Consider the following 56940-nt stretch of genomic DNA (forward strand, 5'->3'; position numbering starts at 1 on the left):
CCGTCTGGGCCACCACGCGGTCCGGGATGGGTCTGGCGGCCGAGCCGGACTTGCCCCGCTTCTCGGCCTCCAGGAGGGCGCTGCCGGCCGCTTCCAGCAGGTGCGGGGGCCAGAGCCGCAGCGCCGCCTCGAAGCCGCCCTTCATGCGGAAGAACACGGGCGGCCGTAGCCCTTCCATGGCGCCGGAGGGCGAGGCGCCGGCGGCCACCGACAGCGAGGCCAGGTGCAGCCGCTGGATATGGCGCAGCGCGGCGCGGAGCACGGCGATCGGGCTGGCGCCCTCGGTGAAGGCGGCTTCCAGCGCGCGGTCGGCCAGGGGGATGTCGCCGGCGGTGGCGGCGACCAGCGCCTCGTCCAGGTCCAGGCTGGCGCCGTCGCCGGCGCAGGCCAGGACATCCTCCTCGGTCAGCCGGCCACCCTGGCCGGCGTAGAGGGACAGCTTCTCGACCTCCCGGCGCAGCATCTGGCGGTCCTCGCCCAGGCGGGAGGCCAGCCAGTCCAGCGCCGGCGGGTCGATCGCCACGCCCTGCTCCTGCAGCATGCGGGCGATGGTGCCGGCCAGCTCCGCCCCGCGCTCGCGGTAGCAGGGAATGACCTGGGCGTCGGGATGCGGCTCCAGCAGGGCGCGCAGCTTGGCTTTCGCAGGCAGCTCGCCGGCTTCCAGCACCAGCAGCGCCTCGCCGGGGCCGGCCAGGGCTTCCTTCACCGCGGCGGCCAGGGCGTCGCTGGCATCGCGCACGCGCACCAGGCGGCGGCCGCCGGTCATCGAGAGGGCGGCCATCTCGCTGGACAGGGCGCCCGGCTTGCTGGCCATGTCGCGCGGCAGCTCGGCTAGGCGGAAGGGGTCGTTGGCGCCGATGACGGCACCCACCAGGGCGTCGGCGCGCTCGCGCACCAGCCCGGCATCCTCGCCATGCAGCAGCACGGCGCGGGCGCGGCCAGGATCGGCCAGGAAGGCGGGCAGGCGGCGGGGATCGAGCTTGGCCATGGTCGGCCCGGCCTCAGCCGGTATTGGCCTCGCCCAGCCGCACCGCCATGCGCAGGATGATGTCGTCGGCCAGCAGGTCGATCAGCCGCACCATGGTGGCATCGCGCGAGAAGTCGGCGGCGAAGAACTGGTTGTCGGGCACGTTGAAGGAATCGAAGCTGCGCTCGACGCCCTGGGCCAGCGTCGCCGGCGGCGGCGTCAGGGTGACGAGCTGCCAGCTGGCGGTCGCGTTGTAGCGCACGCGGGAGGCGGTGCCGTCGCGGCGGAAGCCTTCCGGCTCGGCGGCCAGCTGCAGGCTGACCCGCAGCTCGTTGGCCGGCGCGGTGGCGCCGGCGGCACCCAGCTTCTCGGTCAGCGCCCGGCGCATCAGCTGGCCGGTGCGCTCCGGGATCAGCCCGACCTGGGTCGAGGCCAGGATGGCGCGCACGCGCTCATTGCTGCCGGCGACGCCGCCGGCGCTGCCGCCGCCCGCGCCGTAGAGCGGGCGGAAGCCGCAGCCGGCGAGCGGCAGGCTGCCGGCCGCCAGCAGCAGCAGGCCACGGCGGCGGAGGCCCGCCTTGTGGCGGTCAGACGACGAAGTTGACGATCCGGCCCGGGACATGGATGCGCTTCCTGATGGGGCGCCCGGCGATGGCGCGCTGGACGTTTTCCTCCGCCTCGGCGGCGGCGAAGATGGTCGCCTCGTCGGCGCCGACCGGCACCGAGATGGTGCCGCGCAGCTTGCCCAGCACCTGGACGGCCAGGGTGATGCTGTCGGCCTTGGCCAGCTCGGCATCCGAGTCGAGCCAGGGCAGGTCGGCCACCAGCCCGGCGCCGGGGCGCAGCAGCGACCAGAGCTCCTCGGCCAGATGCGGCATCATCGGGCTGACCAGGCGGGCCACCGCCTCCAGCGCCTCGCGCCGGGCGGCGCCATCCTCGGCCGCCGCCGCCTCGATGGCGTTGGCGAATTCATGGATGCGGGCGACGGCCACGTTGAACGAGAAGGTTTCCAGCGCCTCGGTCACCGCGGCGATGGTGCGGTGGGTGGCGCGGCGCAGGTCGCGGGCGGCGCCCTCGGCCGGCTCGGTGCCGGGGGCAGGCAGGGAAGCGACGGCGCCGTTCACCACGCGCCACAGCCGCTGGGTGAAGCGCGAGGCGCCGGAGACGCCGGATTCGGTCCACTCCATGTCCCGCTCCGGCGGGTTGTCGGAGAGGATGAACCAGCGCGCGGTGTCGGCGCCGTAGTGGTCGATGATGGCGCCGGGATCGATGGTGTTGCGCTTCGACTTCGACATCTTGTCGTTGCGCGCGACCGTCACCGCCAGGCCGGTGGCCTTGTCGGTGGCGCTGCCATCGGCGGCGACGTCCACCTCGTCAGGCGCCAGCCAGCGGCCGTCCTGGGACTTGTAGGAGGCGTGCTGCACCATGCCCTGGGTGAACAGGCCGGCGAAGGGCTCGGCGGTGTCCAGCTGGCCCAGATGGTTCAGGCCGCGGGTGAAGAAGCGGGAATAGAGCAGGTGCAGGATCGCGTGCTCGATGCCGCCGATATACTGGTCCACCGGCAGCCAGCCATTGGCGGCGTCGGCGACCAGCGGCGTCGCGGCCTTGGGCGCGGTGAAGCGGGCGAAGTACCAGGAGCTGTCGACGAAGGTGTCGCAGGTGTCGGTCTCGCGCACCGCTGCCTTGCCGCAGGACGGGCAGGTGACGTGCTTCCAGCTCGGGTGGCTGTCCAGCGGGTTGCCGGGCTTGGAGAAGTCGACATCCTCCGGCAGCACCACCGGCAGCTGGTCCTCGGGCACCGGCTGGGTGCCGCAGGACTCGCAATGGATCACCGGGATCGGGCAGCCCCAGTAGCGCTGGCGCGAGACGCCCCAGTCGCGCAGGCGCCAGTTGACGATGCCCTTGCCCTGGCCGCGGGCCTCCAGCGCGTCGATGGCGGCGCGCTTGCCGGCCTCGGTGCCGAGCCCGTCGAGGAAGCCCGAATTGTAGAGGACGCCGTCATCGGTATAGGCGGTCTTGCCGATGGCAAACGTCGCAGCATCCTCGCCGGGGGGCAGGATGACCGGCGGCACCGGCAGGCCGTACTTGCGGGCGAAGTCGAGGTCGCGCTGGTCGCCGGAGGGGCAGCCGAAGATGGCGCCCGTGCCGTATTCCATCAGCACGAAATTGGCGATCCAGACCGGGAAGGTGACGCCTTCCAGGAAGGGATGCTTGACCCGCAGCCCGGTGTCGATGCCGCGCTTCTCGGCCTGCTCGATGGCGGCTTCCGAGGTGCCCAGCGCCCGCACCTCGGCGATGAAGGCGGCGATCTCCGGGTTCTGCGCAGCGGCGGCGGCGGCCAGCGGGTGCTCGGCCGCGACCGCCAGGAAGGACATGCCGAACAGCGTGTCGGGGCGGGTGGTGAAGACCTCGACGCTCTCCTGGCCGGCGACGGGCGTCGCCAGGTCGAAGCGCACGCGCGCACCCTCGCTGCGGCCGATCCAGTTGGCCTGCATCAGCTTGACGCGCTCCGGCCAGCGCTCCAGCCCGTCGAGGGCTTCCAGCAGCTGCGGCGCGAATTTGGTGATCGAGAAGAACCACTGGGACAGCTTCTTCTTCTCGACCGGGGCGCCGGAGCGCCAGCCGCGGCCGTCGATCACCTGCTCATTGGCCAGCACGGTGTGGTCGACCGGGTCCCAGTTGACCCAGCTCTCCTTCCGCTCGACCAGCCCGCCCTTCAAGAACTCCAGGAACAGCTTCTGCTGCTGGCCGTAATAGGAGGGGTCGCAGGTGGCGAATTCCCGGTCCCATTCGATCGACAGGCCCATGCGCTTCAGCTCGGCGCGCATATTGGCGATGTTCTGGTAGGTCCAGGCAGCGGGGTGGGTGCCGCGCTCGCGCGCCGCGTTCTCCGCCGGCAGGCCGAAGGCATCCCAGCCCATCGGGTGCAGCACCTGGAAGCCCCGCGCCCGCTTGTAGCGCGCCACCACGTCGCCCAGCGTGTAGTTGCGCACATGCCCCATGTGGATCTTCCCCGAGGGGTAGGGGAACATCTCCAGCACGTAGTATTTGGGCTTGCTGCCGTCCGGCACGTCGGGGGCGGCGAAGCAGGCGCCGGCCTCCCAGGCCTGCTGCCAATGCGGCTCGGCGGCGGCGAAATCATAGCGGGCAGGGGTGGCGACGTCGTTCATGGCACCGTTCTGTCAGGCCGGGCAGGCCAGGCGCCCAGGTCGGGCCTGGGCGACCGGGCCTGGATGCCCGGGCTTGGGCAACTGGGCTTGGGCAACTGGGCTTGGCCAACTGGGCGTGGGCTGTCGATAGGCTCGGCGCCAAGGGATACGGGCTTGTCGCGGCCAAGGGAAGGCCAGGCTTGGCAAAAGAGGCCTGGCAGGGGCCGCATGGCAAAAGGGCGCGGCTTGCGCCACGCCCTTCGCGAAACACCGGTAGGGAAGGCCGCCTCAGCGGGCGGCGGACTGGCTGCGCAGCTCGCGCGCCCGGGTCAGCACCTGGTTCTCCAGGTCGGTGGCGGTGGCCTGCACCACGGGCGCATCCGACCAGGTGCCGCCGTGCAGCTCCTGGCGGAAGACCGAGATGCGCACGCCGTCGGAGCGCAGCTGGCGGCCCATGATATAGGCGGTGGCGCGGAAGCGCTCGTTCGGCGTCGCCGGCGGGGCGTACCAGTCGGTGATGATCACGCCGCCGAAGGGATCGGCCGAGGAGAGCGGCAGGAAGGACAGGGTGTCCAGCGTGGCGCGCCAGAGATAGGCGTTGACGCCGAGCCCGGCCTCGCCACCGGCCGCGCCGCGGCCGCCCGGGCCGCCGGAGCGATCGGTGCCCATGATGAGCAGGCCGTCCTGCTCCCCGCTCAGACGACCCATCACGCGGGCGCGCTTGGAGTCGTTCAGATACTCGTCATTCTCGACGATGCGTCCCTTGCTGCAGGCCGCCAATGCCAGAAGCATCAGCGACGAAGCGATGACAGGACGGGCGATCTGCATGGCGCGGGCGCGGTGCTTCAGCATGGCGGTCACTTACGTCTGCCAGCCGGGGATGTGCAAGCGGGAAAAAGAAAGGGCGGCAGGTTGCCCTGCCGCCCTCCCATCCTGGTCCCTGGAGAGGGATCAGAAGGCGAAGCGGAAGCCCGTCAGGAAGACGTTGGCGTCCAGCGAGTTGTTGGTGTTGCGAGTCGCCGCAGCGTTGGCCGCGCCGGTCGCGAAGTTGAAGCCGGCTTCCTCGCGCTTGATGTAGGTGTACTCGGCGATGTACTCGATGCCCGGGGCGATGCGGTAGGTGCCGCCCACGTTGAAGCCCTTCTCCAGGCGGCTGCCGGTCAGCGCGGCGCCGTTGGCGGCGGCGGACTGGTTACCAGCCGAACGAACCTCGGCGTAGTCGGCGCCGACGGTGAAGTCACCGTAGGTGTAGGACACGCCGGTGAAGAAGGAGTTCATCTGGCGGCTGTCACCGGCCAGGTTGGCGCGCGGCGAGAAGCCGTTGTTGCCGTCACCGAAGACGTACTGGCCACCGACCAGGAAGCCGAACGCGGTGAACTGGATGCCGGCGAGGCCCAGGTTCATGCGGTCGGGCGAGATGCCGGTGGTGTTCTTGATGGCGTCGGCGCCCATGTAACCAACGTGCGCACCGATGCCCACGCCGGAGAAGCTGCCGCGGTAGCGCAGCATGGCGGTGACTTCGTTGCGGCGACGGATCAGGCCGCCGGCGACGGAGGCGAGACGGTCGCAGCCGGTGCCGGTGGTGCCGCAGCCGGCCTCGGGGCCCTCGCCCTGGTTGAAGGCGAAGCTGGCACCGAAGTCGAAGCCCGCGAACTGCGGGGACATGTAGATGATCTTGGTGTTGTCACCAGCGTCGGACTGCATGTTCAGCGCCGGACGGCCCTGGCCGTACAGGCTGTCGTAGAAGTCGCCGTCCAGGCCGCCCGAGGCGAAGTTCGCCACATAGCCCTGGCCCATCAGGCCATAGACGTTGTCTTCGTCACCGAAGCGCAGCTGACCGAAGGAACCGGCCACGTAGCCCCACGCCTCGTCGAGGTCGAGCTGGGTCTTGGTGGTGGTGTTCGAGCCGGCGATGCTCTGCGCCTGGCGGAAGTTGTCGTTCTGGATCTCGACCGCGACGCCATAACGCAGGCCGTTGGCGGCCTTGCCGTTGGCGACGATGTGGATCTCGGTTTCCTGCTGGAAGTCCGACTTGCCCAGGTTGCCGGCGGCGCCGTTGGTGAAGTCCTGGGTGGTGTTCGAGTAGTAGTAACGGAAGAAGCCGCCGAGGCGGACTTCGAGGTCACGGTGCGACATCATCGCCGGGCCAGCCGCCCGGAACGGGTCAGCGCCCTGCGCCATGGCGCCGGTGGAAGCCATCACGAGGGCGCCGACGACAGCGGTCGTGCCCAGCAGAATCTTGCGCATCCCAAATCCTCCTCACGCGCCGGTCGAGTCCGGCAGGTCCCGCGGCCCCCTGTCCCCCTCGACAGGTGTCCGCCCCAGAGGCGGACGGGTCAGGCCATGGCGCGGACTATGGTTCAGCGACTTAGGAGCCGGCAATGCTCCGCTTGCCCATGCCGCGACTTCCTTGAAACACTGTGTCTTGCGGGACACAGGGGGCATGCCGGCTGTGGCGTGGCAGCAAAGCCGGTGAAACCCTCACGCTAGCTTAACGTCGCCACGGCCATGGCAGGGTGGGGCAGGCGGGCGCCCGCCGGCTCTCAGGCCAGGGCGGTGATGGCCGCCAGGCCGCAGCAGGGCGGCGGCACCCGACGGGCATTGGCCGCCAGGATGCCGCCCAGGGCCGCCACCGGCAGCCGGGCGCGGCGGGCCCGGGCCGCCCAGCGGAAGGGGCCGAGGCTGGGCGCGCCGGGATGGCTCGGAGTCGGGAAGAGCGGCGAGAGGAAGACCAGGTCGGCGCCCTGCCGCCGCGCCCGGCGCAGCCCGGCCGGGCCATGCGCCGCCATCGAGAGCAGCGCGCCCGGGGCGCCGGCGCGGCGGGCCAGGCGGAAGGCGGCGACTCCGGCGCCCACCGGCCGGTCGGGCCAGTGCAGCCCGGCCCGCAATGCGAGCGCCAGCCGCGGCGTCCCGCCGAGCAGCAGCGGGCCGCGGCGGCGATGCTGGCGGGCCAGCGACTCCAGCAGAGCAGGGGCCATGCCGCGGGCGACCACGCCGGCGCCGCGCGGCAGGCGGGCGGCGGCGGCGCGCGGATCGGGCAGCCGGGCCGGGTCGCTGAACAGCCAGAGCCGAGGCAGGGGCCGCCGATTCGCCGCCCACCCCGGCTTGAGCCGGAGCGCCGCCCACCCTACCGTCCGCACGCCATGTCCCATATCGCCGCCAGCCTGACCCAGATCCGTGACCGCATCGCCGAGGCCTGCCATCAGGCCGGGCGCGACCCTGCCTCGGTGCAGCTGGTCGCGGTCTCCAAGTTCCACCCGGCCGAGTCGGTGGCGCAAGCCCTGGCCGCCGGGCAGCGGGTCTTCGGCGAGAACCGGGTGCAGGAGGCGGCGCAGAAATTCCCGGAGCTGCGCGCCCGGCACCCGGACCTGCGGCTGCACATCATCGGCGCGCTGCAGACCAACAAGGCGCGCGACGCGGTGCGCCTGGCCGATGTCATCGAGAGCCTGGACCGGCCGAAGCTCGCCGCCAGCCTGGCCGAGGCGATGGCGCGCGAGGGCCGGCGCCCGGACCTGCTGGTGCAGGTCAATATCGGCCGCGAGCCGCAGAAGGCCGGCATCGCGCCCGAGGCGCTGGACGATTTCGTCGCCGAATGCCGCGCGGCGCATGGCCTGCCGATCCAGGGGCTGATGTGCATCCCGCCGGCCGAGGCGGATCCCGCCCCGCATTTCGCGGCGATGCAGGCGGCGGCGGCGCGGCTCGGCCTCGGCGTGCTGTCGATGGGGATGAGCGGCGATTTCGAGGCGGCGATCCGCCACGGCGCGACGCATGTGCGGGTCGGCACCGCCATCTTCGGCCACCGCGCCGCGCCGCCGGGCTGAGCGGCGGCCTCACCTTATTATAGGCAGTGCAGCATGGGCGGTTCAGCAAGGTCTCGACTCGGCGTCATTCGTCCATCATAGTGGACGAAACGCGCCGGAGAGGAACAGCCATGCCGCGGGTCCTGCAGCTCAACGCCTTCGACATGGCCTGCATCGGCCATATCCAGCAGGGGATGTGGACGCATCCGCGCGACAACAGCCTGAACTACCACCGGCTGGACTACTGGACCGGCCTCGCCCGCACGCTGGAGCGCGGCCTGTTCGACGGGCTGTTCCTGGCCGATGTGCTCGGCATCTACGACGTGCATGGCGGCAGCCCGGACGCGGCGCTGCGCAACGCGGTGCAGGTGCCGCTGCTCGACCCCGCCATGCTGGTGCCGGCCATGGCGGCGGCGACCACGCATCTGGGCTTCGGCATCACCTGCAACCTGGCCTATGAGCAGCCCTTCCTCTTCGCCCGGCGGATGTCGACGCTGGACCACCTGACCGGCGGGCGGATCGGCTGGAACATCGTCACCGGCTATCTGGACAGCGCCGCCCGCGCCATGGGCTTCGACCGGCAGATGGCGCATGACGACCGCTACGACTTGGCCGACGAATACATGGAGGTGGTCTACAAGCTCTGGGAAGGCAGCTGGGACAGCGACGCGGTGCGCGCCGACCGCGCCGCCGGCCTCTATGCCGATCCGGCGAAGGTCCGCCCGGTGCACCACCAGGGCCGGCAGTACCAGCTCGATGCCATCCATCTCTGCGAGCCCTCGCCGCAGCGCACCCCGGTGCTCTACCAGGCCGGCGCCTCCGACCGCGGCCGGCGGTTTGCCGCCACCCATGCCGAATGCGTCTTCGTCAATGGCGGCAAGCCCGCGCCGGTGGCGGCGCTGGTGGCCGATCTGCGCGCCCGCGCCGGCGCCCGGCCGCTGCGGGTCTTCGCCGGCGCCACCGTGGTGGTCGGCCGCACCGAGGCCGAGGCGCGCGACCTGCTGGAGGAATACCGCCGCCATGCCAGCGTCGAGGGCGCGCTGGCGCATGCCTCCGCCTCGCTCGGCATCGACTTCGCGAAATACGGCATGGACGAGCCGATCGAGGGCGGGCCGGGCCAGGCGATCCAGTCCAATGTCACCGCCATGAAGCAGGCGGCCGGGCCGGTCTTCACCAAGCGCCGGCTGATCGACCAGTTCGTGCTCGGCAGCCGCCAGCCGCCGATCGTCGGCAGCGCCGCCCAGGTGGCCGAGTCGCTGATCGGCTGGGCCGAGGCGGCCGATGTCGACGGCTTCAACCTGTCGCGCACCGTCATGCCGGAGGGGCTGGAGCGCTTCGTCGAGCTGGTGGTGCCGGAGCTGCAGGCGCGCGGCGCCTTCAAGACGGCCTATGCGCCGGGGACCTACCGCGAGAAGCTGTTCGGCGCCGGGCCGCGGCTGGCGGCGCCGCATCCGGCGGCGGAAGCGCGCGCTACCGCTTGAGCAGCACGACCAGGTAGCGGCAGGGGGTGTCGCCCGGGTTGTGGAAGCGGCACGGCTCGGGCGGGCCGAGGCGCAGGCAGTCGCCGGGGGCGAGCGCGTGCAGCACCGCCCCCTGGGTGAAGTCCAGCCGGCCTTCCAGCAGCAGGATCTGCTGGTCCTGGATGAAGGCGAAGGCGGCGGCCGGGTAGTCGACCGACTGTCCCGGCGGCAGCTCGCCCCAGACCAGGTCGAGCGGCGTCGCCGGGCCGCCGGCCGGGGTGACGGCGCGGCGGGTGAAGCCGGTCTCCGGATCCTGCCAGATCGGCTGCTCGTCGCGGCGGGCCAGCAGCCCGGTGCTGTGCTCGGCGCGGGCCAGGAGCTGCGACAGGCTGAGGCCGAAGGCGCCGGAGAGGCGGCCGAGCAGCGCGGCGGTGGGGCTGACCTCGTCGCGCTCGATCTTGCTGATCATGGCCTTGGACACGCCGGAGCGTTCGGCGAGCTCGGCGAGCGACCAGTTGCGGCCTTCGCGCTCGGTCTTCAGGCGGCGCGCGAGCTGGGCGGAGTGGTCGGTGATCATCGGCGGCAGTCTAGGCGCCGCCGCGCGGGCCGGCGAGGTGCCGAGCGCGAATCGGCGGGAGGAGAAGGCCAGGGGAATGCATTCTTCCCGCCATCCTGCTTAAGCTTTTGGTCAGAAAATCTCCGGAGGAGCCCGCCCATGGTCACCCGTCGCGCCCTGCTGGCCAGTTCCCTGCTGGCGGCGCCAGCCCTGACGCCGGCCCTCACCCCGGCCCTGGCGCAGGGCCGGGTGATCCGGCTGATCGTGCCCTTCGCCGCCGGCGGCGCGGCCGACAGCGCCGCGCGGACCCTGGCGCCGCGCATGGGCGAGCGGCTCGGCCAGACCATCGTCGTCGAGAACCGGACCGGCGCCAGCGGCAGCGTCGGCGGCGGCGCGGTGGCGCAGGCGGCGCCGGACGGGCAGACGCTGCTGTGGGACGCCTCCTCGCACCTGGTCAATCCGGCGCTGCTGAAGGGGCTGCCCTTCGACTATGCCACCGCCTTCACGCCGATCTCGCTGGTGACGACCTTCCCGCAGGTGCTGGCGGTCAAGGCCGAGTCCCCGGTGCGCGACCTGGCCGGCTTCATCGCCCTGGCCAGGCAGCGGCCGGGGCAGCTGAATGTCGGCACCCAGGGCAATGCCACGGCCGGCCACCTGGCGGTCGCCCAGCTGCAGCGGCTGGCTGGCATCAGCCTGCAGCACGTGCCCTATCGCGGCGGCGCCGACGCGGCGCGCGACATCGCCGGCGGCACGCTGGACGCCGTCTTCATCACCGCGCTCTCGGCCGGGCCGGTGGTGGCGGCAGGGCGGGCGCGCTTCCTGGCGGTCGCGGCCGAGCAGCGGGTGGCGGTGCAGCCCGAGGTGCCGACCTTCGCCGAGGCGGGGCTGCCCGGCCTGACCCTGTCCGAATGGGCGGCGCTGTTCGGCCCGGCGCGGCTGCCGGCCGCCACGGCCGAGTCGCTGCATGCCGCCCTGGCCGCGGCGCTGGCCGAGCCCGAGGTGCAGGCGCGGCTGGCCCAGCTGGCCGCGGTGCCGGTGGGCAGCAGCCCGGCCGAGTTCGCGCGCTTCGTGCAGGAGGGGCGGCAGAGCATGGCCGCCCTGGTGCGCGACGCCGATATCCGGATCGACTGATGCGCGGCGCCGCGCCGCGCCCGGATTACCGCGAGGCCCTGCGCCGCACCGGCCTGCTGGCGCGGCTGGCGGAATTCGACCCGCATGTGGCGGGGACGCCGCCGCTCGGGCTGGACCTGCCGGGCAGCGACATCGACGTGCTGTGCTTCGCCCCCGACGGCCTGGCCTTCGCCGCGGCGGTGTGGCGGGAATTCTCCGACGCGCCCGGCTTCTCCCTGCGGCAGTGGCGCTGGGCCGACCGGCCGGTGGTGGCGGGCTTCCGGCTCGAGGGCTGGCCGGTCGAGCTGTTCGGCCAGGCGCGGCCGGTGGCCGAGCAGCAGGGCTGGCGGCATTTCCGCGTCGAGAGCCGGCTGCTGGCGATGGGCGGCCCGCCGCTGCGCGCCGCGGTGCGCCGCCACCGCGAGGCCGGGCGCAAGACCGAGCCGGCCTTCGCCGCCGTGCTCGGCCTGGCCGGCGACGATCCCTACCAGGCCCTGCTGGCGCTGGAGGCGCGGCCCGACGATGTGCTGCGCGCGACGCTGCGCTTCGCAGGCTTCCGGGTGCTGGCCTGATCGCGGCGGGTCCGGCCGGCGTCAGATCCGCCGGTAGACGCCGTGCATCACCTGCTGCCAGCTTCCATCCGGCTGCTGCATGCGCGAGGTCAGGCGCCGCGTGCCATCGGCCTCCAGCGCGATGATGTCCTGGAAGCGCGCGGTGCCGCCGCCCGCACCGAAGGCCGGGCCCTCGGTGTCCAGCGTCAGCACCCGGCGGTCGGCGTCGAGCTGGCCCTGGTACAGCCAGAGATGCGTCATCATCGACGCCGCGAAGGTGCCGAGGAAGCAGCCCCGCGCCGGGTCGTAGCCGAGCGTCATCAGGCTGCGCATCTCGCTGCCGGGCGCCGGCCCCGGTCCCACCCCCTCGCAGAGGATCCAGGCCTCGCCGAGCGCGCGCACCGTCTCGCGCCCCTCGAAGGTCATCGGCTCGCCGCCCGGGGGCGCCGTGCAACCCCCGGTCATCTGCCATTCGCCCAGGAACTGCAGCAGCCAGCGGTGCTGGTCGGTGATGCTGGGCGCCATGTTATCGCTCATGTCTCTCTCCGATCCGGTCAGGGGGGGCAGCAGGCGGCGGCCGGTCGGCGGGGGAGGGAGAACCGTCTCCGTCAGGCCGGCCCCGCCACCTTGACGGGAAAGGTTGATATCAACATGATAAATTCCGTGTCAGAGCCGGCCGAGCTGCCTTTCGCGACCACCCGCATGGTGCGGGACCGCTGCCTCTGCCTGCAGGCCCAGCGCGCCGCCCGCGCGCTCGCCCGCCGCTTCGACGCCGCGCTGCGCCCGGTCGGGCTGACCAACGGGCAGTTCTCGCTGCTGATGGCGCTGAACCGCCCCGAGCCGCCGCCGATGGCCCCGGTCGCCCGGCTGCTGGCAATGGACCGCACGACGCTGACCGCGATGCTGAAGCCGCTGCAGCGCCGCGACCTGGTGCAGATGCCGGTCGCCGAGACCGACAGGCGCCGCCGCCGGCTGCTGCTGACCGCGGCGGGCCGGTCGCTGCTGGCCCAGGCCCTGCCGCTCTGGATGGCAACCCAGGCGGCGGTGGAGGCGGAACTGCCCGCCGGGCATGCGGAACGGCTGCGCGAGGATCTCGGGGTGCTGGGGTCTGAGGCGAGGACAAGGTCCCCACAGGAAGGCTGAAGGTCGGGGGAAGGAATTCCCCCGAACCCCCATCTTTTTTCTGGTCCTTGGCCCGCTGTCAGGGGTCAGACCACCACGCCGCCATCGACATGCAGCACCTGCCCGGTGATGTAGCCCGCCTTCGCTGAGGCCAGGAAGGCGATCGCCTCGGCAACCTCGGCCGGCAGGCCCAGGCGGCGCATCGGGATGCGGGTCAGCACGGCCTCCCAGGCCTTGGGGTCCAGCGCGGCATGGGCGCCGGCATCCTTCTGGGTATAGCCGGGCGCCACCGCGTTCACCGTCACCGCCGGCGCCCATTCCAGGGCCAGCGCCTTGACCAGCGCCTCCAGCCCGGCCTTGGCGGCGGCGGAAGCCGGGAAGACCGTGCTGTCGGTGCGGAAATTATGCGCGACGAAGGAGGAGACGGCGACCAGCCGCGGGTCGCGGCCCCGGGCCAGGATCGGGCCGGCGGCGCGGGCCAGGCGCAGCAGCGCCCAGAGGATGGTGTCCTGGCTGCGGGCGAAGGCCTCGTCGGTCAGCTGCGCCACCGGCGTGCGGTCGGCGAAGCCGGCATTGGAGACCAGCACATCCAGCCCGCCCAGCCGGTCGGCGGCCTCGGCGACCAGGCGCGCGGGGGCGGCGGGGTCGGTCAGGTCGGCCATCAGCACCACCGCCTCGGCGCCGGCCGCGCGGACCGCCTCGGCGACGCGCTCGGCGCCCTCGCGGTTGCCGCGGGCATGCAGGGCGAGGCGCGCGCCGGGCGCCGCCAGGGCGCGGGCGGTGGCGGCGCCGATGCCGCTGGAGGCGCCGGTGATCAGGATGCTGCGGTCCGCCATGGGGCTCTGCCTTCGTCGCTGGGATGCGGCGAAGCTTAGGCGGGGTGGCTTGCGCCCCCAACCCCGCGATCGCATCCTGCAGGCAACGAAAACCGGGGGAAATTTCCTGCATGCTGACCGTGCTCGAGCCGGAAGGCCTCTATCCCGACACGGCCCTGGAGGAGGCGCTGTTCGGCGGCCGCCTCCGCCTGCTGCGCGGCGGCGGCGAGGCGGGGCTGGCCGCCCTGCCCGATGCGCTCTGCGCCGAGGCCGAGGGCCTGTTCATCTTCCGCAACTGGCTGCGCGCCGAGGACCTGCCGCGCTTTCCGAAGCTGCGCGCCGTCGTGCGGATGGGCGTCGGCTATGACCGGCTGGACCGGGCGGCGCTGGCGGAGCGGGGCATCGCCGTCTGCAACATCCCCGACTACGGCACCACCGAGGTCGCCGACCACGCGGTGGCGCTGGCGCTGGCCCTGCGGCGCGGCATCGCCCTGCACCACGACCTGCAGCGCGGCGACAGCCCGGCCGCCTGGACCCAGGTGGAGACGCCGCTGATCCAGCGGCTGGGCGAGCAGAATTTCGGCATCCTCGGGCTGGGGCGGATCGGCACCGCGGTGGCGCTGCGCGCCAAGGCCTTCGGTTTCGACGTCGCCTTCTACGACCCGCATCTGCCGAACGGCGTCGACCGGGCGCTGGGCATCACCCGCTGCCGCAGTCTGGAGGCGCTGATGGAGCGCACCGACACGCTGTCGCTGCACGCGCCGCTGACGCGGGCGACCACCGGGCTGGTGGACGAGCCCGCGCTGCGCCGGCTGCGGCCCGGGGCGGTGGTGGTGAACACGGCGCGCGGGCCGATTCTCGACCTCGACGCGCTGGAGCGCTGCCTGCGCGACGGCCATCTGGCCGGGGCGGGACTCGACGTGCTGCCGGTCGAGCCGCCGGGGGCGGGGCCGGTGCCGTCGCTGCTCTCGGCCTATCGGGCGCGCGAATCCTGGCTGGCCGGGCGGCTGATCGTGACGCCGCACAGCGCCTTCCACACCCCCTCGGCCTATGCCGACATCCGCCGGAGGAGCGCCGAGACGATGCATGAAATTCTTACCTCAGGCGTTTCCGCGAACTGGATACCGCCAGAGTCCGAATGACGGGAAATTTAATATCACACTAAAGCTCGAGCCATAAACGCTTGATTTTTGTGCGCATAACGAAAAGTTCAGATGCAAATTTCGCATTGAAACAAGCACATTCTCATAAATGAGATTGACCGAGGGTTAATGTCGCCACAAAATCGTGACAGTATCCCTTCGCAGTTGCAGCATAGTCTGGTGATCGCCCACCCGACGTGCCCATGCGCACTGACTGGCTGACTTCGATTGTATCGGCGGCTGCCCGTCCGGGCGCCGCCGCTCCCCGAGGATCCGTGATGCCCGCTGACCCGCACCCAGACAGCCTGCACGTGATCCTGGACGTCTCGCGCCTGCTCGGCTGCGGGCGCAAGCGTACCCCTTCGGGCATCGACCGGGTCGAGCTCGCCTATGCCCGCCACTGGCTGGCCGCCCCGGAGGAGACCTGCTCCTTCGTCGGCCAGGAGCTGCAGGGCGGCTTCGGCCAGCTGCCGCGCAAGCTGGTGGCCGAGCTGGTCGCCGCCCTGACCGAGGCCTGGAGCAGCGGCCAGGCCAATGGCCCGGCCTTCCGCCGCGCCGCGCGGCTGGGCTCGCTCGGCCGCGGCCGGCTGCTGCTCGGCCTCGGCCGCAGCGGCCTGGCGCGGCTGCTGCAGTCGGGCCGGCGGCTGGCCTTCCTGCTGGTCTCGCACCAGGCGCTCGACCGCGCCGGGCCGATCGAGGCGATGCGCCGCGCCGGCTGCGCCTTCGTCCCCCTGATCCATGACCTGATCCCGGTCACCCATCCGGAATATGCCCGCCCCGGTCAGGCCGAGAAGCACCTGCGCCGCATCGGCACCACCGCCGCGCTGGCGGATGGCATCATCGTGAACTCGGCGGCGACCGCCGAGGCGCTGGCGCCGCATCTGGGCGGCCGCGTCACGCCGCCGCCGGTGCTGGTCGCCCCGCTCGGCATCGACACCCTGCCGCGCGCCGTGCCGACCGTCGCCTCCGACCCCTATTTCGTCACCCTCGGCACCATCGAGCCGCGCAAGAACCACCTGCTGCTGCTGCACATGTGGCGCGAGCTGGCGCGCACCCATGGCGCCGCCACGCCGCGGCTGATCGTCATCGGCAAGCGCGGCTGGGAGAACGAGAACATCGTCGACATCCTGGAGCGCTGCGTCTCGCTGCGCGGCCTGGTGCAGGAGGTCGGCCAGCTGCCCGACCGCATGGTGGCCGAGGTGATGCAGGGCGCCACCGCCCTGCTGTTCCCCTCCTTCGCCGAGGGCTATGGCCTGCCGCTGGCGGAAGCCCTGGCGATCGGCGTGCCGACCATCTGCTCCGACCTCCCCGCGCTGCGCGAGGTCGGCGGCGACGTGCCCGACTATCTCGACCCGCTGGACGGCACCGCCTGGCGCAATGCCGTGCTCGACTATGCCGCGCCCGACAGCCCGGGCCGCGCCGCCCAGCTGGCGCGCATGGCCGGCTGGAAGGCGCCCGACTGGGCCGAGCATTTCCGCCTGGTCGACCGGCTGCTCTCCGAGGTCACCGACCCGACGCCGCGGCAGGCCCCCTCGGCGCATGCCGCGCCCGGCCAGGCGGCCTGGCCGCGGCCTGGCCGTGCCCCGGTCCCGGCCGGCGCCTGGGCCGGCCAGCCCGGCGGCGTTGTTGCCGCAGGCGCCGAAGCCGTGCCATGAGCGGTGGCGGATAGGCCGCCCGTCCGGCCCGTCGCGCGATCCGTCCGTTCTCTCGAACCCTTCGCGCAGGCTGCCCATGGGCGGCGCGCTGAGCATGTGGAATGACCGAAGCTAGTAAGCTCTCCGCCCGCCGGCAGACCCGGAGCCCGTCTCCGGAACCCATCGCCATCATCGGCGCCGCCTGCCGCCTGCCTGGCGCGCCCGATCTGGAGGCCTTCTGGGACCTGCTGGTGCGTGGCGGCGACGCGGTCTCCACCCTGCCCGCCGAGCGCTTCAACCAGGCTGCCTTCCACCATCCGCGCAAGGGCGAGCCCGGCCGCTCCTACAGCTTCGCCGCCGCGCATCTGGGCGACATCACCGGCTTCGACGCCCCTGCCTTCGGCCTGTCGCCGCGCGAGGCGGCCGAGATGGACCCGCAGCAGCGCCTGCTGCTCGAGGTCGCGGCCGAGGCGCTGGAGGATGCCGGCTGGCCGGCCAGCCGCCTCGCCGGGCGCGAGGTCGGCGTCTGGATCGGCGGCAGCTCGACCGACCATGCCGAGCTGCGGCTGGCCGACCCGGCCGGCACCGACCGCTACTTCATGACGGGCAACACCCTGTCGATCCTGTCCAACCGCCTGACCAATGTCTTCGACCTGCGCGGTCCGGGGCAGACGGTGGACACCGCCTGCTCCTCCTCCCTCGTCGCGCTGGAAGCGGCGGTGGCGGCGATCCGCGCCGGCCGGGTCGAGGCGGCCCTCGTCGGCGGCGTGCAGCTGCTGCTCTCGCCTTTCGCCTTCGCCGGCTTCTCGCGCGCCGGCATGCTCTCGGCCCGCGGCCGCTGCCAGGCCTTCGATGCCGCCGCCGACGGCTATGTCCGCGGCGAGGGCGCTGGCCTGGTGGTGCTGAAGCCGCTCTCGGCGGCGCTGGCCGCCGGCGACGCCATCCGTGGCGTCATCCTGGCCTGCGGCACCAATGCCGCCGGCCGCACTATCGGCCTGTCGCTGCCCAACCGCGAGGCGCAGGCGGCGCTGCTGGCCCGCACTATCGCCGAGGCGGGCGTCGATGCCGCCGACCTGGCCTATTTCGAGGCACATGGCACCGGCACCCAGGCCGGCGACCCGGCCGAGACCTGGGCGATCGGCACGGCCCTGGCCCAGGGCCGCAGCACCCCGCTGCCGATCGGCTCGGTGAAGACCAATATCGGCCATCTCGAGCCGGCCTCGGGCATGGCCGGGCTGCTCAAGGCGATGCTGGTGCTGGAGCGCGGGACGCTGCCCGCCAACCTGCATTTCACCACGCCCAACCCGAACATCGATTTCGCCGGGCTCAATCTCCGCGTCGCCACCGCGACGGAAGATCTGGAGCTCACCGGGAAGTCATTGGCCGGCGTCAACAGCTTCGGCTTCGGCGGCACCAATGCCTCGCTGCTGCTGGGCCGCGCCCCGGCGGCAAAGCCGTCCGCGGAGAAGCCGGCCAGGGCGACGCCGCCGCTGCTGCTCTCCGCCCGCTCGGCCGCCGCGCTGCGGTCGCTGGCGAGCCGCTGGCACGAGAAGCTTGCCACCGTCGCGGCGGCGCCGGCCAACGACGCGCTGCCGGCCCTGCTGCGCGGCGCCGCGCGGCATCGCGACCTGCATGGCCACCGGCTGGCGCTGCGCGGCGGCTCGCCGGACGCGCTGTCCGAGAGCCTGGCCGGCTGGCTGGCCGGCGAGCGGCCGGAGGGCCTGGCCGCCGGCGTCGCCAAGCGCGGCGCCGGCGGCCATGTCGCCTTCGTCTTCTCCGGCAATGGCGCGCAATATGCCGGCATGGCGAAGCAGGCGATGGCGCACAACGCCGCCTTCCGCGCCGCCGTGCGCCAGGCCGACGCGCTGCTGGCGCCGCTGACCGGCTGGTCCGGCCTTGCCCTGCTGAAGCGCGGCGTGACGGCGGAAGACCTGGCCGGCACCGACCGCGCCCAGCCGCTGCTGTTCCTCGTCCAGCTCGGCATCCTGGCGGCGCTCGCCGCCGAGGGCATCCGCCCCGACCTCTGCCTCGGCCACTCGGTCGGCGAGGTCGCCGCCGCCCATGCCGCCGGCATCCTGACGCTGGAGCAGGCGGTCAAGCTGGTGGTCGCCCGCTCGCGCGCCCAGCACAGCCGCCAGGGCCATGGCCGCATGGCCGCGATCGGCTGCGGCGCCGAGGCCGCTGCCCCGCTGCTCGCCGCCTGCCCCCCCGATGCCGGCGGCTGGCGCCCCGAGATCGCCGCCTACAACGCCCCCGACGCCATCACCGTCGCCGGGCCGGAAGCCGCGATCGACGCGCTGGTGGCGGCCGCCAAGGCGCAGCGCCTGGCCGCCGTGCGGCTCGACCTCGACTACGCCTTCCACTCCGCCGCCATGGACCCGGTGCGCGCCGCGCTGGCCGTCGAGCTGCAGGCGCTGCGTCCCGGCGCCGAGGCGCGCGCCTTCCTCTCCTCGGTCACCGGCAGCAAGCTGCCCGGCGTCGCGCTCGATGCCGAATACTGGTGGCAGAACCTCCGCGCGCCGGTCCGCTTCCAGGCGGCGGTGCAGGCGGCGGTCGATTGCGGCGCCCGGCTGTTCATCGAGATCGGCCCGCACCCGGTCCTGCAATCCTATCTGCGCGAGAGCCTGCGCGCCGCCGAGGCCGAGGCGCCGGTGCTGCCCAGCCTGTCGCGCCGCGACGGCCCGGGCGATCCCTTCGCGGGCCTGGCCGACCGCGCCTTCGCGCAAGGAGCGGACCCGCGCCAGGGCCCGGCCTGGCAGGGCCCCGCCGCCCGCCGCGGCCTGCCCTTCACCCCCTTCGAGCGGCAGCGCCACTGGTTCACGCCGAGCGCCGAATCCGCCCGCCTGACCGACGCCCAGACCGACCATCCGCTGCTCGGCCAGCGGGTCGGCGCCGAGCTCGGCCAGTGGCGCCGGCTGCTCGACACCACGCTGGAGCCCTGGCTGGCCGACCACAAGCTGGGCGGCGAGCCGGTGCTGCCGGCCACCGCCATGCTGGAGATGGCCTTCGCCGCCGGCGGCTTCCTGTTCCCCGAGGCGCCGGCGCTCGAGCTGCGTGACATGCAGATCCTGCGCGCCCTGCCGCTCTCCGCCGAGCGGTCGCGCGAGATCCGCAGCCATCTCGACGCCGAATCCGGCCTGTTCCGGCTGGAGAGCCGGCCGCGCCTGTCCGGCGAGGGCTGGACGCTGCATGCCCGCGGCCAGGTGGCGCCCTCGACGCTCGCCGCCCTGCCCGACGAGGCCGTGCCGCCGCCGGTCAACCCGGTGCTGATCCCGGGCGAGCAGACCCGCGCCCAGGCGCGCCGCTTCCACCTCGACTACGGCCCCGCCTTCGCGGTGGTGGAGAGCATCCGCCTCGGCCAGTCCGGCCGCCGCGCCGAGGTGAAGCTGGCCCTGCCCGAGACGGCCCCGGGCGACGATGCCGGCTGGCTGCTGCATCCGGTGCGCTTCGACGGCGCGCTGCAGGGCATGGTCGAGCTGCTGTCGCCCGGCGAGAGCCAGGATGGCCGCGCCGTCGTACCGGTCCGCTTCGGCCGCGTCGTGCTGAAGCGCGGCGCCCCGGTGCCGGTCACCGCCGATCTGGAGCTGCTGCATCGCGGCGAGCGCTCGGGCCACTACGTCCTGGTGCTGCGCGACGGCGGTGGCGGCGTGGTGGCGCGGCTCGAGGATGGCTGGATGCAGCGCATCCGCCTGGCGCCGCGGCTGACGCCGGAGGAGGCGGTGTTCCGCCTGGTCGACCAGGCGGTCGGCCCGCAGCCCGGCCGGGCGCCCACCATCGACATCGACGCCGCGGCGACGGCCGCGCTGGCCGAGGACCAGGCCCAGGACCTGTCCGAGACGGCGCTGCTGCTGGAAGGCCATGTGGTCTCCAGCCTGCATGCGGCGCTGTCCGGCATCGCCGGCGAGGGCGGCCGCCTGCCGGCGATCGGCCTCACCCCCTATGCCCAGGCCATGCTGCGCGCCCTGGCCGAGGACGGCCTGGCCGAGCCTTCGGGCGGCGGCTGGAAGCTGGATGCCGGGGCCGAGCTGCCCGAGGCCGGCGACATCTGGCGCGCGGTGCTGGCCGAAAGCCCGACCCTGGCGCATGAGCTGGCCTGGCTGGCGCTGGCCGCCGAGCGCCTGCCCGCCGCCCTGCAGGGCGCCGAGGCCAGCCTGGGCGCCACCGCCCCCGACAGCCCGCCGCCACCCGTCGAGGCCGCCGGCTTCGAGCGGCTGGCCGGCGTGCTGGCCCAGGGCGTCGCCGCCATCGCCGCGGCCTGGCCAGCGGAGCGCGCGCTGCGCGTGGTCGAGCTCGGCGCGCATAACGGCCCGCTGACCCGGGCGCTGGTGGCCGTGCTCGGCGCCAGCGGCCGCCGCGTCCGCTACACCGCGACGGCCGCCCCCGGCGACACCCGCGCCGCCGCCATCCCGCCGCATGCCGCCAATATCGAGTTCGGCCACGAGGCCTGGGACATGACCGGCCCGGCGCCGGCCGGCCTGCAGGCCGATCTGGTGGTCGGCCTGGCCGCCGGCGCCCGCAGCCGCCGCGGCGCCGGCCTCCTCGCCGCCGCCGCCACGCTGCTCGCCGGCCGTGGCGCGCTGCTGCTGGCTGAGCCGCTGCCCGGCCGCGCCTGGGACTTCGCCTGTGGCCAGGACCCCGCCTGGTGGCAGGACGGTGCCTCGCCGCTGCCCGAGGCCAAGGACTGGGAAGCCGCCGGCAATGCCCCGGGCTGGTCGCGCCTGGCCGCCCAGCCGCTGAACGCCGCGCCCTGGCCGGCGCTGCTGGTCGCCGCCCGCGCCACCGCCGCCGTTGCGACGGCGCCCGCCACCCTCGCCGCGGCCGAGCCGCCGGTTCAGCCCAGCTTGGCGCAGCCGGTGCAGATCCATGCCGACTTCGCCAGCGCCGGCCGGGCCGAGGCCCTGGCCCAGGCGCTGGCCGCCGCCGGCGCCCGGGTCGCCAGCCATCCGCTGGCCGCCGCCCAGCGCCAGGCGCCGCGCAACCTCGCCGGGGCCCTGGTCCTGGTGCTCGCCGCCCCGGGCCCCGACGCCCTGCCGGCGACGCTGGCCCAGGTGACCGCCCTGGCCGAGGCCGCCCGCGGTCGCGCGGCCGGCTTCTGCCTGGTCTCCAACGACGCCCTGGTCGAGCCCGAGGCGGCCGCCCTGCACGGCCTGGTCCGCGTGCTGGCCAATGAGATGGCCGAGCTGAAGCCGCGCCGCATCGGCCTCGCCGCGGCGCTCGACGCCGAGGTCGCCGCCGCCCGGCTGCTGCCCGAGCTGATCGGCCCCGAGGCGGGCCGCGAGCCCGAGCTCAACCTGGCCCCGACCGCCCGCCTGGCGCCGCGCCTGCGCGCACAGGGCCTGGCCGAGGCGCCGCGCGGCCCCGCCAAGCTGGTGATCCGCCAGCCGGGCCAGCTCGGCAGCCTGGGCTGGGAGGCGATCGAGCTGCCCGCCCCCGGCGCGCAGGAGGTGATCGTCCGCGTCGAGGCCGCCGGCCTGAACTTCCGCGACCTGATGTGGGCGCAGGGGCTGCTGCCGGAGGAGGCGCTGCTGCTCGGCTTCGCCGGCCCGACGCTGGGCATGGAGATGGCCGGCGTCGTCGAGCAGGCCGGCCCGGCCAGCGGCTACAGCCCCGGCGAGGCGGTCTTCGGCTTCGCCCCGGCGGCGCTGGCCAGCCGGGTGCGCACCCATGCCTCGGCCATCGCCCGGCTGCCGCGCGGCCTCGACTTCGCCGCCGCCGCCACCGTGCCGGTCGCCTTCCTGACCGCGGTCTATGCGCTGGAACGTTGCGCCAATCTGCGCCCCGGCGAGACCGTGCTGGTGCATGGCGGCGCCGGGGCCGTGGGCCTGGCCGCGCTGCAGGTGGCGCGCGCCGCCGGCGCCCGCATCGCCGCCACCGCCGGCAGCCCGGCCAAGCGCGCCTTCCTGCGCGCCGCCGGCGCAGAGCTGGTGCTGGATTCCCGCGACCCCGGCTTCGCCGACCAGCTGCGCGCCGCCTGGCCCGAGGGCGTCGACGTCGTGCTGAATTCGCTCGCCGGCGATGCCATGGAGCGCACGCTGGGCCTGGTGAAGCCCTTCGGCCGCTTCGTCGAACTGGGCAAGCGCGACTTCTTCGAGAACCGTCGCGTGGGTCTGCGCCCCTATCGCCACAACCTGACCTATTTCGGCGTGGACGTGGACCAGCTGCCCAAGGCCCGCCCCGAGATCGCCCAGGCCCTGCTGGCCGAGATCGGCGCGCGCCTGGCCTCCGGCGCGCTGCACCCGCTGCCCTATGCCCGCTGCCAGGCTGGCGAGGTGGAGACCGCCTTCCGCACCCTCCAGGCCAGCGCGCATATCGGCAAGCTGGTGCTGACCCCGCCGGCCGTGCCGCAGGACGGCGAGGCCGCCGTCTGGGCCCCGCCCGCCGGCACCATCCTGGTGGTCGGCGGCACCCAGGGCTTCGGCTTCGAATGCGCCAAGTGGCTGGCCGCCCGCGGCGCCACCCATCTGGCGCTGCTGTCGCGCCGCGGCGGCACCACGCCGGGGGCCGAGGCGGCGCTGAAGACGCTGGCCGCGCTCGGCGCCCGCGCCACCTTCCACGCCGCCGATGCCACCGACGAGGCACAGCTGGCGGCATCCCTTGCCGCCATCCGCGCCGAGGGCCCGCCGCTCTTCGGCGTGGTCCAGGCCGCCGCCCTGTTCGACGACGCGGCGGCGACCGCGCTGGACGAGCGCCGCTTCGCCAGCGTCATCGCGCCCAAGCTGGATGCCGCGCGGCACCTGGACAAGCTGACCCGGCGCGACCCCCTGCAGCTCTTCCTGATGTTCTCCTCGGCCACCACCGCCATGGGCAATCCGGGCCAGGCCAACTACGTCGCCGCCAACATGGGCCTCGAGGCCCTGGCGCGGCGCCGCCAGGCCGCCGGCAGGCCGGCCCTCGCGGTCGGCTGGGGCCCGATTGCCGATGCCGGCATCCTCGCCGGCAACACCGCCACCGCCGAGACCCTGGCCCGCCGGCTCGGCGTCGAGGCCATGGCGGCGGCCGAGGCGCTCTCTGCCCTGCCGGCCATGCTGGCCAGCGGCGCGCCCGTCCTCGGCATCGCCCGCATCGGCTGGCGCGAGGCGCGGATGGTTCTCCCCATCCTGGAAGAGCCGATCTTCGCCGCCGTCCGTGGCCGCAGCGAACAGGCCATCGATGCCGGCGACCTGCGCGCCCATCTGCTGACCCTGGCCCCGGAAGAACAGCGCGGCCTGCTCCGCGCCGTGGTGCAGGAGGAGATCGCCCGCATCCTGCGCCTGCCGCCCGAGGCGGTGCCGGCGGATGCGCCGGTCGCCGGCCTCGGCCTCGACAGCCTGGGCGGGCTGGAACTGCGCGGCGCACTCGAGCAGCGGCTGGCCATGCCGGTGCCGCTGGCCTCCGTCACCGAGGACCTGACCATCGAGCTGCTGGCCCGCAAGCTCTCGGACGGGCTGGCGGGGCAGCACAAGCCGGAAGACGCGATTGCTCAGCTTGTGGAGCAGTACGAGCCGACCGAGGCACCGCAAACCGCGCAGGCGGCAGAATAAAAAGGCCGGGGGAAGGAATTCCCCCGGACCCCCATTTTCTTTCTGTCAGAAAGTAATCATCAATATGAGCGGTGGTCTTTCCACGACAGCACGCCTCGCCCTGCTGGCGCGGCTGTCGAAGCGGCGCAGCAGCGAAGCCCCCCGTCCCGACGCCGGCAGCGCCCGCGACTTCACTACCCTGCCGGGCATGCGCGACTTCGCCCTGCTGAAGACCGCCATGGAATCGCTGGCGCTGCGCAGCCCGCTCTTCGTCGCGCATGACGGGCTGGCCGGCGCGCACAGCTCGATCGAGGGCCGCGAGGTCATCAACTACGCCAGCTACAACTATCTCGGCCTGAACGGCGACCCGCGCGTCCAGGAAGCCGCCCGCGACGCCGTCTCCCGCTACGGCACCTCGCCCTCCGGCTCGCGCATCACCTCCGGCGAGCGCGCCCTGCATCTGGAGCTGGAACGCGAGCTCGCCGCCCTGCACGGCGCCGAGGCGGCGCTGACCTTCGTCTCCGGCCACGCCACCAACGTCACCACCATCGGCCACCTGATGGGCCCGCGCGACATCGTGGTGCACGACGCGGCGATCCATAATTCCTGCACCGAGGGCATCCGCCTCTCCGGCGCCCGCCGCATCCCCTTCGCCCATAACGACATGGCCGCCGCCGAGCGCGAGATGGCCGGCGCCCGCCGCGGCGGCCAGCGCGCCCTGCTGCTGGTCGAGGGCCATTACAGCATGGATGGCGACATCCCCGACCTGGCCCGCTGCGTCGAGATCGCCCGGCGCCACGATGCCTGGCTGATGGTCGACGAGGCGCATGGGCTGGGCGCCATCGGCGCGACCGGCCACGGCGTCGCCGAGGCGCAGGGCGTCGACCCGGCCGGCGTCGACCTCTGGATGGGCACGCTGTCGAAGACCCTGTCTTCCTGTGGCGGCTACATCGCCGCGCGGGCCGATGTCATCGACTGGCTGCGCCACACCGTCCCCGGCTCGGTCTATTCGGTCGGGCTGGCCCCGCCGCTGGCCGCCGCCGCGCTCGCCGCGCTGCGCATCTTCCAGGCCGAGCCGGAGCGCGTGGCGCGCCTGCAGGCCAATGGCGCCGGGCTGCGCGACCGGCTCAGGGCGCGCGGCTTCGACACCGGGGCCAGCATCGGCTCGGCCATCGTGCCGGTGATCCTGGGCTCCTCGCTGCGCACGGCGAAGGTGGCCGGCGCCCTGCTGGAGCGCGGCGTCGCGGTGCAGACGGTGATCTTCCCCGCGGTGCCCGAGCAGTCGGCGCGGCTGCGCTTCTTCCTCTCCTCCGAGCACACCGAGGAGGATCTGGACCGCACCGTCGAGGCGGTGGTCGCGGCGGTCGCCAGCGTCGGCCGGGTGGAGAAGCTGCCAGGCCTCGGCTGATGCGTCCCCTGCGCATCGCGCTGCTGACCCTGGAAAGCGCGCTCTCGGCCGGGCCGGTGCTGGACTTCGCCCGCGCCCATGCCGGGCAGATCGTGCTGATCGGCCGCTCGATCCCCTATCGCCCGGCGATGGGCGGGATGCTGGGGCAGATGCGGGCACACTGGCGCCGCTCGGGGCCGCGCTTCTTCCCCTTCCTGCTGGCCGGCTATGGTGTGCCGCAGACGGTGGGCGACCTCCGCCGCGCGTTGGGCATCGGCGCGCTGACCGGCTTCGCCCGGCAGCACCGGATCCCGCTGCGGGCGGTCGAGGACGTCAACGGGACCGGCTTCACCACGGCTCTGGCCGAGACTCACCCGGATGTGATCGTCTCCTTCCACTTCGACCAGATCCTTACCGGCGAGACCCTGGCGAGAGTGCCGGGGGGCGGGATCAACATCCATCCCGGGCTGCTGCCACGGCATCGCGGGCCGGTGCCGACCTTCTGGGCGATGCAGGAAAATTCCAGCTTTGGCGTGACCGTGCATCGCATGGTGCCGCGGATCGACGCCGGCGGCATCCTGGCGCAGCAATCCCTGGACCTGCCGCCCGGCACCAGCGCCCTGGCCGCGGCGCGGCTTCTGCACGCTCTGGGCGGGCGGATGGCCACGCGGGTTCTCGCGGAAATGGCTCAGGGCAAAGGGTTTCCGGAAATGGTTCCGCCCGTGCTGCCCTATTGCCCCTTTCCCTCTGCCGGGGCATTGCGGGAGGCGGCGCGGGCCGGGCACCGGCTGGTCGGATGGGACGACTGGCGGCAGGCCCTGTTCGCGCCGGTTGGCTGACGCGGCAGGTCACGGGTCGGAGAGCGGGGGCGCGGTGCCCTGTTCCTGCCATGCCCGGCTTCCAGACTGCCCGCCTCATCCTCTGAGCAGAGAACGCGCGCCCCTTTGATGCCAAGTTCCGATGCCCCGGCCCCGAAGCGCTTCCTGTTCCTGCAAGGTCCCATCACTCCCTTCTTCGACGAGGTGGGCGCCGGGCTGCGGGCGCTGGGCCATGCGGTGCACCGCATCAACCTGAACCTTGGCGATAAGCTGTTCTGGCGCGGCCCCGGCGCCGTCGATTTCCGCGGCCGGCTGGCGGAATGGCCTGCCTTCATCGAGGGCTTCCTCGACCGCCACGCCATCACCGACATGGTGCTGCTGGGCGAGCAGCGCAGCTACAACCGGATCGCCATCGCCGCCGCCCATGCGCGCGGGGTGCGGGTCGCCGCCACCGATTTCGGCTATATCCGCCCCGACTGGATCGTGCTGGAGCAGGACGGCATGAACGCCGCCAGCCGCTTCACCCGCGACCCGGAGACGATCGTGCGGACCGGGGCCGCGCTGCCGCCGCCGGACCTGACCATCCGCCACCGCGACAATTTCCGGCGGCAGGCGATGTGGGACATGCTCTACCATCTGAGCAGCCGGATGCCCTGGCCGTTTCCGCATTACGAGACGCATCTGCTGCAGCACCCGCTGACCTACTATCTCGGCGTGGGCTGGCGGCTGCTGCACCGCTCGGCCGACAACCGGCGGGCGGACCGCATCCTGCACCAGCTCTCGGGCACCGGGCCGCTGTTCCTGATGGCGATGCAGATGGAGTCGGATTTCTCCATCCGCGCCTATTCCAAGTATCCGGACCTCGACACCGCGCTGCGCGAGATCGCCGCCAGCTTCGCCGCGCATGCGCCGAAGAACGCGCATCTGCTGGTGAAGGTGCATCCGCTGGATCCGGGGCTGAAGAACTGGAAGCGGCGGACGCGGGGCATCGCCGCGGCGGCCGGCATCCCGGACCGGATGCATTATCTGGGCGGCGGCAATCTGGGCGCCATCGTCGAGCAGGTGCAGGGTGTGGTGACGGTGAACAGCACGGTGGGGCTGCGCTCGATCATCGACCACACGCCGACCTTCGCGCTGGGCGAGGCGATCTACCGCATTCCCGGCCTGGTCTTCCCCGGCACGCTGGACCGCTTCTGGACCGAGGCGACGCCGCCCGAGATCCCGCTGCGCGAGGGCTTTCTGCGGTGCATCGCGCACAGCCTTCACATCCGGGGCGTCTACTACAACCGCCCGGGCCTGGACGTCGCCGTGAAGGGTGCCGTCCACCGCCTCCACCATGGTGTGCTGAACGTGCCCGACGAGGCCCTGATGTTCCCGACCGACCCCGATATGCCGGCGACCGCCGCGCCCCGCCCGTGGGACTAACCTGATGGCGGGGTCCGGGGGGATACCATCCCCCCGGCGGGGGTCCGGGGGCGGCGCCCCCGGTCTTGTTGTCAGGCCAGCGCCTTCGAGACCTTCTCGTAGGTCCCCTTGCTGAGCCCCGGCCTGGCGGCGATGCGCTGCAGTTCCTCCTTCATCCTGGCCCCGCGCTGGGCGTCCTGCCGCTTCCAGGCGCCGAGCGGCGAGACCATGCGCGCCGCCACCTGGGTGTTCACCGCGTCCAGCGCGATGACCATGTCGGCCAGGAAGCGGTAGCCTTCGCCGGAGGCGTCGTGGAAGGCGGCCGGGTTGCCGGCCGCGAAGGCGCCGACCAGGGAGCGCACGCGGTTCGGGTTGCGCAGGTCGAAATCCGGGTGCCCGGCCAGGGCGCGGATCTCGGCCAGGGCCTGCGGCCGGTCGGCCATGGCCTGGATGGTGAACCATTTGTCGAGCACCAGCGGCTCGGCCTGCCAGCGGGCGTGGAAGGCCGCCAGCGCCGCGTCGCGGGCCGGGCCCTCGGCATCGGCCAGGACGCGCAGCGCGGCCAGCTGGTCGGTCATGTTGGTCGCCGTGTTGAACTGCGCCTCCGCGCGGTCCTGGGCGCCGCTGCCGGCGCCGAGATAGGCCAGCGCGGCGTTGCGCAGCGCGCGGCGGCCGATGGCGGCGCCGTCGATGCGGTAGGGGCCGGGATCGGCCAGGCGGTCATGCAGCTCGGCGAAGCGTGCGGCGAAGCGCTGGCCGAGCGACTGGCGCAGGAAGCGGCGGACGGCGTGGATCGCCTCCGGATCGGCGACCGGCATCTGGTCGGCGACGAAATCCTCGGAGGGCAGCGGCAGCGCCTCGGCGGCGAAGGCCGGGTCGTCCTCGGCGCGGTCGAGCAGGCTGGCGATGATGGCGGCGACCCCCTCGGGCAGCGCCAAGGGGCGCTGGCTGCGGAGCTCGTCGACCAGGCGCAGCATCTCGGCGGTCAGGTATTGCTGCGCCGAATCCCAGCGGACGAAGGGATCGCTGTCATGCGCGGCGAGGAAGCCGAGCTGGTCGAGCGACAGCCCCTTCAGCCGCACCGGCGCCGAATAGCCGCGCAGCAGCGAGGGCACCGGCTTCTCGTCCAGCCCGTCGAAGGTGAATTTCTGCGACGATTCCTCCAGCAGCATCATGCCGGCGCCGGGGATCTCTTCGCCGTTCGGCGCGATCAGGCCGAAGGCGACGGGGATCGGCACCGGCAGCTTCTCGGGCTGGCCGGGGGTGGGCGGGGTCGATTGCGACAGGGTCAGGTGGTAGCGGCGGGTGGCCGGGTCGAATTCTTCCGACACGGTCAGCTCCGGCGTGCCGGCCTGGGCGTACCAGCGGGAGAAACGCGACAGGTCGACGCCCGAGGCGTCCTGCATCGCCGCGACGAAATCCTCGATCGTCACCGCCTGGTTGTCATGGCGGGCGATGTAGAGGTCCATGCCCTTGCGGAAATTCTCGACGCCGATCAGGCGGCGCATCATCCGCACCACCTCGGCGCCCTTCTGGTAGACGGTGGCGGTGTAGAAGTTGTTGATCTCGACATAGGAATCGGGGCGCACCGGATGCGCCATCGGCCCGGCATCCTCGGGGAACTGGGCGGCGCGCAGCCGGCGGACATTGGCCAGGCGCTTCACCGCGGCGCTGCCCATGTCCTCGGAGAAATGCTGGTCGCGGAAGACGGTCAGGCCTTCCTTCAGCGACAGCTGGAACCAGTCGCGGCAGGTGACGCGGTTGCCGGTCCAGTTGTGGAAATATTCATGGGCGACGACGGTCTCGATGCCCTCGTAGTCGACATCGGTGGCGGTTTCCGGCCGCGCCAGGATGTACTTGGTGTTGAAGACGTTGAGGCCCTTGTTCTCCATCGCCCCCATGTTGAAGTCGGAGACGGCGGCGATGTTGAAGACGTCGAGGTCGTATTCGAGGCCATAGGCCTCCTCGTCCCAGCGCATCGAGGCCTTCAGGCTGTCCATCGCATGGCCGCAGGCGGTCTCGTCGCCCGAGCGGACATAGATGGCGAGTTCCACCGCACGGCCGGACCGCGTGGTGAAGCTGTCTTTCAATGCGACCAGATCGCCGGCGACCACGGCGAACAGATAGGAGGGCTTCGGGTGCGGGTCGTCCCAGCGGGCCCAGTGGCGGCCGTCGGGCAGCTCGCCGCTGCCGGCCGGATTGCCGTTCGACAGCAGCACCGGGCAGGTCGCGCGGTCGGCGCGCAGCGTGGTGGTGAAGCGCGCCATCACGTCGGGCCGGTCGGGGAAGAAGGTGATGCGGCGGAACCCCTCCGCCTCGCACTGGGTGAAGAAATTGCCGCCCGAGCGGTAGAGGCCGGACAGCTCGGAATTGGCCTCCGGGTCGATCTGGACCAGCGTCTCCAGCACGAAGGCGTCCGGGACACCAGCGATCACCAGCCCGCCGGCCGCCGTCCGCTGCAGCCGCGCCTCGGGCAGGGCGGCGCCGTCCAGGCTGGCGGAGAGCAGGGTCAGCGCCTCGCCATCCAGTTCCAGCGCCGCCTCCGGCGTGGCGGCGGCCGGGTTGCGGCGGATCTCCAGCCGGGCGGCGACGCGGGTCGCCGTCGGATGCAGGTCGAGCTCCAGCGCCACGCGGTCGATCAGGAAGGCTGGGGGCCGGTAATCCTCGCGATGGATGGTGGGCGGGGGGGTGGTCTGTGCGGTGCTGGTCATCGTCTCGCCCTCGGTCTCGCAGGCTGCGCCGTTAACGGCCTTCCTGCGTATCATGGGGTGCGGAGCGCGGATGGCCCAGGGGGTAGCGTCAAGGGTGGCGGGACGCGGCCCCCGCATTCGCGCTTCCCGTGACCGCCGCCGCCATGCCACGCTCCCCCCTCTGGCCTCGGAGAAACGCGATGCGCCTGCAGGATTTCCGCGTACTGACCTTCGACTGCTACGGCACCCTGATCGACTGGGAGAGCGGCATCCACGCCGCCCTGCAGCCGCTGCTGCGCAAGGGCGGCCTCGCCCTGTCGCGGGAGGATGTGCTGGAAGCCTTCGCCCGGCATGAATCGGCGCAGCAGAGCGAGACGCCGGGCCTGCTCTATTCCGACCTGCTCAGCGAGGTGCATCGCAGCCTGGCGGAGGAATGGGGCATCGAGGCCAGCGATGCCGTGCACGAGGCCTTCGGCCATTCGGTGCCGGACTGGCCGGCCTTCCCGGATTCCGCCGCGGCGCTGGCCTATCTCCAGCAGCACTACAAGCTGGTCATCCTGTCGAATGTCGACCATGCCAGCTTCGCCGGCAGCCAGAAGCGCCTCGGCGTCAGCTTCGACGCGGTCTACACGGCGCAGGATATCGGCAGCTACAAGCCCGACCTGCGCAACTTCGACTACATGCTGGAGAAGCTGGCCGAGGCCGGCCATGCGCCGAGCCAGATCCTGCACACCGCGCAGAGCCTGTTCCACGACCACGCGCCGGCCAAGCGGCTGGGCCTGGCCTCGGCCTGGATCGACCGGCGGCACGACCGCGACGGCTGGGGGGCGACGCCGCCGCCGCCCTCGGGCGCCGGCTACGACTTCCGCTTCCCGACGCTGGGCGACATGGCGAAGGCGCATCGGGAGGAGGCGCTGACCTGAGCGGCCCTGCCATGTTTCACGTGGATCAGCGACGGCGACGCCCGCGAGGGCTGCGCGAAGCTAGCCCGCCAGCGTCGTGAAGACCTCGCCGGTCGAGCCATCGGCGATGCCGAGATCGGTGACATGCGGCCCGGCATTGCAGGCCAGGCTGGCGCCGACCACCGCCTTGAATACGCGGTAGGGCGGCAGCCAGTCGGCGATGCCATCCGTCGCGGCGCGCAGGGCCGAGAACTGCGCCGCCACCTCGGCCGCCGGCGCGTCGGAGATCAGGCCGGCGACCGGCAGCGGCAGCAGCGCCCGCACCACCCCGCCCGAGGCCACCGCCATGCCGCCGCCGGCCGCGATCAGCGCATTGGCGGCCAGCGCCATGTCGTCCTCGCCGCGGCCGAAGACGCAGAGATTGTGGCTGTCATGCGCGACCGTCGTCGCCAGCGCGCCGCGCCAATGGCCCCAGCCCTCCAGCACGCCCATCACCGGGCGCGCCTCGGCCAGGCCATGGCGATGCACCACCGCCATCCAGCAGGCCTGCTCCGGCAGGACGACGGCGCCGTCGACGACGGCGGCCTCGATCGTGCCCCAGCGGGTGAAGCGGGGCTGCGACACGGTGCGCAGCCGGGCGGTCGGCCCCGGCGCGGACAGCCGGAAATCGGCGGGCGAGAGCCGCCCCAGCCGCATCGTGTCGCGCAGCCCCGGCGGATCGTCTTCCGGCAGCGCCGCCACCATCGCGCCATCCCTGGCGATGAGCGCGCCGGAGACGAAGACCTCCGCCACGTCGAGCGCCTCCAGCGAGCCGACGGCCAGAAGATCGGCGCGGCGCCCGGCGGCGATCAGCCCGAGATCGGCGCGGCCGATCCGCTGGGCGGCGTTCAGCGTCGCCGCGCGCAGCGCCTCCAGCGCCGGCATGCCGTAGCGGACCAGGCGGCGGATCAGGTCGATCATGCCGCCGCGGGCGACGAGGTCGTCGGGGAAGACGTCGTCGGTGCAGAGCGTCAGCGTCTGCGGCCAGCGGGGCATGGTGGCCAGCGCCGCCACCGCCTCGGGCAGCATGTGGTCATGGCTGCCGCGCAGCTCGATCGCGAAGCCGGCGCGCAGCTTCTCCAGCAGGTCGGCGCCCGAGGTGATCTCGTGGTCGGAGGTGATGCCCGCCGCCGCGAAGCCCTGCAGCGCGCCGCCGGTCAGCGACCGCGCATGGCCGCAGACCAGCTTGCCGGAGTCCAGCCCGGCCTGGACGATGCCGGCCATCAGCGGGCTGCGCGCCAGCACGCCGCGCATGTCCATCACCTCGGCGATGCCGGCGACCTCCGGCCAGGCCAGGATTTCTTCCAGTTCCTCGGGACCGAACGCCGCCCCGGCGCGCTCCAGCCCCGGCGCCGAGGGCACGCAGGAGGGCGCCAGCAGCAGCGCCCGCAGCGGCAGGTCGCGCATCGCCTCGACCGCCCAGCGGACGCCGGGGATGCCGGCGACATTGGCCAGCTCATGCGGGTCCCAGCAGATCGTCGTCGTGCCCTGCGGCAGCACCGTCCCGGCATAGCGGCGCGGGGTCAGCATCGAGCTCTCGACATGCATATGCGTGTCGATCAGGCCGGGGATCAGGATGCGCCCTTCGAGGTCGATGATCTGCCCGGCATCGTCGCGGCTGCCGCGTGGATGCACCGAGGCGATCAGCGGCCCGGTGCAGCCGATATCGGCCGCGCGGATTTCCCCGGTTGCCATGTCGGCGATGGTGCCGTTCACCAGCAGCAGGTCGAAGGGACAGAAACCCTGGGCGGCGCGCACGGCGCGATCGCGCAGCGCCCGGTCGTTCAGCGGGAAGCGCGCGTCGATGCTCATGGCGGCGAACTCAGCGGCAGCAGGGCTGGGGGAAGCAGGGCAGGGCCGTGCACAAAGTAAAACGGGCCGCCCTTTTCAGGACGACCCGTTGAACTGGTGGAGCCAATCGGAATCGAACCGACGACCTCTTGAATGCCATTCAAGCGCTCTCCCAACTGAGCTATGGCCCCCCGGGGAAGTGAGGCGGGGTATAACTAGCGGCCGCGGGGCGCGCAAGCGGTCCGGCGCCGGTTATTTCCGTTTTTTTGCAGGGGGCCTGCATGGCCGCCATGCGGGCGCGCGGCTGGACAAGCTGACGCCGTTGGGCGGTCGCGCCAGGAAGGCGCCCGCCGCCCCTTCCGCGACCGCGAAGGGGCCGTTAGCCTGCGGCCTTCCTGAACTGGGGAGCGTCAGTGATGCGGAAAGTCTACCCGGATGCCCGGGCCGCGCTGGATGGGCTGCTGCGCGACGGGCTGCTGATCCACTCCGGGGGGTTCGGCCTCTGCGGCATTCCTGCCAGCCTGATCGAGGCCATCCGTGATTCCGGCGTGAAGGACCTCACCGTCGTCTCGAACAATGCCGGCGTCGACGATGCCGGCCTCGGCCTGCTGCTGCAGACCCGCCAGATCCGGAAGATGATCTCTTCCTATGTCGGCGAGAACGCGACCTTCGCCAAGCAGTTCCTGGCCGGCGAGCTGGAGATCGAGTTCAACCCGCAGGGCACGCTGGCCGAGCGCATCCGCGCCGGCGGCGCCGGCATCCCGGCCTTCTTCACCAAGACCGGCGTCGGCACGGCGGTGGCCGAGGGCAAGGAGACGCGGGAGTTCGACGGCGAGACCTATGTGATGGAGCGCGGCATCTTCGCCGACCTCGCCATCATCCATGCCTGGAAGGCGGATACCGAGGGCAACCTGGTGTTCCGCAAGACCGCGCGGAACTTCAACCCGATGATGGCCACCGCCGCCAAGGTCACCATCGTCCAGGTCGAGCATCTGGTGCCGGCCGGCGAGATCGACCCCGACCACATCCACACCCCCGGCATCTATGTGAAGCGCATCGTCAAGCTGCCCGAGGGCTATGCCAAGCGCATCGAGCAGCGCACCACCCGCAAGCGCGCGGCCTGAGGGAGACGCAAAGACATGCCCTGGACCCGCGACGAAATGGCGGCCCGCGCCGCCCGCGAACTGCAGGACGGCTTCTACGTCAACCTCGGCATCGGCATCCCGACGCTGGTGGCCAACCACATCCCCGACGGCATCAGCGTCCAGCTGCAGTCGGAGAATGGCATGCTCGGCATGGGCCCCTTCCCCTATGAGGGCGAGGAAGACCCGGACCTGATCAATGCCGGCAAGCAGACCGTTACCACCCTGCCGACCACCAGCTTCTTCTCCTCGGCCGACAGCTTCGCGATGATCCGCGGCGGCCATGTCGACCTCTCCATCCTGGGCGCGCTGCAGGTGGCCGAGAATGGCGACCTGGCGAACTGGATGATCCCGGGGAAGATGGTGAAGGGCATGGGCGGCGCCATGGACCTGGTCGCCGGCGTCAAGAAGGTTGTCGTGCTGATGGAGCACACCGCCGGCGGCAAGCCCAAGCTGCTGAAGGAATGCACCCTGCCGCTGACCGGCAAGGCGGTGGTCGACCTGGTGATCACCGAGCTCGGCGTCTTCTCGATCGACCGCAAGGCGGGCGGGATGGCCCTGGTCGAGCTCGCCCCGGGCGTCTCGCTCGACGAGGTGCGCGAGAAGACCGAGGCCGCCTTCGCCGCCTGAGCCGGCGATCCGCGCGGGGGAGGGGGCCTCTCCTCCGCCGCGCGGAAAGATCACATAAACCTATCCTTATGCCTTGTGGCTTTCGCTTGGCCGTCGTGGATGACCGTGCTATCGCGGCCGCCATTGCGGAGAACAGACATGCCCGACGCGACCCCCGGCTTCAGCGACTACAAGGTCAAGGACATCTCTCTGGCGGCCTGGGGCCGCAAGGAGATCGCCATGGCCGAGGACGAGATGCCCGGCCTGATGGCGCTGCGCGCCGAATACGGCCCCAGCCAGCCGCTGAAGGGCGCCCGCATCGCCGGGTCGCTCCACATGACCATCCAGACCGCCGTGCTGATCGAGACGCTGACCGCGCTCGGCGCCGAGGTCCGCTGGTCGTCGTGCAACATCTTCTCCACCCAGGACCACGCCGCGGCCGCCATCGCGGCGGCCGGCATTCCCGTTTTCGCCTGGAAGGGCCTGACGGAAGAAGAATTCTGGTGGTGCATCGACCAGACCGTCCGCGGCCCGGATGGCTGGGAAATCAACATGATCCTGGACGATGGCGGCGACCTGACCACCGTCGTGCATGAGCGCTTCCCCGAGCTGCTGCCGGGCATCCGCGGCCTGTCCGAGGAGACCACCACCGGCGTGCACCGCCTGTGGGACATGGTGAAGAAGGGCACGCTGAAGGTTCCGGCCATCAACGTGAACGACAGCGTCACCAAGTCGAAGTTCGACAACCTCTACGGCTGCCGCGAGAGCCTGGTGGACGCCATCCGCCGCGGCACCGACGTGATGATGGCCGGCAAGGTCGCGGTCGTCGCCGGCTTCGGCGATGTCGGCAAGGGCTCGGCGGCGTCGCTGCGCAATGCCGGCTGCCGCGTGCTGGTGACCGAGGCCGATCCGATCTGCGCCCTGCAGGCCGCGATGGAAGGCTATGAGGTCGTGACGATGGAAGAGGGTGCGCCGCAGGGCGACATCTTCGTCACCGCCACCGGCAATATCGACGTGATCACGCTGGACCACATGCGCGCGATGAAGCACCGCGCCATCGTCTGCAACATCGGTCACTTCGACAGCGAGATCCAGATCGGCGCGCTGCGCAACTTCACCTGGGACAACGTCAAGCCGCAGGTGGACGAGGTCATCTTCCCCGACGGCAAGCGCCTGATCGTGCTGTCGGAAGGCCGCCTGGTGAACCTGGGCAACGCCACCGGCCACCCGTCCTTCGTGATGTCGGCCAGCTTCTCCAACCAGGTGCTGGCGCAGATCGAGCTCTGGACCAACGCCAAGGCCTATGAGTGCAAGGTCTATACCCTGCCGAAGAAGCTGGACGAGAAGGTCGCCGCGCTGCACCTGGCCAAGGTCGGCGCCAAGCTGACCAAGCTGTCGCCGGCCCAGGCCGAGTATATCGGCGTCGGCGTGTCGGGGCCGTTCAAGCACGAAGAGTATCGCTACTGAGAGAAGAATTCGGGGGGACAGTGTCCCCCCGGACCCCGCCGGGAATCCTCGGGCGCCGCTGGCGCCCTCCGGCACTGGGGCTGGTCTGTCAGTCTTGTTTCTGACGGATCACCGCAGCGGCAGCGGATACAGCAGCCCGCCCTGCAGCCACAGCGCATTGATCCCGCGCTCCAGCCCGATCGCCGAGCCGGCGCCCAGGCTGCGCGAATAGAGCTCGCCGTAATTGCCGACCTGCCGCACCACCTGCAGCACCCAGTCGTCGGCCAGGCCGATCGGCGTGCCGATGCCCGGCGTCAGGCCCAGCAGCCGCCGCGCCACCGGGTCGCTGCTCTGCAGGCTGGCCGCCAGACTGGCCGAGGTGATCTCGCGCTCCTCGGTCTCGACCAGCGCCTGCAGCACCCAGAAGGCGACCTGGCGCCAGGCCTCGTCGCCCTGCCGCACCAGCGGGCCCAGCGGCTCGCGCGAGATCGCCTCGGGCAGCAGCATCACGCTTTCGGGCTGCCGGAATTCGGTGACGCGGCGTGCCGCCAGCTGCGACATGTCGCCGGCCATGGCGTCGCATTGCCCGGCCTTGAAGGCGGCGACCAGGGCCCCGGCGTCGGGCAGCTTCACCTCGGTGAAGTGCAGCCCCTGGCGCGCGGCATAGGATTGCAGCTCGCCCGCGGCGGAAATGCCGCCGGCCTCGGTGAAGCAGATCCGCTTGCCGCCCAGCTGCTGCGCCGAGTTGGTCTTGCCATCGGCCGCCACCAGGAAGCCCTGGCCGTCATGGAACAGGATGCCGACCGGCGTCACCGGCTGGGTGCCGTCGCGCGACAGGGTCAGCGTGACGTTGCGCGCCAGGATGTCGATGCTGCCGGCGCCGAGCGCCGCCATGCCGTCATTCGGCGTCGCCTGCTCGACGAAGCGGACCTTGGTCGCGTCGCCCAGGACGGCGGCGGCGACGGCGCGGCAGTAATCGGCGTCCAGCCCGCGTATCGTCCCGCTGGCGTCGGGGGCGGAGAAGCCGGGCAGCCTGCCGAAGACGCCGCAATTCAGGCTGCCGCGGGCGCGGACATCCTCCAGCGTGCCGGCCTGGACGGCGGGAGCGGTGGCGAGCGGCAGCAGGGCGAGCGCCGCCGCCATCAGGGTGTGACGCATCGGGCGCCTCGTCATGCGAAAGGGAAGGGGGGGCATCAGCAGCGCGACGCCACGATGCGGCAGGTGATGCCGGGCCGCTCCAGCCGGGTGCAGCGGGCCCGGGCATCGGCCTCGGCGGCCTCGACCGTCTCGCCCTGGCCGACCAGCGTCGCGGTCAGGAGCTGGGTCGAGGGATCGCTGGTCATCACCAGCGCCTGCGGGCTGCGACCGATCGCCTGGGCCACGGCGCCGCAGCGGTTCACCAGCTCGGCCTGGAACAGGCAGGGCACGCGGCCGGCCTTGGCCTGGCATTCCTTGACCGCGGCCATGTTCACCGCCAGCCGGTCGGCGCCGCCATTGGCGAAGCCCACCGCCTGCGCCGGCGGGTCGGGGAAATAGACGGCGCCGAAGCGGGTGCCGGGCGGCAGCGCATCGGCCACCTGGGCACCCTGGCGCAGACCGTGCCCGGCCATGCAGCGCGTCAGGCAGGTGGCGCCGAGCTCGGCCGCCTGGGTGCTGCAGCTCTGCCGGCACAGCGATTCCTGGGCGGCGTTGTGCTCGGGCGGGGCGGCGGCGGCGGCCGGCGTGCTGCTGCCGACCAGCTGCACCGGCCCCTGCCCGGGCGCCTGCACAGGCGCCTGCCCTGGGGCCTGCAGCGGCGCCGCGCCGATCGGCTGGAAGCAGGGGCCGCCGGCCGGGGCGGGGACCGCGGCGCCGCAGGTGATGAAGGCCGGCTGGGCATAGCGCACCGGGGCGATGGCGGTGCGGTAGGAGCCGCCGTCGCGGCAGCGCAGGTCCCAATAGGCGGTGCGCCCCGGATCCAGCCCGGCGAAATAGGTGGCGATCACCCCGACGCAGGCATTGCCGCGCTGCTGCAGCGCCTGATGGAAGAGGGCGGAGCGCTCGGCCGCCGGGCGGGCCAGCAGCGCGTCATGCGTCGGGTTGCCGGTCTGCGCCCAGGCCGGGGCCAGGGCCAGGCCGAGCAGCCATCCGGCCGCCAGCGGAAGGGCTCGCGCCCATCGGATCAGGAAGCGTTGCATGGCCCTCCGCCTTGTTCAGGAAGGGGACGGAAAGCCTCCGCCCCGCCGGACAGCATGACGACGCTCTCAATTACCGTCGAGTTTAAGCTTGGTGGGAATTCGCCGGCGCACTTCTCAAAATTGAGCCCGCTGGAACGTTGCGGGGAAGGACGGCCAGCCTTGGGCTTTCCTTGCCGCCGCCAATGGGCTACGGGCAAGATTGTTGCGCTTTCCTGGGAGGAATCCGTCATGAATCGTCGCGCCCTGCTCGGCGCCGCGGCTGCTGCCGCGCCTGTCGCGCTGGCTGCCCCCGCCCTGGCGCAGGCCGCGCCGGAGCTGCGCTGGCGGCTGACCAGCAGCTTTCCGCGCAACCTGGACATCCTGTTCGGCACGCCGGAAGGCATCGCCCGCCGAGTCGCCGCGCTGACCGACAACAAGTTCCAGATCCGCTGCTTTCCGGCCGGCGAGATCGTCGGCGGGCTGCAGGCGCTGGACGCGGTGCAGGCCGGCACGGTCGAATGCGCCCATTCGGCGGCCTACTACTATACCGGCAAGGACCCTTCCTTCGCCTTCTTCACCGCCATGCCCTTCGGCCTGAACACCCGCATGTTCAACGCCTGGAACCGCCATGGCGGCGGCCAGGCGCTGGCGAACGAGCTGTTCGGCACCTACAACATCGTCCCCTTCAGCGCCGGCGACACCGGCGCCCAGATGGGCGGCTGGTTCCGCAAGGAAGTGAAGACGGTCGCCGAGCTGCAGGGGCTGAAGTTCCGCATCGCCGGCTTCGCCGGCCAGGTCTTCGCCAAGCTCGGCGCGGTGCCGACGCAGGTGGCGGCGGCCGACATCTACCCCTCGCTCGAGCGTGGCACGCTGGACGCGGTGGAGTTCGTCGGCCCCTATGACGACGAGAAGCTGGGCTTCGCCCGCGTCGCCCCGAACTACTACTTCCCGGGCTTCTGGGAGCCGGGCGCGCGGCTGCACCTGATGGTCAACAAGGCCGCCTTCGAGGCGCTGCCGGCCACCTACAAGGCCGCCCTCGAGGTCGCCTGCGCCGAGGCCGACCAGGAGATGACGGCGCGCTACGACGCCGGCAACCCGCAGGCGCTGCGCCGGCTGGTGGCGGGCGGCGCCCAGCTGCGCCCCTGGTCGCGCGAGATCCTGGCCGCCGCCTGGAAGGCCGCGCACGAGCTCTACGAGGAGACCGGCGCGAAGAACGAGCGCTTCAAGAAGATCTGGGAATCCTATCGCCGCTTCCGCGACGATGAATATGCCTGGTTCCGCGTCGCCGAGAACTCCTTCGACAACTTCGCCTTCACCGCCCAGCAGACGGTGCGCTGATACCGTAACGGCCAGGGGATGCGGGTTTTTTCGCGTCCCCTGCATGTCGTTAAAATATAAGAAATTTTCTGACTTTTCCGAGGGGTTCGAGTGACAAGGCAGGGCCGGCCGGGCTATCCGGGAGGCCCTTCCTGGCAGGACCCCTTCATGGATTTTTCCCTGGCTATTTCCGCCCTGTTGATGGGGGTGGTCGAGGGCCTCACCGAATTCCTGCCGATCTCCTCGACCGGCCACCTGATCCTGCTGGGCGAGGCGATCGGCTTCCACGGCCCGCCCGGCAAGACCTTCGAGATCAGCATCCAGCTCGGCGCCGTGCTGGCGGTGATCTGGCTGTTCCGGGCGACGCTGATCCGCATCGCGCTCGGCATGTGGAAGCGCGGCAGCCACGAATACTATTTCGCGCTGAACCTGATCCTGGCCTTCCTGCCGGCGATGGTGCTGGGCGCGACCCTCTACAAGACGGTCACCGAGCTGCTCTACACGCCGCTGGTGGTGGCCCTCGCTTTGATCGCCGGCGGCGTCGCCATCATCGCCATCGAGCGCTCGCGCCCCGATCCCAGCATCCATTCGGTGCCCGAGATCGGCCCGCTGGCGGCGCTGCTGATCGGCTTCGGCCAGGCGCTGGCGATGATCCCGGGCACCAGCCGGTCGGGTGCCACCATCATCAGCGCGCTGCTGGTCGGCGTCGACCGGCGCACGGCGGCCGAGTTCAGCTTCCTCCTCGCCATCCCGACGATGATCGCGGCGACCGTGTTCAGCCTGTACAAGAACCGGGCGGAGCTCGACTTCAGCGCCGCCGGGCTGATCGGCATCGGCTTCGTCGCCGCCTTCGTCGTGGCGCTGGTGGTCGTGCGCTGGCTGATGTCGGTGATCAGCCGCATCGGCTTCACCCCCTTCGCCTATTACCGGATCGCGCTGGGCGTGATTATCCTGGGCTGGCTGGCGGTCCGCTGAGCCGGCCCGCGCCGCCGGGTTCCTGGCCGGGGCACCGCGCAGCGGTTGTGCCCCGGCGTCTCAATCCTGGAACTTGATCGCAGGGAATGGGGACGGCATCCTGCCGGCCCCTTCCTCTGGCGGCAGTGTCTCCCTCCCCATGCGCTTTCCGGCCCGGGCCTTCCTCCTGATGACGCTGCTGGCTGCCCCGCTGCTCTCGCCGGGGCAGGCCGTGGCGCAGATGTGGCCGAACGAGACCGGCCCGGGCGGCGACATGATGGCCGGCTCGACGCGGCAGTTCGACCGCATCCGCCCGGTGATCCCGGCGCCGATGACGCAGGAGGTGCCGCTGGCGCCGACCGTCGCCGGCGTGCCCACCGCCGCCTGGACCCCGCCGCCGCTGCCGGCGCAGCAGGCGGTGCCGGCCCGCCCGGGCCGCCGCGCCACCGGCCGCGCCACCACCCCGCGCCGCGCCACCGCCACCCGCCGCAGCGAGGGCGGCCGCAACGCCCGGCTGCGCAGCGACGAGGCGGCGCAGCGCCGCTTCAGCGCGCGCGAGGCCGAGATCGAGCGGCTGCGCAGCCGGCTGGAGAGCGACCGCAACCGCTATGATTCGCAGCGCGCCAACACCGCGATCCGCTCGGCGCCGCAGCCGGCCTCGCCGCCGCTGACGCGGTAGCGCCGCCTCACTGCCGCGGCGGCTTGCGCAGGATCCATTTCGGGCTTTCGACCACCAGCTCCTGGCCGATCTCGGCGGCGAATTCCTGCGCCGCCTTGGCCACTCCCGGCCAGGGGAAGTCGTCGCCGACCAGCACGCCGCCCGGCGCCAGCAGCGCCCAGAAGCGGCGGGCGTCGCGCAGCACCGGCTCGTATTCATGCGCCGCGTCGATATGGATCAGCTCGGCCTTGACCCGCAGCCGCTGCAGTATTACGGCGGCGTTCTCGCTGGTCTGCGCCAGCGGCACCACCTGGTCCTGCAGCCCCAGATGCGCCATGTTGCTGAGGAACTGCCAGTAGAGCCCTGGCATCCCATGCCGTAGCCGCAATGAAGCAAAAATGTTGTCCGCCCGCTCGCGGTTCCAGTGCTCCGGGCTGCCCAGGAAGGTGTCGACCGCGATCACCGCGCCGGGCAGGGCGTGCTTCTGCAGCGCCTTGCAGAAGAAGGCCACCGAGGCGCCCTTCCAGACCCCGACATCGATGATGGTCTTCGGCCGCACCTCCTGCACCAGGCGGGCCAGCGTCGGATGGGTGCTGTTCCAGCCCTGCAGGTCCTGCGGCAACTCCGGCGTGAAGCCGGCATAGAGATCCTCGCCGAACAGGCGCTGCATCAGCGCCTGCGCAGGGCTCTCGGTGGTGGCCGCGTCGGACATCGCAAGAAGCTCCCGGTCTGCACCGGGAGCTTGCCAGCCCGGTGCGAAACCGCAAGGAGGCGATGCTAGTCCCGGGCCGCGGCCGGCTCGCCGAAGGCCATCACCAGCTCCTGGATGCGCTTCGGGTCGCTCTGCTCCATGACGCGGCGGGCGAAGCGGGCGCAGTCGTCGATCTGCAGCGTGCGCACCACCTGCTTCACCCGCGGGATGGCGCTGGCATTCATCGACAGCGTGCGGATGCCCAGGCCCAGCAGCAGCGGCACCAGCCGCGGATTGCCCGCCATCTCGCCGCAGACCGAGACCGGCATGCGCAGCCGCAGCGCCGCTTCCGTGGCGAACTGCACCAGCCGCAGCACCGCCGGGTGCAGCGGGTCGTAGAGATGCGCGACCTCCGCCTCGGCGCGGTCGACGGCCAGCGTGTACATCGCCAGGTCATTGGTGCCGATGGCGAAGAAATCCGCCTCCAGCGCGATGGCGTCCGCCGCCAGCGCGGCGCCCGGCGTCTCGATCATGGCGCCGAGCGGGGGCAGCTTGTCCGGCAGCGGCACGCCCTTGCGGCGCAGCCGGCGGGCGACGCGCTCATAGATCTCGCGCGCCTGGGCGACCTCGGCCGGGATGGTCACCATCGGCAGCAGGATGCGCACCGGCCCCTGCGCCGCGACGCGCAGGATGGCGGCGAACTGCGCCTCCAGCAGCTCGGGCCGCTTCAGCAGCATGCGGATGCCGCGCAGGCCGAGCGCCGGGTTGGGCCCGGCATGATAGGGCTCGATGCCCTCGGCCAGTGCCTCGATGTCCTTCTCGCCGCCCCAGTCGAGCACGCGGATGGTCACCTGGTCGCCGGCGAGCGGCCCGACGATCTGGCTGTAGGCGTGGAACTGCGCGTCCTCGTCGGGAAGATCCTCGCGGTTCATGAACAGGAACTCGGTGCGCAGCAGGCCGATGCCCTGGGCGCCGGCCTGGGCGATCAGCGGCAGCTCGGCCGGGATCTCCAGATTGGCCTGCAGCTCCACCTCCTCGCCATCCAGCGTGATCGAGGGCAGGCGGCGCAGCTTGCCGAGCCGGGTCTTCTCCTTGGCATAGGCGGCCAGCGCCTCGCGCCCGGCCTCCATCGAGGCCGGGCCGGGACGCAGCACGATGGTGCCGGCGCTGCCGTCGAGGACCGCCTCGTCGCCGCGCGCCGCGGCCTCGGTCAGGCCGGGGCAGCCCAGCACCGAGGGGATGCCCAGCGCCCGCAGCATGATGCCGGTATGGCCGTCGGCGCCGCCCTCCTCGGTGGCGACGCCGGCGATGCGGGCGGGGTCGAGCAGCGCGGCATCGGCCGGGGTCAGCTCCTCGGCCACCAGGATGGCGCCCTGGGGGACGCCCTTCAGGCTGCGGAAGGGCGTCGCGGTCAGGTTGCGGGTCAGGCGGCGGGCGATCTCGCGCACCTCGCCGGCGCGGCGCCGCAGCCCGGCCTTGTCGTCGTCCTTGGCGGCCAGGATGACGGCGGCGATGGCCTCGGCCTCGTCCTGCACAGCGGTCTCGGCGGCCAGCAGCTCCTCGCCGATGCGGCGGCGGGCGCCGCGCAGCAGGCGGCTGTCGCCCAGCATCATGGCATAGGCGTCGAGCAGCGGCGCCAGCTCCTCCTGCGCCTCCTCCGGCAGCACACCGAGGCGGGCCTTCAGCTTGCCGACCTGCTTGCGGCTGGCGCTGGCCGCGGCGTTCAGCCGGGCGCGCTCATCCTCGACCTGGGCCGTCTCGACCTGGCGGCGCGGCGCCAGCGTCGGCTCCTCCGAGGTGTCGTAGACGGCGCCGATCGCCACGCCATGGCTGACCGGGATGCCACGGATCACGACCTCGCGCGTCTTGCCCTTGCGGCGCGGCTCCTTCTCGCCAGCGCGCAGCACCTCGGCCTTCAGCGTCTCGGCCTCGGCGCGGGCCTCCGCCTTTTCCTTCGCGGCGCTCTTGTCAGTCTTCATGGAAACCGGCCTCGATCAGGCCGGCCACCGCATCGAGCGCCTCTCTGGCATCCCACCCTTCGGCTTCCACCACGACCTCGCTGCCCTTGCCGGCGCCCAGCATCATCAGCCCCATGATGGAGCAGGCAGGCACCTTCTGGCCATCGCGCGAGACGGTGACGCAGGCGGAAAAACGCTCGGCCAGCGAGACCAGCTTGGCGGCGGCGCGGGCATGCAGGCCGCGGCTGTTGATGATGCGGATGCTGCTGCGCAGCACCAGCGGGTTGGCCGCCGCCGCGTCGACGGACTCCGCCGGCCCGGCCGAGCCGAAGGCGTCGGAAGGCGCGGCCGGCGCGGGGCCGCGCCAGTAAAGCAGGCCGCTCTGGTCAAGGCGCATCGTCTCGCCCTTCTGCTGCGGCCGCCGCGGCGCGAGGGCGCGGCAGCCTGGTCTGGTCCCCGGATCCCGGTACCGCTGCGAGAATCATCGGGCAAAGTGCCGGGATTATGGCAGGCCAGGATTATGGCAGGCCGGCCGCGGGGATGCGTCCCGCCGGCTGTGCCTGTGCCATATTTTTCCATATCTGGCGGGCCCGGCCGGTTTTCCAGCCCCGCCTGCTCAGAAGGCCGGGGTCAGCCGGTCTTCTGCACGCATTGCAGCACCACCTCGGCCGGCGGCGCGCAACGGGTCGGGGTGGCGCAGGCGATATAGTGGCGGCCGGCGCGCATGGCGTGCTCGACCGTCGGGCCGAGCGGCTCGGCGCCGCGGATGCGGGCCAGCTTGACCAGCATCGGCAGGTTGACGCCGGCGATCACCTCGATGGCGCCGCCGGCGGCCGTGCCGTCCTGCGCGACGGCGGTCGCCAGGTTGGAGGGCGTGCCGCCGAACATGTCGGTCAGCAGCACCACCCCGTCGCCGCTGTCCACCGCGGCCACCTGGGCCAGGATGTCGCGCTTGCGGCCGTCCATGTCGTCCTCAGGGCCGATGCAGACGGTCGCGACCTGGGCCTGCGGCCCCACGACATGCTCCATCGCCAGGCGGAACTCCTCGGCCAGGCGGCCGTGGCTGACCAGCACCAGTCCGATCATCAGGAATACGCCATCACAGTGTGCAAGAAGGGTCCTCCCGACCCGGATGAGGGAGCGGCGCCACGGCGCCGGCACGGGCTTCCGGCCCGCGATCTCCAGCATGGGCATCCTGCCCGCGCTGCTCAGCCTGGGCGTCCTGCCCGATCGTCACGTCCGTCGTCCCGACAACGCCACCGGAAGGCCCGGTGGCGCCCGTCCCCGCCGCGACCGCGACGGGATCCACGGCCGGGGGTCCGGTCAGGACCCGCTCGGCGGCAGCCAGCTCGCGGTGGCGGAGGTCGATCCGCCATCCCTGCCCGGCGAGATGCTCGGCCAGCATCTCGGCCAGCAGCACCGAGCGGTGCTTCCCGCCCGTGCAGCCCAGGGCGACGGTCAGGTATTTCTTGCCCTCTGCCGCATAGCGGGGCAACAGCGGGTCCAGCAGCGCCGTCATGCGCTGCCAGAATGGACCGAACTCCGCATCCGCCCTGATGAAGCCGGCCACCGCCGGATCCCGTCCGGTCTGCGGCCGCAGCGCCGGATCATAATGCGGATTGCGCAGGAAGCGCAGATCGAAGACCAGGTCGGCCTCGCGCGGCAGGCCGCGCGGGAAGGCGAAGGACAGCACCGCGACCGCCATCCCCTCGGGCCCCTCCGCCACCCGGAAGCGGCGCTCGATCTGGCGGCGCAGCTCCGGCAGGGGCAGCTCGGTGGTGTCGATCAGCGCATCGGCGGCATCGCGCAGCGGCGCCAGCAGCGCCTCCTCGCGGGCGATGCCGTCGGCGACCGAGCCGCCCAGCGAACCGCCCGGGGCCAGCGGATGGCGCCGCCGCGTCTCCGAGAAGCGGCGCATCAGCACGGCGGGTTCGGCGGTCACATAGATGAGCTCGGGGGCCAGCCCCGGCAAGGTGCGCAGGCGCGCGATTCGCTGCAGCAGCGCCAGCGCGTCGAAGCCGCGGGTGCGGGCGTCGAGGCCGACCGCCAGCGGCACATGGCCGCCGTCGCGCACCAGCTCCTCCAGCACCGCCAGCGGCGGGTTGTCGATGCTCTCGAAGCCGAGGTCCTCAAGCATGCGCAGGATCGAGGCCTTGCCGGCGCCGGACAGGCCGGTGACCACGACAAACGGCCGCGCGCCTTCCGGCGCGACAAACGGCCGCGCGCCGTCGCGGGCCGGCGGCGACTCGGGAAGGGGGGTCACGCCGCGAAGGCCCTCATGCCGCGAAGGCTCCGGCGCGCTGGCGCAGGCGGCAGCGGCTGGCGGCCAGCGCCCAGGCCAGCTTGTCCGGCGCGGAGGCGTCGAAGCCGTGCAGCGCGACGCAGGGCAGGGCGAGGCCGGCGACGGTCAGGCTGCGCGGCAGCGGCAGGCGGGGGATGTCGGCGCGCGGCGCCAGCTCGACCACCAGGCGGAGCGGGGCGGGGGCATGCGCCAGCCCCTCGAAGATGCCGAGGCCGCGCACCTCCAGCAGGCCGGCCAGCGCCGCCGGCGCGCTGGCCTCGACGCCGCCGTCGCGCGGGGCCACCGCCACCTGGTCGTCGGCCACCAGCCGCCAGCCGCGCTGCACCAGGCGCAGCAGCAGGTCGGACTTGCCGGCGCCGGGGGCGCCCAGGAGGAGGACGCCCTCGCCATCCAGCGCGGCGGCACTGCCGTGCAGCATGATCACTCGGCCAGGGCTCCCATCGGGGGGGTGGAGACTCTGAAATCCGCTGAAATATGGCAGGATCGGGGCGGCTGTGAAAGCCACCCGGCCCGGCGACCCCCGGTTGCGCCGCGGCACGGCCTTTCCAGCCCTGGGTTCAGGCCTGCCGGCGGCGGGCGGCCACGGCTCCGGTTGCCGGGCGCCGGGGCCGGTGCCAGGGTTGGCGCATGAGCGCTGACCTGCCAAGCACCCCGCCCGACGCCGCGGCCATCCGTGCCGCCGCCGCCCGAATCGCTCCCTGGATCCGCCGCACGCCGGTGATGACGCTGGCGCCCGGCGATCTGGGCCTGGCGCCCGCCATCGGCCCGGTGCTGCTGAAGCTGGAGCTGTTGCAGGCGACCGGCTCCTTCAAGCCGCGCGGGGCGTTCAACCGGATGCTCTCGGCCGGCAGCCTGCCGGCGGCGGGGGTGATCGCGGCCTCGGGCGGCAATCACGGCGCGGCGGTGGCCTATGCCGCCCAGGCGCTGGGGGTGAAGGCCGAGATCTTCGTGCCCGAGATCACCGGGCCGGCCAAGGTCGCGCGGATCCGCGGCTATGGCGCGACGCTGGTGCAGGGCGGCGCCAGCTATGACGAGGCGCGGCAGGCCTGCGAGGCCCGTGCGGCCGAGACCGGCGCGCTGATGGTGCATGCCTATGACCAGGCCGAGGTGCTGGCCGGGCAGGGAACGCTGGCGCTGGAACTGTCCGAGCAGGCGCCGGCGCTGACCCATGTGCTGGTGGCGACCGGCGGCGGCGGGCTGATCGGCGGCGTCGCCGCCTTCTATGGCGAGTCGGTCGAGGTGGTCTCGGTCGAGCCCGAGGGGTGTCCGACACTGTTCACCGCGCTGCGCGAGGGCCGGCCGGTGCCGGTCGAGGTCGGCGGTGTCGCTGCCGACAGCCTGGGCGCGCGGCAGATCGGCCGGTTGAGCTTCGAGGTGGCGCGGCGCAGCATCGGCCATGCGCTGCTGGTGCCGGATGCGGCGATCCGCGTCGCGCAGCAGACGCTGTGGGAAGCCTGCCGGGTGGTGACCGAGCCCGGCGGGGCGACGGCGCTGGCTGCCCTGCTGTGCGGGGCCTTCGTGCCGCCGCCGGGCGCCCGTATTGGCGTTGTCGTCTGTGGCGCGAACACCGATCCCGGCTCGGTGGTCTGAAGGGAGGTCCAGGGTGAAACCTGCAGGTTTCACAAGGTTCCTGGCGGGGAGGGTCTGGGAGGGGCGGAGCCCCTCTCAGTTGATCGGCAGCCGCACGACGAAGCGCGCCCCGGTGACCTTGCCCGATTCGTCGCGGCGGTTCTCGGCGGCGATCCGCCCGCCGAGGCCTTCGACGATCTGCCGGCTGATGGAGAGGCCGAGGCCGGAATGCTGGCCGAACTCTTCGCCGCTCGGGCGCTCGCTGTAGAAACGGGCAAAAATGCCTTCGAGCTTGGCCTCGGGGATGCCGGGGCCTTCGTCCTCGACGGTGAATTCCAGCATCGCCCCGGTCGGGCGGGCGCGCATCCAGACCCGGCCGCGCTCGGGCGAGAAGGAGATGGCGTTGCCCAGCAGGTTGCGGAAGACCTGCACCAGCCGGCCCTCGACGCCGCGCACCACCAGCGGGCCGGGGGCGAGGTCGAGCTCGACCAGCGGGTCGTCCTCGTCGCGGGTGGTGTTGTGCAGCTCGGTCAGCGCCGAGAGGATGGGGGCGATGTCGACCGGCTCGGAGGCGGTGCGCGACAGCTCGGCATCGACGCGGGAGCTGTCGGCGATGTCGCCGATCAGCCGGTCCATGCGCACCGCGTCGTCGGCGATGATGTCGAGCAGGCGCTTCTGGTGCACCGGGTTCTCGATGCGGCGCAGCGTCTCGATGGCCGAGCGGACGCTGGTCAGCGGGTTGCGCAGCTCATGCGCCACATCCGCCGCGAATCGCTCGTTCTGGTCGATGCGGGCCCAGAGCGCGGTGGCCGACGACTGCAGGTCGCGGGCGAGGATGCCGATCTCGTCCTCGCGCGACAGCAGGGCCGGGGGCACGGAGCCGGCGCGGCCCTTGCCCTGGCGCATGGCCACCGCCGCCCCCGCCAGCGCCAGGATCGGCGAGGCGATGGTGCGCGAGAGGAAGAGCGAGGCGGCGACGGTCAGCAGCAGCGCCAGCAGGAACAGCACCAGGACGGAGGAGCGGATCTCGAGGAGCCGCTCATCGACTTGGCGCGCCTCGCGGGTCAGCAGCACGATGCCGACCGACTGGCTGCCGCGGCGGGCCGGCTCGGCGACCGAGACCAGCAGGCGGCCTTCGCGGGTGCGGCGGATATAGGGGCGGACGCCGCCTTCGAGGGCGAGGCGCAGCTCCTCCCGCCGGTCGGGGCCGAGGGCGGGCTGCCAGTCGAAGGAGGGCGCGTCGGGGCCGACATCGACGAAGACCTCGTCGTCAGCGCTGCGCGGTCCGTAAACGGAGCGCGGCAATAGAGCAAGAATGCGGTCGTAGAGGCCGCCGATGGTGCCGGCCAGCGCGCCGCGTGGCTCCGGCGGCGCCAGCGGCTCGGTGACGATGGCGCCGCCCTGGCCCTCGCGGACGCGGCTGTCGGCGACCAGCAGGCCGGTGCTGTCGAACAGCTTGGCCTGGGTGTTGGGCGAGGGCTCGACCAGGCGGCGCAGCAGCGGGCGGGCGGTGTCGGGGACCAGGACAGCGCGGTCGTCCTGCAGGCGGACGGCGGCCTCGGCGATGCCGCCGGCATAGATGCGGGCCTGGGTGCGCAGCGCCTCGACCTCGGCCGAGAGCAGCCCGTTCTGGTACTGGTCGAGATAGAGCAGCGCCGCCGCCAGCAGGGCGGGGGCCAGCATGTTCAGCAGCAGGATGCGGCGCAGCAGCGGCGACACCCGCCGCTTCGGCGCGGCGGGCTGCGGCAGGACGGCGGTGGCGGCCCTTCCGCTGGCGTCGGGCATCAGGCCTCCTTGTAGCGGTAGCCGATGCCGTAGAGCGTCTCGATCATCGAGAAGTCGTCGTCCACGGCGCGGAACTTCTTGCGCACCCGCTTCACATGGCTGTCGATGGTGCGGTCGTCCACATAGATCGCCTCGCCATAGGCCGCGTCGATCAGCTGGTCGCGGTTCTTCACCATGCCGGGGCGCTGGGCGAGCGTCTTGACCAGCAGGAACTCGGTGACCGTCAGCTGCACCGGCTGGCCCTTCCACAGGCAGGTGTGCTTGGTCTCGTCCAGCGTCAGGTCGCCGCGGGTGATGATGCCCGACGGCGGCGCGCCGGAGCCCTCGGCGCGGCTGGCCTCGTTGCGGCGCAGCAGGGCGCGGATGCGCTCCAGCAGCAGCCGCTGGCTGAACGGCTTGGTGATATAGTCATCGGCGCCCAGCCGAAGACCCATCAGCTGGTCCAGCTCCTCGTCCTTCGACGTGAGAAAAATGACCGGCATGGTGGAGCGCTGGCGCAGCCGCTGCAGCAGCTCCATCCCGTCCATCCGCGGCATCTTGATGTCCAGCACGGCGAGGTCGGCGGGGCGCGACAGCAGCCCCTGCAGCGCGCTCTCGCCATCGGTATAGGTGCGCACCTGGAAGCCCTCCTGCTCCAGCGTCATGGAGACGGAGGTCAGGATGTTGCGGTCGTCATCGACCAGGGCAATCGTGGCAGGCATGGGGGGGCTGGCTCCTGGGGCGTCCTGGACCCGTCCTGCCAAGGGATTGTGGCACGAGCCGGGCCGCCAGAGGGCATAGAGGACAGGATCGCCGATGGACAAGGTGGAAGCGGCGCGCCAGGTGCGCGCCCTGCTGCGCGGCGCGCGCCAGGGGGTGCTGGCGACGCAGCGCGACGGGCAGCCCTATGCCGCCCTGGTGACGCCGGCCATGGCGCCGGACCTGTCCGTGCTGCTCTGGCTGTCGCGGCTGTCGGAGCATGCCCGGCAACTGGCCGCCGAGCCGCGCTGCGCGCTGATGGTGCAGGGCGAGGCCACGGGCGAGAATCCGCAGACGGCGCCTCGCGTAACCGTGACCGGGCTGGCGGCGCCGGTGGAAGAGGGCGAGGAGGGGGCGCTGAAGGCCTGGTGGCTGGCCCACCACCCCTATGCCGAGGCCTATGCCGGCTTCGGCGATTTTTCCCTCTGGCGCATCCTGCCGCAGGCGGCGCAGCTGGTCGGCGGCTTCGCCGCGGCCGCCCGGCTGAAGGGATCCGAGCTGCGGCCGGACCCTGGCGCGGTGGCGGCGGTGGCGGCCGCCGCCCCCGCCATCATCGCCCACATGAACGACGATCACGTGGAGGCGGTTGAAATCATTGCCACCCGCCTGCTCGGCCAGGCGCCCGCCGCCGGGGCGGAGGGCTGGCGGATGCTGGCGGTCGATGTCGATGGCTGCCTTTTCTCGCGCGGCGCCGAACGCTGCCGGCTGGATTTCGCGGCACCTGCGGCGGATGCAAGCGGCGTGCGCCAGGCCCTGGTCGCGGCCGCCCGGGCGGCGCGGGCGGCCGGCGAAGATTGAGGCAAAAGAATGGCCTAGCAGGGCTCTATTGTCGTATAATATGACGACAACACTTACGTTGACCGGCGGGCGAGCGGCGGCATAAGTTCACGCTGACCCCGGCTTTCGGCGCATGAGGTACCCGGTACGCGATGCGCCGGCCGACCGGGTTTTCCCCAAGGCTACTGCCCCGGCGGCTTCCCGCCGGAGGATAAGCGCCCTGCTCGGAGCACATCGTCTGATGACATCGCCGAATGCCGTGTCCGCCCTCGCCGGGACCGGCGTCACCGCCGCCGCCACGCTGCACGCCAACCTGACCGCCGCCGGTCTCTATGCCCAGGCGCTGGCCCGGGGCGAGGGCCGTCTCTCGGCCGATGGCGCCTTCATCGCGGTGACCGGGCAGCACACCGGGCGCTCCGTGCAGGACAAGTTCGTGGCCGATGACCCGGAGGTCTCGAAGGAGATCTGGTGGGGCAAGGTCAACCAGAAGCTCGAGCCGGCGAAGTTCGAGACCTTCACCGCCGATGTGCGCGCCTGGCTCGGCCAGCGCGAGGTGCTGTTCACCCAGGATCTCTATGCCGGCGCCGACCCGGCCTACCGCATCAAGGTGCGGCTGGTGACCACCAATGCCTGGCACGCCCTCTTCGCGCGCAACATGTTCATCCGCCCGGCGGCCGAGGAGCTGGCCTCCTTCACCCCGGACTTCACCATCCTGCACGCGCCGGAGATGGAGGCGAAGCCGGAGCATGGCGGGCGGCCGAACTCGACCACGCTGATCGCGCTGTCCTTCGCCAGGAAGATCATCGCCATCGCCGGCACCAGCTATGCCGGCGAGATCAAGAAGTCGATCTTCACCGTCATGAACTGGCTGCTGCCGGCCAAGGGCGTGCTGCCGATGCACTGCTCGGCGAACGTGGGCAAGGATGGCGACACCGCGCTGTTCTTCGGCCTGTCGGGCACCGGCAAGACCACGCTCTCCTCCGACCCGGAGCGCGCGCTGATCGGCGACGACGAGCATGGCTGGTCGGACAAGGGCGTCTTCAACTTCGAGGGCGGCTGCTACGCCAAGGTCATCAAGCTCAGCCAGGAGGCCGAGCCGCAGATCTGGAACGCTTCCCATCGTTTCGGCGCGGTGCTCGAGAACGTCATCGCCGATGAGCGCGGCAACCTGAACCTCGACGATGGCAGCCTGACCGAGAACACCCGGTCCTGCTACCCGATCGAGTTCATCCCCGGCACCGCGCCGGGCGGCGTCGCCGGCCTGCCGAAAAACGTGGTGATGCTGACGGCCGATGCCTTCGGCGTGCTGCCCCCGATCGCCCGGCTGACCCCGGCGCAGGCGATGTACCACTTCATGTCGGGCTACACCGCCAAGGTCGCCGGCACCGAAAAGGGCCTGGGCAAGGAGCCGCAGGCCACCTTCTCGACCTGCTTCGGCGCCCCCTTCCTGCCACGCCATCCGGAAGTCTATGGCAAGATGCTGGCCGAGCTGATCGGCAAGCATGGCGCCCAGGTCTGGCTGGTGAACACCGGCTGGACCGGCGGCAGCTACGGCACCGGCCACCGCATGTCGATCAAGCACACCCGCGCCCTGCTGCGCGCGGCGCTCGACGGCAGCCTGGCGAATGCCGAGTTCGCGACCGACCCGTTCTTCGGCCTGGCCGTGCCGCAAAACGTTCCCGGCGTGCCGGCCGAGGTGCTGAACCCGCGCGAGGCCTGGGCCGACAAGGCCGCCTACGACAAGACCGCCAGCCACCTGGTCGGCCTGTTCGAGAAGAACTTCGAGACCTTCGCCGGCGCGGTCGGCGAGGAAGTGAAGGCGGCGGCGCTGAAGAGCGCGGCCTGACCGCTTCGGCGCCTCGGGAATGGAAAGGGGCGGGGCCGCAGGGTCCCGCCCCTTTTTTGTCCCGCCCCTTTTTTCATGCGTTTGCGCGGCCAGCCACGCCCCCGGACCCCGAAAAAATTCCGTGGCATCGGGGGGCGACTGCGTTCATAACGCCGCCTGGGTTGGCCCGATTCGGGCCGGCCTGGACCCGCCGGCGGGCGGGGAGCACGAAGGCTGCACCGGGCGCGACCCTTTTCTCCAGGGCCGCGTGGCGGCGTTTCCGGCCACATGGTGCGTTCCGCGGCCCCTGACGCCGCGGCCACTCCATGCCGCCCGAGACGCCGATGAACCCCCTCTCCACTTCAGGGGGACGGACCCCGGTCTGGCATCGCAGCCCCCGTCGCGCTGAAAGATGGACCCCCGCCGGCCACCGGGCCGGGGGGCGACGCAGGGCCCGCAGGCGCGACGCCGCGGGCCGCCATGCCAAGGATTTCGCATGTTCGATCATTATTACCGCAAGGACATCGCCTGGGGCGGCAAGACCCTGACCCTGGAGACGGGCAAGATCGCCCGCCAGGCCGATGGCGCGGTGATGGCCCGTCTCGGCGACACCATCGTGCTCTGCACCGTGGTCGGCGCCCGCAGCGTGAAGCCCGGCCAGGACTTCTTCCCGCTGACCGTCAACTACCAGGAGAAGGCCTTCGCCGCGGGCAAGATCCCGGGCGGCTTCTTCAAGCGCGAGGGGCGCCCGTCGGAGGCGGAGACGCTGATCTCCCGCCTGATCGACCGCCCGATCCGCCCGCTCTTCCCGGAAGGCTTCCGCAACGAGGTCCAGGTCATCGCGACGGTGCTGTCGCATGACATGGAGAACAGCCCCGACATCGTCGCCCTCGTCGGCTGCTCGGCGGCGCTGACGCTCTCGGGCATTCCGTTCTTCGGCCCGGTCGCCGCGGCGCGCGTCGCCTATATCGACGGCCAGTACGTGCTGAACCCGACGCTCGAGCAGATCAAGAACACCCAGCTCGACCTGGTCGTCGCCGGCACCGCCGAGGGCGTGCTGATGGTCGAGTCGGAAGCGCATGAGCTGACCGAGGAAGTGATGCTCGGCGCCGTGACCTTCGGCCACCAGGGCTTCCAGCCGGTGATCGAGGGCATCATCGAGCTGGCCGAGAAGGCCGCGAAGGAGCCCTGGGCCCTGCCGGAGGAGGATCCGGCGGTGGCCGCGCTGAAGGCCAAGCTGGCCAAGATCGGCAGCGCGCCGATCGCCGAGGCCTACAAGGAGACCCAGAAGCTGGTCCGCCAGGGCAAGGTGGGCGAGGCCAAGAAGGCGATCCTGGCGCAGCTCTCCGAGGAGGAGGCCGCGCTGGCCAAGGGCCTGCTGAAGGAGCTCGAGGCCGACGTCGTCCGCAACGCCATCCTGGACACCGGCCTGCGCATCGACGGCCGCGACACCAAGACGGTCCGCCCGATCGTGGCCGAGGCCGGCGTGCTGCCGCGTGCCCATGGCTCGGCGCTGTTCACCCGCGGCGAGACCCAGGCGCTCTGCGTCGCGACGCTCGGCACCGGCCAGGATGAGCAGATCATCGACCAGCTCGCGGGCGAGTACCGCGAGAACTTCATGCTGCACTACAACTTCCCGCCCTACTCGGTGAACGAGACGGGCCGGATGGGCAGCCCCGGCCGCCGCGAGATCGGCCATGGCAAGCTGGCCTGGCGCGCGATCAAGCCGCTGCTGCCGGAGAAGACCGCCTTCCCGTACACGATGCGCGTGGTCTCCGAGATCACCGAGTCGAACGGCTCCTCCTCGATGGCCACCGTCTGCGGCACCTCGCTGTCGCTGATGGACGCCGGCGCGCCGCTGAAGCGCCCCTGCGCCGGCATCGCCATGGGCCTGATCAAGGAGGAGCGCGGCTTCGCCGTCCTCTCCGACATCCTGGGCGACGAGGATCACCTCGGCGACATGGACTTCAAGGTGGCCGGCACCGAGCAGGGCATCACCGCCCTGCAGATGGACATCAAGATCACCTCCATCACGCCGGAGATCATGAAGATCGCCCTGGAGCAGGCCAAGGGCGGCCGTCTCCACATCCTGGGCGAGATGGCCAAGGGCCTGACCGGCGCCCGCAACGACGTCGCCGCCAATGCGCCGAAGATCACCGTGATCAATGTCCCCAAGGACAAGATCCGTGAAGTGATCGGCACCGGCGGCAAGGTGATCCGCGACATCGTCGAGACCACCGGCACCAAGATCGACATCGAGGATGACGGGACGATCAAGATCGCCTCGACCAGCCCCGAGGCGACCCAGGCCGCGATCGACCGCATCAAGGGCATCACCGCCGAGGCCGAGATCGGCTCGATCTACAACGGCACCGTGGTGAAGACCGCCGATTTCGGCGCCTTCGTGAACTTCCTCGGCGCCAAGGACGGCCTGGTCCATATCTCCGAGCTGGCCAATGAGCGCGTCGCCAAGACCACCGACATCGTCAAGCAGGGCGACAAGGTGAAGGTGAAGGTGCTGGGCTTTGACGACCGCGGCAAGGTGAAGCTGTCCATGCGGGTTGTCGATCAGGCCACGGGTGCCGATATCAGCGATCAGGTCGGCGCCCGCCGTCCGCCCCGCGAGGGCGGCGAGGGTGGCGAAGGCGAGGGCGAGTTCCGCCGCGAGCGGTCCGAGCGCCGTCCGCGCCGCGACCGCGACTGAGCCGAGGCCCGGGGCCGAAGCTCCGCGTTCCTGGCCTGCGGGCCAGGCGCGGCGTCGGGCCCTGAGCTTCCGATGGGGATGAGCCCCAGCCGCTGACGCTGAATGCACGCCGGGGTATCGAAGGATGCTCCGGCGGGTTTATATGCCAGCAAGTATATGACGGTCTCGTGATGACCGATTTGTGGGGACGGTAGGCTGCGGTGAAGGCGATCAACGCGATCCGGATGGGCGGGGTGGAAGTGCTTCCCCTCGTCGAAGGCGGCAAGGGCGTGGCCGTGTCCACGGGAGCTTCCTGTGGCGAGTGGGCGGGCGCCGGCGGCGTCGGCACCTTCTCGGGCGTCAATGCCGACAGCTATGACGCGGAAGGCCGTGTCATCCGTCAGGTCTATCATGGCCGCACCCGCCGCGACCGCCATGAGGAGCTGGTCGAATACGGCATCTCCGGCGGCATCACCCAGGCGCGCGAGGCCTATGAGCGGGCCAACGGCCAGGGCCGCATCCACATCAACGTGCTGTGGGAGATGGGCGGCGCCGAGCGGATCCTGCGCGGCGTGCTCGAGGGCGCCAAGGGGCTGATCAACGGCGTCACCTGCGGCGCCGGCATGCCCTACAAGCTGGCCGAGATCGCCCGCGAGTTCGGCGTCTTCTACTACCCGATCGTCTCCTCGGGCCGCGCCTTCACGGCGCTGTGGAAGCGCAGCTATTCCAAGGTCTCCGAGCTGCTCGGCGGCGTGGTCTACGAGGATCCCTGGCTGGCCGGCGGCCATAATGGGTTGTCCAATTCCGAGGACCCGCACAAGCCGGAGGCGCCCTATGACCGGGTGCTGAAGCTGCGCCAGCAGATGCGGCAGTTCGGCCTGGACGACGTGCCGATCATCATGGCCGGCGGCGTCTGGTGGCTGGAGGAATGGCAGGACTGGATCGACAACCCGGAGCTGGGTCCGATCGCCTTCCAGTTCGGCACCCGCCCGCTGCTGACCAAGGAAAGCCCGATCAGCGACGCCTGGAAGCAGCGCCTGCTGACGCTGAAGCCCGGCGACGTGCTGCTGCAGCCCTTCTCGCCGACCGGCTTCTATTCCTCGGCCGTGCGCAACGACTTCCTGCGCGATCTCGAGGCCCGCAATGAGCGGCAGGTGGCGGTCAGCCCCGAGCCGGTCGGCGAGCACACCGCCGAATACGGCGTCGGCCCGCGCAAGCGGCTGGTCTGGCTGGCGCCCGGCGATCTGGAGCGGGTGCATGGCTGGGAGGCGGCCGGCTTCACCGAGGCGCTGCGCACCCCGGACAACACGCTGGTCTTCGTCACGCCCGAGAATTCGCGCGAGATCCTGAAGGACCAGACCGACTGCATGGGCTGCCTGAGCCATTGCCGGTTCAGCAACTGGACGCAGCACGGCCCGGACTACACCAACGGCAAGAAGGCCGATCCGCGCTCCTTCTGCATCCAGAAGACGCTGCAGGACATCGCCCATGACG

At 72.0% G+C, this 56940-nt stretch carries 44 protein-coding genes and 1 tRNA gene (2 of these 45 running past the window's edge); 23 read left to right on the plus strand and 22 right to left on the minus strand.

All coding sequences use genetic code 11. The features are described 5' to 3' along the window. From holA to WFI16_RS14145, 6 genes are all read right to left on the minus strand, one after another. A protein-coding gene (holA, locus tag WFI16_RS14120; protein WP_419898449.1) for a DNA polymerase III subunit delta crosses the window boundary here: on the minus strand, positions 1-988 show its 5' portion. It extends 50 nt beyond the left edge of the window; the window shows 988 of its 1038 coding nt (coding positions 1-988); the start codon lies at positions 986-988; its stop codon lies beyond the left edge, outside the window. 13 nt (positions 989-1001) lie between these two features. Next, entirely contained in the window at positions 1002-1589 is a 588-nt protein-coding gene (lptE, locus tag WFI16_RS14125) for an LPS assembly lipoprotein LptE (RefSeq protein ID WP_419898450.1), read from the minus strand. Then, positions 1555-4137 carry a leucine--tRNA ligase gene (gene leuS / locus WFI16_RS14130; RefSeq protein ID WP_419898451.1) on the minus strand — a complete coding sequence of 861 codons (2583 nt, stop codon included), beginning with the start codon at positions 4135-4137 and terminating at the stop codon, positions 1555-1557. Before leuS ends, lptE begins: the two co-directional genes overlap by 35 nt. Before the next feature lie 267 nt (positions 4138-4404). Next, on the minus strand, positions 4405-4968 hold the full coding sequence (locus tag WFI16_RS14135) for a DUF3576 domain-containing protein (protein WP_419898608.1): 564 nt from the start codon (positions 4966-4968) through the stop codon (positions 4405-4407). 99 nt (positions 4969-5067) lie between these two features. Beyond that, the gene (locus WFI16_RS14140) at positions 5068-6363 is read right to left on the minus strand and encodes a porin (protein WP_419898452.1); all 1296 of its coding nucleotides are present in this window, start codon (positions 6361-6363) and stop codon (positions 5068-5070) included. A 296-nt stretch (positions 6364-6659) separates the two neighbouring features. Further along, entirely contained in the window at positions 6660-7256 is a 597-nt protein-coding gene (locus WFI16_RS14145; RefSeq protein WP_419898453.1) for a thiamine phosphate synthase, read from the minus strand. Between the two features lie 3 nt (positions 7257-7259). Between WFI16_RS14145 and WFI16_RS14150 the strand changes: the two genes are divergently transcribed. Both WFI16_RS14150 and WFI16_RS14155 read left to right on the plus strand, forming a co-directional pair. Then, positions 7260-7937, plus strand: a complete 678-nt coding sequence (locus WFI16_RS14150) for a YggS family pyridoxal phosphate-dependent enzyme (protein WP_419898454.1) — start codon at positions 7260-7262, stop codon at positions 7935-7937. Between the two features lie 110 nt (positions 7938-8047). After that, positions 8048-9397, plus strand: a complete 1350-nt coding sequence (locus WFI16_RS14155) for an LLM class flavin-dependent oxidoreductase (protein WP_419898455.1) — start codon at positions 8048-8050, stop codon at positions 9395-9397. Here WFI16_RS14155 and WFI16_RS14160 read toward each other — a convergent pair. Continuing rightward, the gene (locus WFI16_RS14160; RefSeq protein WP_419898456.1) at positions 9387-9953 is read right to left on the minus strand and encodes a helix-turn-helix domain-containing protein; all 567 of its coding nucleotides are present in this window, start codon (positions 9951-9953) and stop codon (positions 9387-9389) included. The two genes, WFI16_RS14155 and WFI16_RS14160, sit on opposite strands and share 11 nt — an antisense overlap. Before the next feature lie 138 nt (positions 9954-10091). Between WFI16_RS14160 and WFI16_RS14165 the strand changes: the two genes are divergently transcribed. Continuing rightward, positions 10092-11063 carry a tripartite tricarboxylate transporter substrate-binding protein gene (locus tag WFI16_RS14165; protein ID WP_419898457.1) on the plus strand — a complete coding sequence of 324 codons (972 nt, stop codon included), beginning with the start codon at positions 10092-10094 and terminating at the stop codon, positions 11061-11063. After that, positions 11063-11614: a DUF4269 domain-containing protein gene (locus WFI16_RS14170; RefSeq protein ID WP_419898458.1), complete on the plus strand. Its 552-nt coding sequence runs from the start codon at positions 11063-11065 to the stop codon at positions 11612-11614. Before WFI16_RS14165 ends, WFI16_RS14170 begins: the two co-directional genes overlap by 1 nt. A 21-nt stretch (positions 11615-11635) precedes the next feature. On the opposite strand, the gene WFI16_RS14175 is transcribed toward WFI16_RS14170, so the two are convergent. Further along, positions 11636-12130 carry a DUF1579 domain-containing protein gene (locus WFI16_RS14175; RefSeq protein WP_419898459.1) on the minus strand — a complete coding sequence of 165 codons (495 nt, stop codon included), beginning with the start codon at positions 12128-12130 and terminating at the stop codon, positions 11636-11638. A gap of 126 nt (positions 12131-12256) precedes the next feature. Here WFI16_RS14175 and WFI16_RS14180 point away from each other — a divergent pair, with 126 nt between their 5' ends. Next, complete coding sequence (locus WFI16_RS14180; protein WP_419898460.1) at positions 12257-12736, plus strand: MarR family winged helix-turn-helix transcriptional regulator; 480 nt, start codon at positions 12257-12259, stop codon at positions 12734-12736. Positions 12737-12801: 65 nt separating this feature from the next. Here the strand turns inward: WFI16_RS14180 and WFI16_RS14185 are convergent, their stop codons facing one another. Then, positions 12802-13551 carry an SDR family NAD(P)-dependent oxidoreductase gene (locus WFI16_RS14185; RefSeq protein ID WP_419898461.1) on the minus strand — a complete coding sequence of 250 codons (750 nt, stop codon included), beginning with the start codon at positions 13549-13551 and terminating at the stop codon, positions 12802-12804. 110 nt (positions 13552-13661) lie between these two features. Here WFI16_RS14185 and WFI16_RS14190 point away from each other — a divergent pair, with 110 nt between their 5' ends. From WFI16_RS14190 to WFI16_RS14215, 6 genes are all read left to right on the plus strand, one after another. Then, positions 13662-14672, plus strand: a complete 1011-nt coding sequence (locus tag WFI16_RS14190) for a C-terminal binding protein (RefSeq protein WP_419898462.1) — start codon at positions 13662-13664, stop codon at positions 14670-14672. Between the two features lie 278 nt (positions 14673-14950). Next, on the plus strand, positions 14951-16327 hold the full coding sequence (locus tag WFI16_RS14195) for a glycosyltransferase family 4 protein (protein ID WP_419898463.1): 1377 nt from the start codon (positions 14951-14953) through the stop codon (positions 16325-16327). 101 nt (positions 16328-16428) lie between these two features. Then, positions 16429-23826 (plus strand): SDR family NAD(P)-dependent oxidoreductase, encoded by a 7398-nt coding sequence (locus WFI16_RS14200; protein ID WP_419898464.1) that lies wholly within the window; start codon positions 16429-16431, stop codon positions 23824-23826. A 64-nt stretch (positions 23827-23890) separates the two neighbouring features. After that, a complete protein-coding gene (locus tag WFI16_RS14205) occupies positions 23891-25213 on the plus strand; it encodes an aminotransferase class I/II-fold pyridoxal phosphate-dependent enzyme (RefSeq protein WP_419898465.1) in 1323 nt (440 codons plus the stop codon). Further along, on the plus strand, positions 25213-26031 hold the full coding sequence (locus WFI16_RS14210; RefSeq protein ID WP_419898466.1) for a formyltransferase family protein: 819 nt from the start codon (positions 25213-25215) through the stop codon (positions 26029-26031). Before WFI16_RS14205 ends, WFI16_RS14210 begins: the two co-directional genes overlap by 1 nt. Before the next feature lie 108 nt (positions 26032-26139). Further along, the gene (locus WFI16_RS14215) at positions 26140-27435 is read left to right on the plus strand and encodes a capsule biosynthesis protein (protein WP_419898467.1); all 1296 of its coding nucleotides are present in this window, start codon (positions 26140-26142) and stop codon (positions 27433-27435) included. 71 nt (positions 27436-27506) lie between these two features. On the opposite strand, the gene pepN is transcribed toward WFI16_RS14215, so the two are convergent. After that, positions 27507-30125, minus strand: a complete 2619-nt coding sequence (pepN, locus tag WFI16_RS14220) for an aminopeptidase N (protein ID WP_419898468.1) — start codon at positions 30123-30125, stop codon at positions 27507-27509. A gap of 179 nt (positions 30126-30304) precedes the next feature. Between pepN and WFI16_RS14225 the strand changes: the two genes are divergently transcribed. Beyond that, on the plus strand, positions 30305-31027 hold the full coding sequence (locus WFI16_RS14225; protein WP_419898469.1) for a haloacid dehalogenase type II: 723 nt from the start codon (positions 30305-30307) through the stop codon (positions 31025-31027). 60 nt (positions 31028-31087) lie between these two features. On the opposite strand, the gene WFI16_RS14230 is transcribed toward WFI16_RS14225, so the two are convergent. Beyond that, positions 31088-32857 (minus strand): adenine deaminase, encoded by a 1770-nt coding sequence (locus tag WFI16_RS14230; RefSeq protein WP_419898470.1) that lies wholly within the window; start codon positions 32855-32857, stop codon positions 31088-31090. Between the two features lie 94 nt (positions 32858-32951). Further along, positions 32952-33027: transfer RNA gene (locus WFI16_RS14235), tRNA-Ala, on the minus strand. 225 nt (positions 33028-33252) lie between these two features. On the opposite strand from WFI16_RS14235, the gene WFI16_RS14240 reads away from it, so the two are divergent. The 3 genes from WFI16_RS14240 (at position 33253) to ahcY (ending at position 36054) form a co-directional block, all read left to right on the plus strand. Further along, positions 33253-33960, plus strand: a complete 708-nt coding sequence (locus tag WFI16_RS14240) for a CoA transferase subunit A (protein ID WP_419898471.1) — start codon at positions 33253-33255, stop codon at positions 33958-33960. Between the two features lie 15 nt (positions 33961-33975). Further along, positions 33976-34608 (plus strand): CoA transferase subunit B, encoded by a 633-nt coding sequence (locus WFI16_RS14245; RefSeq protein ID WP_419898472.1) that lies wholly within the window; start codon positions 33976-33978, stop codon positions 34606-34608. Positions 34609-34746: 138 nt separating this feature from the next. Then, the gene (gene ahcY, locus WFI16_RS14250; protein WP_419898473.1) at positions 34747-36054 is read left to right on the plus strand and encodes an adenosylhomocysteinase; all 1308 of its coding nucleotides are present in this window, start codon (positions 34747-34749) and stop codon (positions 36052-36054) included. A 108-nt stretch (positions 36055-36162) separates the two neighbouring features. On the opposite strand, the gene WFI16_RS14255 is transcribed toward ahcY, so the two are convergent. Both WFI16_RS14255 and WFI16_RS14260 read right to left on the minus strand, forming a co-directional pair. Beyond that, positions 36163-37191: a transporter substrate-binding domain-containing protein gene (locus tag WFI16_RS14255; protein WP_419898474.1), complete on the minus strand. Its 1029-nt coding sequence runs from the start codon at positions 37189-37191 to the stop codon at positions 36163-36165. 35 nt (positions 37192-37226) lie between these two features. Further along, entirely contained in the window at positions 37227-38210 is a 984-nt protein-coding gene (locus tag WFI16_RS14260) for a DUF4189 domain-containing protein (RefSeq protein WP_419898475.1), read from the minus strand. Positions 38211-38438: 228 nt separating this feature from the next. Here WFI16_RS14260 and WFI16_RS14265 point away from each other — a divergent pair, with 228 nt between their 5' ends. The 3 genes from WFI16_RS14265 (at position 38439) to WFI16_RS14275 (ending at position 41139) form a co-directional block, all read left to right on the plus strand. Continuing rightward, positions 38439-39527, plus strand: coding sequence for a TRAP transporter substrate-binding protein (locus tag WFI16_RS14265; protein ID WP_419898476.1), 1089 nt, complete (start codon positions 38439-38441; stop codon positions 39525-39527). Positions 39528-39674: 147 nt separating this feature from the next. Further along, a complete protein-coding gene (locus tag WFI16_RS14270; protein WP_419898477.1) occupies positions 39675-40481 on the plus strand; it encodes an undecaprenyl-diphosphate phosphatase in 807 nt (268 codons plus the stop codon). Positions 40482-40650: 169 nt separating this feature from the next. Further along, a complete protein-coding gene (locus WFI16_RS14275) occupies positions 40651-41139 on the plus strand; it encodes a hypothetical protein (protein ID WP_419898478.1) in 489 nt (162 codons plus the stop codon). Positions 41140-41146: 7 nt separating this feature from the next. Here WFI16_RS14275 and WFI16_RS14280 read toward each other — a convergent pair whose 3' ends face one another. From WFI16_RS14280 to WFI16_RS14305, 6 genes are all read right to left on the minus strand, one after another. After that, positions 41147-41830, minus strand: coding sequence for a class I SAM-dependent methyltransferase (locus WFI16_RS14280; protein ID WP_419898479.1), 684 nt, complete (start codon positions 41828-41830; stop codon positions 41147-41149). Positions 41831-41895: 65 nt separating this feature from the next. Further along, a complete protein-coding gene (gene ptsP / locus WFI16_RS14285) occupies positions 41896-43788 on the minus strand; it encodes a phosphoenolpyruvate--protein phosphotransferase (protein WP_419898480.1) in 1893 nt (630 codons plus the stop codon). Then, entirely contained in the window at positions 43778-44164 is a 387-nt protein-coding gene (locus WFI16_RS14290) for an HPr family phosphocarrier protein (RefSeq protein WP_442970693.1), read from the minus strand. The genes ptsP and WFI16_RS14290 overlap by 11 nt, the downstream gene beginning before the upstream one ends. Positions 44165-44397: 233 nt before the next feature. Then, positions 44398-44853: a PTS sugar transporter subunit IIA gene (locus tag WFI16_RS14295; RefSeq protein ID WP_419898481.1), complete on the minus strand. Its 456-nt coding sequence runs from the start codon at positions 44851-44853 to the stop codon at positions 44398-44400. A 13-nt stretch (positions 44854-44866) separates the two neighbouring features. Further along, the gene (rapZ, locus tag WFI16_RS14300) at positions 44867-46030 is read right to left on the minus strand and encodes an RNase adapter RapZ (RefSeq protein ID WP_419898482.1); all 1164 of its coding nucleotides are present in this window, start codon (positions 46028-46030) and stop codon (positions 44867-44869) included. Between the two features lie 13 nt (positions 46031-46043). Next, positions 46044-46487, minus strand: a complete 444-nt coding sequence (locus WFI16_RS14305) for an HPr kinase/phosphorylase (protein WP_419898610.1) — start codon at positions 46485-46487, stop codon at positions 46044-46046. Between the two features lie 209 nt (positions 46488-46696). On the opposite strand from WFI16_RS14305, the gene WFI16_RS14310 reads away from it, so the two are divergent. Beyond that, positions 46697-47659 (plus strand): threonine/serine dehydratase, encoded by a 963-nt coding sequence (locus tag WFI16_RS14310; protein ID WP_419898483.1) that lies wholly within the window; start codon positions 46697-46699, stop codon positions 47657-47659. Positions 47660-47734: 75 nt separating this feature from the next. Here the strand turns inward: WFI16_RS14310 and WFI16_RS14315 are convergent, their stop codons facing one another. Further along, positions 47735-49423 (minus strand): sensor histidine kinase, encoded by a 1689-nt coding sequence (locus WFI16_RS14315; RefSeq protein WP_419898484.1) that lies wholly within the window; start codon positions 49421-49423, stop codon positions 47735-47737. After that, a complete protein-coding gene (locus WFI16_RS14320) occupies positions 49423-50124 on the minus strand; it encodes a response regulator transcription factor (RefSeq protein WP_419898485.1) in 702 nt (233 codons plus the stop codon). Before WFI16_RS14320 ends, WFI16_RS14315 begins: the two co-directional genes overlap by 1 nt. Positions 50125-50218: 94 nt before the next feature. On the opposite strand from WFI16_RS14320, the gene WFI16_RS14325 reads away from it, so the two are divergent. The 4 genes from WFI16_RS14325 to WFI16_RS14340 form a co-directional block, all read left to right on the plus strand. Next, positions 50219-50959, plus strand: coding sequence for a HugZ family pyridoxamine 5'-phosphate oxidase (locus WFI16_RS14325; protein ID WP_419898486.1), 741 nt, complete (start codon positions 50219-50221; stop codon positions 50957-50959). A 220-nt stretch (positions 50960-51179) separates the two neighbouring features. Continuing rightward, positions 51180-52784 (plus strand): phosphoenolpyruvate carboxykinase, encoded by a 1605-nt coding sequence (locus WFI16_RS14330; RefSeq protein WP_419898487.1) that lies wholly within the window; start codon positions 51180-51182, stop codon positions 52782-52784. A gap of 475 nt (positions 52785-53259) precedes the next feature. After that, positions 53260-55467, plus strand: a complete 2208-nt coding sequence (gene pnp, locus WFI16_RS14335) for a polyribonucleotide nucleotidyltransferase (protein WP_419898488.1) — start codon at positions 53260-53262, stop codon at positions 55465-55467. A 200-nt stretch (positions 55468-55667) separates the two neighbouring features. Beyond that, positions 55668-56940, plus strand: the 5' portion of a protein-coding gene (locus WFI16_RS14340) for an NAD(P)H-dependent flavin oxidoreductase (protein WP_419898489.1). 128 nt of this gene lie beyond the right edge of the window; 1273 of the gene's 1401 nt are visible here — the first part of the coding sequence; its start codon is at positions 55668-55670; its stop codon lies off the right edge, out of view.

This window comes from Roseomonas sp. USHLN139 (assembly GCF_037145735.1).
Taxonomy (GTDB): domain Bacteria; phylum Pseudomonadota; class Alphaproteobacteria; order Acetobacterales; family Acetobacteraceae; genus Pseudoroseomonas.

Excerpts from the sequence above, each read along its gene's own strand:
- WFI16_RS14225 (WP_419898469.1), top strand. The coding sequence starts at position 30,305 with ATGCGCCTGCAGGATTTCCGCGTACTGACCTTCGACTGCTACGGCACC.
- WFI16_RS14275 (WP_419898478.1), top strand. The coding sequence starts at position 40,651 with ATGACGCTGCTGGCTGCCCCGCTGCTCTCGCCGGGGCAGGCCGTGGCG.
- WFI16_RS14305 (WP_419898610.1), bottom strand. The coding sequence starts at position 46,487 with ATGCTGCACGGCAGTGCCGCCGCGCTGGATGGCGAGGGCGTCCTCCTC.
- WFI16_RS14140 (WP_419898452.1), bottom strand. The coding sequence starts at position 6,363 with ATGCGCAAGATTCTGCTGGGCACGACCGCTGTCGTCGGCGCCCTCGTG.
- WFI16_RS14135 (WP_419898608.1), bottom strand. The coding sequence starts at position 4,968 with ATGCTGAAGCACCGCGCCCGCGCCATGCAGATCGCCCGTCCTGTCATC.
- WFI16_RS14200 (WP_419898464.1), top strand. The coding sequence starts at position 16,429 with ATGACCGAAGCTAGTAAGCTCTCCGCCCGCCGGCAGACCCGGAGCCCG.
- WFI16_RS14160 (WP_419898456.1), bottom strand. The coding sequence starts at position 9,953 with ATGATCACCGACCACTCCGCCCAGCTCGCGCGCCGCCTGAAGACCGAG.
- WFI16_RS14240 (WP_419898471.1), top strand. The coding sequence starts at position 33,253 with ATGCGGAAAGTCTACCCGGATGCCCGGGCCGCGCTGGATGGGCTGCTG.
- WFI16_RS14310 (WP_419898483.1), top strand. The coding sequence starts at position 46,697 with ATGAGCGCTGACCTGCCAAGCACCCCGCCCGACGCCGCGGCCATCCGT.
- leuS (WP_419898451.1), bottom strand. The coding sequence starts at position 4,137 with ATGAACGACGTCGCCACCCCTGCCCGCTATGATTTCGCCGCCGCCGAG.
- WFI16_RS14280 (WP_419898479.1), bottom strand. The coding sequence starts at position 41,830 with ATGTCCGACGCGGCCACCACCGAGAGCCCTGCGCAGGCGCTGATGCAG.
- WFI16_RS14290 (WP_442970693.1), bottom strand. The coding sequence starts at position 44,164 with ATGCGCCTTGACCAGAGCGGCCTGCTTTACTGGCGCGGCCCCGCGCCG.
- WFI16_RS14295 (WP_419898481.1), bottom strand. The coding sequence starts at position 44,853 with ATGATCGGACTGGTGCTGGTCAGCCACGGCCGCCTGGCCGAGGAGTTC.
- WFI16_RS14330 (WP_419898487.1), top strand. The coding sequence starts at position 51,180 with ATGACATCGCCGAATGCCGTGTCCGCCCTCGCCGGGACCGGCGTCACC.
- ahcY (WP_419898473.1), top strand. The coding sequence starts at position 34,747 with ATGCCCGACGCGACCCCCGGCTTCAGCGACTACAAGGTCAAGGACATC.
- WFI16_RS14210 (WP_419898466.1), top strand. The coding sequence starts at position 25,213 with ATGCGTCCCCTGCGCATCGCGCTGCTGACCCTGGAAAGCGCGCTCTCG.
- WFI16_RS14255 (WP_419898474.1), bottom strand. The coding sequence starts at position 37,191 with ATGCGTCACACCCTGATGGCGGCGGCGCTCGCCCTGCTGCCGCTCGCC.
- ptsP (WP_419898480.1), bottom strand. The coding sequence starts at position 43,788 with ATGAAGACTGACAAGAGCGCCGCGAAGGAAAAGGCGGAGGCCCGCGCC.
- WFI16_RS14325 (WP_419898486.1), top strand. The coding sequence starts at position 50,219 with ATGGACAAGGTGGAAGCGGCGCGCCAGGTGCGCGCCCTGCTGCGCGGC.
- WFI16_RS14230 (WP_419898470.1), bottom strand. The coding sequence starts at position 32,857 with ATGAGCATCGACGCGCGCTTCCCGCTGAACGACCGGGCGCTGCGCGAT.
- WFI16_RS14260 (WP_419898475.1), bottom strand. The coding sequence starts at position 38,210 with ATGCAACGCTTCCTGATCCGATGGGCGCGAGCCCTTCCGCTGGCGGCC.
- WFI16_RS14170 (WP_419898458.1), top strand. The coding sequence starts at position 11,063 with ATGCGCGGCGCCGCGCCGCGCCCGGATTACCGCGAGGCCCTGCGCCGC.
- WFI16_RS14315 (WP_419898484.1), bottom strand. The coding sequence starts at position 49,423 with ATGCCCGACGCCAGCGGAAGGGCCGCCACCGCCGTCCTGCCGCAGCCC.
- lptE (WP_419898450.1), bottom strand. The coding sequence starts at position 1,589 with ATGTCCCGGGCCGGATCGTCAACTTCGTCGTCTGACCGCCACAAGGCG.
- WFI16_RS14155 (WP_419898455.1), top strand. The coding sequence starts at position 8,048 with ATGCCGCGGGTCCTGCAGCTCAACGCCTTCGACATGGCCTGCATCGGC.
- WFI16_RS14265 (WP_419898476.1), top strand. The coding sequence starts at position 38,439 with ATGAATCGTCGCGCCCTGCTCGGCGCCGCGGCTGCTGCCGCGCCTGTC.
- WFI16_RS14205 (WP_419898465.1), top strand. The coding sequence starts at position 23,891 with ATGAGCGGTGGTCTTTCCACGACAGCACGCCTCGCCCTGCTGGCGCGG.
- WFI16_RS14320 (WP_419898485.1), bottom strand. The coding sequence starts at position 50,124 with ATGCCTGCCACGATTGCCCTGGTCGATGACGACCGCAACATCCTGACC.
- WFI16_RS14245 (WP_419898472.1), top strand. The coding sequence starts at position 33,976 with ATGCCCTGGACCCGCGACGAAATGGCGGCCCGCGCCGCCCGCGAACTG.
- WFI16_RS14175 (WP_419898459.1), bottom strand. The coding sequence starts at position 12,130 with ATGAGCGATAACATGGCGCCCAGCATCACCGACCAGCACCGCTGGCTG.
- WFI16_RS14195 (WP_419898463.1), top strand. The coding sequence starts at position 14,951 with ATGCCCGCTGACCCGCACCCAGACAGCCTGCACGTGATCCTGGACGTC.
- WFI16_RS14270 (WP_419898477.1), top strand. The coding sequence starts at position 39,675 with ATGGATTTTTCCCTGGCTATTTCCGCCCTGTTGATGGGGGTGGTCGAG.
- WFI16_RS14150 (WP_419898454.1), top strand. The coding sequence starts at position 7,260 with ATGTCCCATATCGCCGCCAGCCTGACCCAGATCCGTGACCGCATCGCC.
- WFI16_RS14165 (WP_419898457.1), top strand. The coding sequence starts at position 10,092 with ATGGTCACCCGTCGCGCCCTGCTGGCCAGTTCCCTGCTGGCGGCGCCA.
- pepN (WP_419898468.1), bottom strand. The coding sequence starts at position 30,125 with ATGACCAGCACCGCACAGACCACCCCCCCGCCCACCATCCATCGCGAG.
- WFI16_RS14215 (WP_419898467.1), top strand. The coding sequence starts at position 26,140 with ATGCCAAGTTCCGATGCCCCGGCCCCGAAGCGCTTCCTGTTCCTGCAA.
- WFI16_RS14185 (WP_419898461.1), bottom strand. The coding sequence starts at position 13,551 with ATGGCGGACCGCAGCATCCTGATCACCGGCGCCTCCAGCGGCATCGGC.
- WFI16_RS14190 (WP_419898462.1), top strand. The coding sequence starts at position 13,662 with ATGCTGACCGTGCTCGAGCCGGAAGGCCTCTATCCCGACACGGCCCTG.
- pnp (WP_419898488.1), top strand. The coding sequence starts at position 53,260 with ATGTTCGATCATTATTACCGCAAGGACATCGCCTGGGGCGGCAAGACC.